The organism is Vibrio sp. 2092 (assembly GCF_033339635.1).
Classification (GTDB): Bacteria; Pseudomonadota; Gammaproteobacteria; order Enterobacterales; family Vibrionaceae; genus Vibrio; species Vibrio alginolyticus.
The window spans coordinates 115344-163231 of record NZ_JAWOUY010000012.1 but is presented as its reverse complement, the minus strand read 5'-3'; the positions used below and the strand labels follow the sequence as shown (position 1 = coordinate 163231).

Genomic DNA, 47888 nt, shown 5'->3' with positions numbered 1-47888 from the left:
TGAGCCTAGTGCGGTGAAAGTTGCACGCTGGGTTCTTAGAGGGACGGCACTTGGTAACAAGTATCGTCTACTCGACAGTTTTGTACAAAACGAATAAGATGCTGAACACTCTCTGGTTGCTGATTAATGGATTCATCCGTATCTGACTCTTCGATTAATATCAGGCTAGTGCTAACCTCTTGCCAGAATTCAGCAGTAATTACATCATCAAATTCGAATGGTTCAGTCATGTGGTGTCGTAAAGCTGCTATCGTCTCTTTCGATAATGGTAGAGAGTCAAGCTCATTGAATTGTGTGATTATTTTCATTTTCAAAACTCCATATATAAGAAAGCCCGAACTCATTCGTTGAGTTCGGGCTTGATATGTTGATTTAATATCGAAGCGATTAGGCTTCGTCGATTAATTGGATTAGAACTTGCGAAGATTGACGAAGAGACTCATTCCCAGCTCTCGCATAACGCATTGTGCTACTAATGGACTTATGGCCGAGAAGTTGCTTTAGCACACCAACATCAACGCCTGCAGATATAAGTGATGATGCATAAGAGTGACGTGCTGTATGAAAAACGATCTGATCGGGTTCTTTAAGCATCAATTCTTTTTTGATCTTGTTGAACAAATGTCGAGGTTGGCTGATGTGTGACTTTTCTTTTTGCCCTGGAAATACATATGGGTTCCCCTTCTTCTTGAGCCTTAGCAAAAAACGAAACTCTTGAATCGCCTGGGGTGTAAGCTGGATCTGGTGTTGAAACCCATTCTTTGAGTCTTCCCTTGGTATACGCATCACACCATTTTCAAGGTCAATATTTGGCCAACGAGCAGCCCTGAGACTGCGTTCTCTGCATCCCAGCATGAAAAGCAGAATAATAAACCGGCTACGAATAGGACAATAATCCGGTTTTCTTAGCTCTTCGAAAATCCGTTTTATCTCCTGAGGCGATAGCCATCGCTCCCTAGCTCCTGTTTCTGGAAACAACTTAACACGAGCCGCAACGTTGGGAATGGAGTACTCTTCTTCTATCATGCGGCCCATTAGCTTGAGCAAACATAACACACGGTTAATTGTTGAACGACTTAGCTTCTTACCACGTAAATGAACCTTATCCATCAATCCTGCAACCATGGACTGTATGTGTGAAACTTTAAGCTGGTCATAACTGATATCCCAAATATCAACACAGTGGTTAAATCTTGCTATATCATGACGCCAGCTTTTCTTGCGTGACTTAGAAATTTTAATGAAGTGATTGTTGAAGTATTCAGATACAGTAGGTATGTCTGGTTTGACGGTTGAGTTTTTTGGATCTATTCCTTCAGCAACCATTAGCTTAATACGTTGCGCTTGCTTCCTTGCATCCGCCAAGGAAACTTCTGGAAACGTACCAAGAGATAAAGAGCCTTTTTTACCATTCAAAGTATATCGAACCAACCACTTCTTTCGCCCATTTTTACCAACCAGAACCTTGAAGCCCGATAATTCGGAACAGGAATACTCTGCTTCAGTGGACCGAGAATTAGGATCATTGGAAGGTAAGCTAGTGATCTTAGCCGTAGTGAATTTAAAACGTTTCTCCATATTAAGTGAACCTCTTTACTGGCTTACTCAATAAGAATATATGTCTAATTTTTGTACTAATCCGGAAGAAAGTCGGACACGAAGCCTAATGTAATACAGACAAGTCAGGCTTCACATCTATTCCAGGTTACTGACAAAGAAAGTTCAACTGTTTTACTCTCTCAACGTATCGTACCAAAAACTACCTTCAGGTGTTTTCCGGTCATTCCCTACTTTAATAACGGTAATTCCTGAATGGTCTTTCAACCTCAATCTTTCTTGATAATACTCTTTAAGCTTTAAATCAGATTCTGCACCAAAGTCATTTGTGTAGTGAAAAATAACTAGTTCCTTTCCATCATCTTCTATACAAGAACGGAATAGGCCATTAATATGCCCGTCATCCACATTAAAACCATAGCCTATAACTGCGACTACATCAGACTCCTTTAGGTTATTGTATAATTTCACATAACGTTCAGACATTTTAATTGATGTGAGAGGTTTAATCCCACTTTGAGTAAATAAAAATGGAACTGTAAAATGCTGACTATCGGCTGAGATTTCTTTAGATACAATAGTATTTAGGTAAGGATCATAGCAGTCATCAACTGAACCATTCAAATAATAAACATCTTCATCTGATATTGTTCCGATAAAGTTGTTATAGTTCGTTGTACCAATAGCCTTAATTTCATGCTCTTCTTTAATATTTAGAATATCATGATAGTAACCATCACCACTTATTATTTTCTCATGGAATTTATCAGCTATAGATGATATATATCGTTGAGCCGTATTCAAAAATATATTTATCTTGCAAAATTTGGCCCAATCTGTTTTTGGGCTATAAAGATAGCGCCAGTTAGAATCAATCAGTGATTGATAGTCTAGTGAAGCAGCAAAGATATCTTCAAGAATTTCTAGGGCAAATGCACATATAAGGTGTTCATCACTTGTATCAGCTGTTATTGCAATTGGCTCGCCATCTAAGATAACTTCGAGGCCTGTCAAACCTGCCCCTCTATAATCTAAAGAAAAAATAGCCCCGAGATCATCAAATATGTCAATCTCATCAGGTTTCTTTTCAAAAATGCCATCATTTAAATTATGCACTAATTCTTCGCCACAAGCCCCTATAAGCAGCTCAAGGACAGAACGACAAAAGTCACGGCACCTTTTTCTTATAAAGAAGTTTTCATCCGTGGATGGGAGCTCAAGTGCTTTCAAGTAACTCGAGAAAAAGTCGCTTGAGAACAGTTGATTATAATCTCCCAAAATACCAGAAATTCTAATTTCATGGCTAAATGTTTCTGAACCAAATGATATACCCAAAACCCTTTCAAAAGCTTCGCGTATGTTTCTATCAAATGTTTCATCAAACTTACGGGCTAATTCTGAGACTCTAGAGTCAAATTCTGATAGATATCTAATAATATCAAAACGTTTGTACTCTAAACTACTTTTAACCAAGCTTTCATATTGAGTTCTACCAAATGATGATATGGGCTTCTTCTCATAGTCTTGTGGTAGCCAATTCTTGGCATAATTTGAGCGTTTATTGACTTTTTCCCTTGCTTCTCTTAACCGTTTTTTGTCTTCAGCAACATCCATTCTAAATATGTCGAGGGCAAATTTCCCTCCTGACGGTAAACCATAGCCAATTTCGGCACCAGCACCAAAAAACAATGATACTTTACTCATTAACTCGCCCTTTTCCAAATATGAATCTTGAATGTCTTCAACAAACAGGTTTTCGATAGACATATTTCAAGCTGATCTTTAGCACACAATCATATCAACACGCTGCATAAGAAAGATATTCCAGCATGCGCATACTTGCCAAAAATTGTGAACTGATAACGTTTGGGCCGGGATGATTACTAGTTAATTTTCTATAAAGTGGACACTAACCCTTAAGTAAAAACTTTTATTAGGTTTCGCGTCCGCTTCATCACGCCCCACCAGACCGGACACAGACAAGAGACCCACAGCAATTCAGCCTTGGCTATATTGGCACGTAAATCACGCACAGTTCATCAGCACAGGAGATTCTTGACACTTTAATCGCACAGGAAATCTGCACAGAGAACAGGAGATAGACAGGAGGTAGGTTTGAGGAGAAGGCTTACCCTGAATTTCAGGTACAAAAAAACCAGCATTAAGCCGGCTTGATATGATTTTTACTGATTACGACACCGCAATTTTTCTAGGATTTTTAAATCCCTTGTGTCTACCAATTCCACCACCAGGGCAACGCAATCATGCGATGGGTTAGACACCATCTGTCTCATCGACCTTTGCCGTGAGAACGAGGCGTACTTTAACGGATTAATTTATCTGGTCAACAATAAATTTTATCTTTTTTATTTAAGTGCTTAAAAAGCGATCTGACTAGTACATTTGGCATTCAATTAGACCAATAAGCACCCGTTCCCTTTCATTAGCCCTGAAGTCATACGCATACTAGTGTCCGTAACTGCTTCGAGGTAAACACGCGACTATCACGTTATGAACGCTGATCTTTTCACCGCTGTAACATCTGTAACAATTTAATTCCCTACTCTTGGCACGATTGCGTACAGAACATCATATTTTGTTACTGATAACTTTATATCGAATGTGGTCGTACCTTTATAAAATCATTGACTTTTTTTATTTTCAAACAAAGCTCAATTCATTATCGAAAATATCAATAAATAATGGTACGTTACACGAGTTGCAGTAATTTAATGGACATATATCACATATAAGGATGTGGTTTACTTTGGCGACACAACATAAGAAAAACAAGGTATATCACTAATGTCTATCAAGAATCTTTCTATAGCGAAAAAGATATCGCTATCGTTTTTACTCATTGCCATCGTCAACATTGCATTTGGCGTGTTTTTATCTACAGAGCTCAAAAGCATCAAATCTGAGCTTTTAAACTATACCGATGATACGCTTCCTGCAATGGAAAGGGTCGATTCGATTCGAGACCACTTGTCTCGCTGGCGCCGAGCTCAATTTGCTGCGTACACTTATGAAGACGCAGACCAAGTCAAAACTAAAATTTCTAACAATATTAGAGAACGCGAAAAGATCACTAGAGAGCTCAACGCTTACGGTGAAACTATCTGGCCTGGCGAAGAGCAGCAAACTTACCAGCGTCTTATGCGTCAGTGGAAAAAGTACTTGGATACTATGGACCAGTACAATGAAGCGATGCTAGCTAACGACAAAAGCAAGGCCCACCCTATTTTGGCGAACTCTTTGTCTGCTTTCGAAGCGGTTGACTCAGAGTTAGGCGAACTAATCCGTCTCCTTAAAGAAGCTATGGACAGCAACAAAACTCATATCCTGTCCTCTGTAAATGGATTGAGTAATTCTTCAATTGCAAGTAACGTGATTATTCTACTGATCATGGTAGGCATGACATACGTGCTGACTCGGCTAATTTGTGGCCCACTTAAACTTGTTGTTGAGCAAGCAAATGCCATCGCGACAGGTGATCTATCAAGTGACATTGACCGTAAAGCAATCGGCAATGATGAGCTTGGTGAACTGGCAGACGCGACCACTAAGATGCAAGATGACTTACGCCAAGTTATCGATAATGTGATTGCTGCAGTTACTCAGTTAAGCAGCGCTGTCGAAGAGATGAACCAAATCTCCGATATTTCTGCGTCTGGTATGAAAGATCAACAGCTGCAAATTACGCACATCGCAACAGCAATGACAGAAATGAAAGCGGCCGTAGCCGATGTTGCTCGTAACACTGAAGACTCAGCGAACCAAGCTAACGAAGCAAACCGCCGCACACAACACGGTGTTCGTGAAACCCAAGGTATGGTTGACGCGATTCAAGAAGTTTCAAACGTAATTGGCGCTGCAGGCGATACCGTAGCAGAGCTTGAACAGCAATCGAATAAAATTAACGTGATCGTGGATGTTATCCGCGACATCGCCGATCAAACCAACCTACTTGCACTTAATGCAGCCATTGAAGCGGCGCGTGCTGGTGAGTCTGGTCGTGGCTTTGCCGTCGTTGCAGACGAAGTTCGAACTCTTGCTGGCCGTACGCAAGATTCAACGAGTGAAATCACTTCGATCATTGAGCAGCTACAATCACTTGCAAAAGACGCAAAATCAGCCACTGAACTTTCTAGAACCAGTATCTCAGAATGTGCAGAACAAGGCATTCAATCAAAACAGCTGATGAGCGACATTGAGCATTCGATTTCGGACATCTCAGACATGGGTACCCAAATCGCCACGGCTTGTAACCAGCAAGACTCTGTTGCGGAAGAGCTTAACCGCAGCATTGAAAACATACATTTAGCATCTCAAGAGGTCTCGCAAGGCTCGGAGCAAACCGCACAGGCGTGCCGCGAACTAAGCCAGCTATCCATTTCTCTTAAAGATGTAATGAGCCGCTTTAAACTGAGTTAAACTCAGTAGGTACCTTAGTAGATATCAAATCAATCCCGATTTGCTTAAATTGAATGTCATCACTGAGGTATATTTAGGTATATATTAAATCACTATCTTAATAAACGCTCCAAAGCACCACTTGGAGCGTTTTACTTCGTCAGGTACTTTCCCCAAGTACTCAATAACATAACCAATACAAAAAACGCGTACGGAGACTTTATGCGCTTAAATAAAACCTTACTATCACTGACTATCGCTGCTGCAATCGCGGTTCCTGTAATGCAAGCTACTGCTGCTCCTCTTCAAATTAGCAATACAGCAGCAAAAGCAGAGCAAGTTCAAGGTGCTAACGCTTGGCTAGAAATAAACTTAGGTCAGTTCCGCGATAATATTGAGCAGTTTAAATCGCACATGGATGGCAAAACGAAAATTTGTGCCGTGATGAAAGCCGACGCATACGGCAATGGTATCGCAGGCCTGATGCCGACTATTATCGAGCAACAAATTCCTTGCGTTGCCGTTGCAAGTAACGCCGAAGCACAAACTGTTCGCGACAGTGGCTTTAAAGGCCAACTTATGCGTGTACGCTCAGCGGATATTGGCGAGATTGAAGCCGCAATCAACCTAAATGTCGAAGAGTTGATAGGCACAGCAGAGCAAGCTAAAGCACTGTCTAAACTAGCCGAGAAAGCTGGTAAAGAAATCAAAGTTCACCTTGCTCTGAACGACGGTGGTATGGGACGTAATGGTGTTGATATGACGACAGAAGCAGGCAAGAAAGAAGCGCTAAAAATCGCTCAACAAGCTGGCGTAAATATTGTTGGTATCATGACTCATTTCCCTAACTACAATGCAGACGACGTGCGCCAAAAGTTAGCTTCATTCAAAGACAGTTCTGCATGGCTGATTAAAGAAGCGAATCTAAAACGCGACAACATTTTACTGCACGTAGCAAACTCTTACACCGCGCTTAATGTTCCTGAGGCGCAGCTTGATATGGTTCGTCCTGGTGGCGTTTTATACGGAGACTTACCAACTAACCCTGAGTACCCTTCTATCGTGTCTTTCAAAACACGCGTGGCATCCGTTCACCACCTGCCAAAAAATAGCACAGTCGGTTACGACAGCAGCTACACAACAAGCAAAGAAAGCTTAATGGCGAACATTCCTGTTGGTTACTCTGATGGTTATCCACGAAAAATGGGGAATACGGCAGAAGTTCTGATCAATGGCCAACGTGCAAAAGTTGCGGGCGTTGCTTCAATGAACACTACTATGGTAGATGTTACAGGTATCAAAGATGTTGAGCCTGGTTCTGAAGTTGTTTTGTTTGGCTCCCAACAAGGCAAAACGATTTCAGCTGCTGAGATGGAAAAACACGCAGAAGTCATCTTCCCTGAACTATACACGGTTTGGGGAAGCGCGAACCCTCGTGTCTACGTAAAATAAACCTATTCAGTTATTCGTAACAGAGCGAAAAAGCGAGCCTCGTGCTCGCTTTCTTTCTTATTTACTAATCTGTACTAGCTCGTGATGTTATCAATTAAACAGAGCTTACTATTTCTGTTGTTTTATTCTCCTTTAGCACTACCAAGCGCGACTCTCTACACTCTGTTTCTTAAAGCCGCTTGGATGGCTCAATTTTATATAGCACTTAGAGTTTGAAAGCCCCTCCAATTGATGTTAAACATGAAGTTTACAAAAGAATAACAAACACACTCGTATGGCACTGCCCCTTTGCCTGCTAGCTAGGTATCTCTATGACAGAAAATACTCAACATCTTCAACGCTCCTCCACTGAGTTGCACGAATTTAATCGGCTTGACGTCTGGAACGGCTTCACCCAACTTTTACCCCTCTCTATGTTCGTGGTCATATTTGGCCTCGCTTTCGGTGTTGCTGCGGTACAGACTGGACTAGATGTATTTCCCACTATGTTGATGAGCACACTGGTCTTCGCCGGTGCTTCACAATTTGCCACGTTAGAAATGTGGGGAGCAGAAGTCCCTCTCATTCCAGTTCTTATTACTGTATTTGCTATTAATGCTCGTCACCTCTTGATGGGAGCTACACTTTATCCATGGTTACGACAACTCCCACCAACAAAACGTTACGGTGTAATGCTGGTAGCATCAGACGCTAACTGGGCAATGGCACTCAATGCATTTGGTAGAAAAGAACCAGGCTTTGGCTTGCTTGTTGGTGGCGGCTTAGCGATGTGGTCTTTTTGGATTGTGGGCACCTGGATCGGCATTTATTTTGGTAGCGCAATCAAAGATCCGGTGGGCCTAGGGCTCGATATGGTTATGGGATGCTTCCTGCTGTCTATGGTGGTGGCCGGGCCGAAAGACTTAAGAATCTTTGCTATTTGGGCCATAGCAGCAGCCTCTTCTATGTTGGCGTATTGGTATTTGCCAGAGAATAGCCACGTAGTGGTTGGCGCCATTACTGGCGGAGTCTTGGGTGCTTGTTGGAAGGAGAAGAAAGCATGAACATCGAAACAACCTTAGGTGGCACACTGCTTATCATTATCGCTATGGCGTTAGTCACGCTCATAACCCGCTGGGGCGGAGTGTATGTTATGTCATTCATTCCAATTAGCGAACGGGTTCAACGTTTCATTACTGCGATGTCAGGCTCCGTATTGGTTGCCCTTTTAGCTCCGCTAGCAGTAGAGGGTGATAACGGTGCTAGAGCAGCACTGTTTTCTACTGCCGTTGTCATGTTCATCGTGAAAAAGCCTCTACCCGCAATCGCAGCAGGCATCATCGCCGCCGCTGCAGTACGTGCTCTTTAGTCGTTGTTTCAAAGCCGATACCAGTCATCAATAAAAGACCCAAAACACAAAGCCCTGATGTCACAAGTGTCATCAGGGCTTATCTTATGCTCATCATTTGAACGATGAACAACGATTATTAATCATAGTGAGACAGCACATTACGCACAGCAGTTACAATTGCGCTTATATTTGTCCATTTTACCAATACCAGGGTTAAAGGTATTGGTTGGGTCTAATTCGTGGTAAAACTTCTGCAACGAGTTTTCGGCTTCATACAAGTGACCCACATTATGTTCTGCTGGGTATTTGGCACCACGGCTATTGAGGTGCTCTAGCATCAGCTTTTTCATCAACTTCGTGTCAGTCCCTTTTTTGAAAATGTAATCTTGATGGAAGACGTAACACATAAAGTGACCATAATAGAGCGCTTGAACAAGGTGCTTACTCACCTCTTCAGGCAAAGTTTCTAGCCACTCTTCATCATTGCGTCGCAATGCGATATCAAGTGCAACGATGTCTTCTACGTCTTTTCGATGAATCGTCTCGTACCGAATTGCTGCACCAGCGGCTGCAAAGCGATGTAAATAAGCTTTTTTACCTTCTTCCGGCGTACACTCGAAGAAATCACAGTCGTCTTCAACAGCCCAAACTTCTTTGAGGTATTTTTGTGCTTCAGCAATACCACCATCACTCATTTTCAATACCAGGTGATGCTCATACTTGTCACGGAAATCCAGCATTCGCTCTGGTAAATGTTGTGGGAACAACTTGCTCGCGTAGTACAAAATGGTGTCTGGCAGATATTTACTGACAAACGGGATGCGCTCTAAGAAGTTTTCTACCTTAGCTTTAAGTGCGAACATTTTTGGCAGCTTATCTGTGCCTAACAAGTCGATGGATAAGAACACATCCTTGCCGTACTTCTCTGCCATGTTGAAGATATCTCGATGCAAGTATTCTCCCATCTCAGGCAAGTTATCAAACGTAGATAAGAAGTCTTTTCGCAACTTCGTTAGTTTCGCAGGGTCATTGGTGCCAAGGTAAAAAACCTGCTCTTTTTCGGGTACTGGGTAGCTGTCAACCCGAACGGCAAAAACCCCCAACTTACCAGCGCAGCCACTGGCTTCAAATAATCGGCGTTCATCGGCATTAAAGCGAGAAGGAATGTCAGAAGTCACGTCTCGAACACGTTCATCGTATTCTTTGTCTGATGCCATTCGCTCATCATGAATGATCTTCGCTGGGTCAAAGTTCCCTTCTTGCAGGTTTGTTAGAATTTCTTCTGGCGTTTCACCTAACCCTTCAATACCAAGGTGGTTCACCAAATGTAACTGGCCTTGCTTATCGACCTGCGCGTAGAGCGCCAGTTCCGTATAAGCAGGACCACGCTTAACTAGCGCACCGCCTGAGTTATTGGCGATACCACCGACCACAGTGGCACCTAGCGATGAAGAGCCGATGATAGAATGCGGTGCTCGGTTCACTGCCTTCAACTCTTTCTCCAAAGAGTGTAAGCTCGCACCAGGCAAGCAAACCGCCTGCTTACCACCATCTAATAAGTGAATCTTCTTGATTTTGGTAATATTGATCACAACCACATCGCGATCATAATCATTACCACTCGGAGCTGAGCCCTCTGTTAAACCTGTTTTAGCCGCCTGCATGATAATGATGCAGTTTGCTTCAACACACTGTTTAATAATCTTCCATTGTTCTAGAAGAGTGTTAGGAAACACGATAGCAAGCGCATTACCACTACCCGAACGAAACCCCGAGCGGTAATATTTCGTTTTAACCTCGTCGGTTAGAACATTTTCTTCCCCCACGATGGTTTTAAATTCTTCAATCAGCTGCTTTTGTTTCATATCCGTATCTCTAGTTATTGTACTTCGCTCACAACACCGCTTAGCGGCAGGCATGGCGTTTGAGCCACTATAAGCAGTCCATTTCTCTGCGTCTATGTCAGGCGGACGAACAATACGTAATCAATAAACAACAAACAAAATAATTCTTTATTTTTCTGTTACTTATCTTTCACATTTGAGAAATTTAACGTAAGAAACAGACCGTTTCTTAAAAGAAACAATAGCAAAACCATTTGTTAACAGTTGTGCGGGGTATCTTGTTATCAATATTAGTGAAGAAAACGAGGAGAAGCGTAAGCTCCTAAATTTAAGAGGACTCTTAGAAATGAAGATGGAAACATAAGCTCAACACCAACATAACGATCGGTGTTGAGTTATTGGCTTAAAATCGATGGTTTTGACTTTGAAAGCTTGTGTATAGATGATCGATAAAGATCTTAATTTTTTCTGGTTGCTGACGAGTGTAAGGGTACACCGCATAAATACCCAAACATTTGGCGGTTTCGTCTTTAAATAACTGAATCAGACTGCCTTGCTTTAAGTCTTCATAAACCAATACACGCGGCACATAGATGATTCCCTGCCCTAACAGCGCTACATTTCTCAATACAGAAGAATTGTTGGTACAGAGGTTACCGTCGACGGTGATTTGATATACCTCGTCTCCATCTTTAAACGCCCACTCATGCGCTCCGGTTTCTTGGTAGGAATAGACTAAACAATTGTGTTTAGCCAAGGCTTGAGGTTGTTTAGGTATGCCATGTTTAGCTAGGTATTGGGGTGACGCGCAAATGATCCAATTCGCATCCACCAGCTTTCTTGCAATCAGACTAGAATCTGGCAACACACCCGTTCTAATTGCCAAATCAAAACGTTCATTCATGATATCGACGAAACGATTATCTAGATCCATATCGATATTGATGTCTGGGTATTTCTGATTAAATTCATTAATCACTTGAGGAAGAATTAATTCACCAGAGATAGTAGGCACCGAAATTTTAATGTGTCCAGATAAGTTTTTACCTAAACCCACAATGGATTCTTCCGCCGTTGCCACCGCTTGATAAACCGCTTTTGCATGAGTAAAAAACGCTCGTCCTGCTTCAGTCAACGTTAGCGTTCGCGTTGTTCGGTAGAGAAGCTGTACACCAAGCTCTTGTTCAAGCTTGGCAATGCGTTTACTGACGACCGATTTAGTCAGTGACATATGTCTAGCGGCAGCACTGAATGAACCTTGCTCGATCAAGTGATAAAAAATGATGTAATCGTCGGTATTTCTCATGCGTCTTCGTCAAATCCTTTGGAAGCCCGTATTGTAAACTGAAATTGGCTGAGGTGCGAAACATCGGGTCACACTTAATATCAGAAACTCGTGACAGAGATGGGGTTGCTAAGCTCACAGGTAATGAAAAAGAGATGGTGTGAATTTATCAGTCTTCAGATACAAAAAAACCAGCTTTCGCTGGTTTTAAGTTGATGCACTTGGCATCGAGATACCGCCATGGCCATATCTGAATAATTTGGAGCGACACACGAGCTTCGAACTCGTGACCTCAACCTTGGCAAGGTTGCGCTCTACCAACTGAGCTAGTGTCGCATTTATTCTCGAAAGCCATTCACTCTCAAAAGAATAATGGAGGCGCCTCCCGGAGTCGAACCGAGGTCCACGGATTTGCAATCCGCTGCATAGCCACTCTGCCAAGGCGCCTTTTTATTACGCTTCAGGGCTCTACCCCGTTGCGTTGGTGGCTACTTTACGGATTGAGAGAAGATAGTCAAACAAAAACATTTCATTTTCTGTTCGTTTGATTTCTTTTAAGTCAATTCGACCAAAGTTCGATCTTATTGGCTTAAAACGAAGCAATATAAATCTCGCTTTCAGTTCGTTTTGTCCCATGAAACATTAAGGCGTTTAATAGTTGCTGACCCTTTTTAGCAATCTTCCCACAACATTAGGGTGATAAGACCAAGTGTGATCAAACATCGACATTAATGCAGGATTTCCGTATTTCGATAAGCTAATCGCGTGAAAACGGTTTTTCTTCGCTTTGAGCGCATCCACTTTGGCCAGTAACTCGTCTTGTTGTTTTGGCGCGATAAAGTCGGAAATGACTACCATGTCTGCGTTTTTATATTTATCACCGCTCATCAAGTCGATAGATTTAATCAAAGTTGGCTCTAAGTCTGTACCACCATGGAAGCTATAAGTTAGAAAGTCCGCCGCCTCGCGCAGACCATCTTGTTTGGTTAGTTCGTAGGTAATGTGTTCCGTAGAAAAAATAATGACATAGCAATCACGTTGCTCCGCTAGTGCGATTTGCATCAGAGCATAAGCCATGGCTTTGGCGCATTGCTCAGGAAAGCCACTCATGGAACCGGACGCGTCCACACAAACAATGAAGGGGCCTTTTTCGATATCTACCGCTTTATGGTCAGGTCGGTGAGCTTTAACTTTACGTAACGTGCGCGATTTGCCTTGTGTACGATAGTTCATGAGCCGTTTATCAACTAAGTGTTTATAGAACACAACTTCAAGTTCAGGATACGCCAAAAACATCGTTTCGTTGGGAAGTAGCTTATTTAGATCATCGCTTTCGTGAATACCGACAATATCATCCGTCGCCTCATCACTTTTCTCTTCGACCAATTGAAGTTCTTCAGTGGGCGCACGATTTAGTTCAGGATCATTTACTTGCCCCGCCATACGACCGAGTTGCTCCGCAATTTCTTGCAAGCCTTGGTGCTTCTTCAGAAACTCAGCATGGCGTTTCATCACCGTTAAGTCTGTTTTACTCAACTTGGCAGATGCCATATCCCACAGGCGCCCTACACTTTCAGCGTCACCCGACTCCGTGACTTTATCCATATTACGCATGGTTTCCATACGTTGATACAGGTCATTCAGCACCTTTTCTTTATTGGCTTCAAGCTCGCTTACTTGCGCTTGTTTTATAGCATCGGTGAGGCTTTTGTACCATTGATCACAAAAGTAATGAGGGAACATAGGGTTATTCATCCCTTTGTTCTTTTCCATCATTCGGCGAGCTTGCATGTAAAACGCAGAGTGCCATTCCAGCTTTTTAATCACATCTTCGATGTTTTCAAAAAACGCCTCTTCATCCCAATGAATAACCTCTTGATATAAAGACAGCTCTTGTTGGAAACGCTCTGTCTCACATACCTTGGTGATCCGTTTTTTGACGCTGCCTCGCCACTTTAACAAGTGACCTTTGACCGAAGATTTAACACCTCGGTTTTCTGCCATCATCATGACTTGTGAACGAGCCATCAAATCATTAACTGCGCTATCGATGATGCCGGAGTCGGCCACCATCAGCGCGAGGTTAAGTCCGTCTGCACCTAGCATGTCGTCTCCTTATGAGAAAAACTGATTTAAGTTTTTAAAGCGTTGGATAACTTTTTCACTTTCTGCTTGGATTGATTCAAGTCTCTGACTGACCTGTTGCAGACTCGACTCCATTAGGCGGGGTAGTTCAGGATCAACAAAGCTATGCGGAAGCGCATCATGAAAGTTCGCTTTCACCTTACGCATATGGTGTTCTGCCTCACTAAGCTGATTTACGGCTTTTTCGCTCTGCGTTAACCACTTTTGGTAAAGCTCTACATCCAAGCCCTCTTGAGTCACTAGACTAACCAGAATGCCTCGGTTCGCGATATCACGGATAACTAGGTTGTTCGCCGCGTCAACGTCAAATCGTAAACGGCACATGTTGGTGTTTTGATTGACGTAACCATACACATCACCGCTTCCCTCTTTAATGACTCGGTCTAACTCATCTTTGGGTACATAAACCCAGCGGCTATCACCTTTTTCTGATTCTGAAACCGACATGTTGCTTTGCAAGACAACCAATTTAACTAAGTTAACGGCTGCGCCAACTTTGTACATCTTGGCTTTAGAGGTATCAAAGCGCATGGTTTCTTTACGCAAAATACCCGTTGCCGCTTCAGACGTTAACGTCATGCGGTAGGCATCTTCAAGTTCATGTTGAACATCAACCAAAGACTCACGGCAGTACTCAATTTCCTGCTCCGCGTCTTGTTGATCAAATGCATGTTTTAAGGCGAACTCTTGAACCACTTCACGTACCACATCTCGCGATTCAGGACTGTTCCATAAACAATCTTGCAACAGTAGAAGGTCAAGCGGATTTATTCCATCGCGACCATTAAAAAACGCGCTCGCTTTTAACAACTTCACGGCTTTCTTCCAGCGGCGGTCAGAGACATACATGTCGGTATTGGCCACATCACCAAACTGAGCTTCAACTTTGCTTTCTAACATCGTTTTAAGCTGGAAAAGCTTTTCGAATGCATTGTCGGTTAGCGTCAATTTGTCGAGCTGTTGTTGCCATTGATGATATTCTTCATCAGTTATCGCTAGGCCTTCTGGTACTTGTGCCTCTTGCGATGTGCCCACAGTCAACATCGACTTAAAGTTTTGTTTATTCTGAATTCGATTCACAAACACACGTACCAACATGCGGTCGTAGAGCGCATCCAATCCACTATCTTCATCGGGTAATTCATTGGAAGCCGATACCAACAAGCGCATTGGCACACGCTCGATATCGCTGCCATTTTTGAATGTTTTCTCATTAACCACTGTCAGCAATGTATTAAGAATTGCAGGGCCCGCCTTCCAGATTTCATCCAAAAATACGACTTGTGCAGTTGGCAAATACCCTTTAGTTAAGCGAACATAACGGCCGTTGTCTTTTAGCTCTTGGATACTCAGTGGCCCAAACACCTCTTCAGGGGTTGAGAAGCGCGTCATCAGGTATTCGAAGTAACTGCTGTTATCGAACGCTTGGATGAGTCGTTTGGCAATTAAGCTTTTTGCAATACCAGGCGGACCTAAAAGAAAAACACTTTCACCAGCAAGTGCAGCAAGAAGGCAGAGCTTGATCGTATGTTCACGCTCATAAACGCCATCCGTTAACGCTTTCGCCAATTTATTGATGCGTTCTGAGAGAAGCGCTTTTTCGGCATTTGAGGCAAATAAGGTTTGTGTCATACGTTCTCCGGCTGCTGAAGTGGTATTGCGTTAACATTTTTATACACTTGTTATAACTTTGTTACAAATGTATTTTGTCGAATTCCCCTTATAGCAGATGCTTTTCCCCTTCTTGACGAAGCAATCAAAGTTTCCATTTATGAGACATTGCTCACTTAAAGTGCAAACGCTTTCGTCGTGTTGCAGTATTTTTTGCTTTTGTTTCCCACCATTTGTGGTTAATGTCGAAAAACGTCAAAAATGCGGTAACAGCTAGGGTTCATAACTGCATGAGCAAGATAATTCATAAATGGAAGCAAATTTCTCTGATTGAAGAAGACGTTATGCTTCCTACAGGACAGGCAATTACGCACACTACAATCCATCATCCGGGCGCTGCAGTGATTCTCCCTATAACAGCGGAGGGTGAGGTTGTCCTTGTCCACCAATTTCGGCCTTCACTTAATAAATGGCTATTGGAACTTCCTGCTGGTACCAGGGAAGGCAACGAAGAGCCGCTCTGCTGCGCCAAAAGAGAGTTAGAGGAAGAAACTGGGTTTAGTGCAGAGAAATTCACGTCTCTCGGCCAAGTCACCCCTCTTGCCGGATTTTGTGATGAGATACAGTATCTATTTGTTGCCGAAAAGCTCAACAAAACAAACCGTTACGAGTGCGATGAAGACGAAGTGATTGAGGTCGTCACCTTGTCAATCAAGCAACTCGAAGAAAAGATAGTCGATGGCACGATCACCGATGCCAAAACGATCGCTTGCTTAAGCAAAGCGCGCCTTTGCGGATATATTTAGGACTTTGACCAAGGAGACATTCATGGATTTTCGATCAGATACCGTTACACAGCCCACCCAAGCCATGCGAGAAGCCATGTTTAAGGCCCCCGTTGGGGATGATGTTTATGGTGATGACCCTACGGTCAATGAGCTTGAAAAATTTGCTGCGCAGCTTGCTGGTTTCGAAGCAGCTTTGTTTACCACTTCAGGCACTCAAGCCAATCTGCTCGGTTTAATGGCGCATTGCGAGCGGGGAGATGAATATCTATGTGGGCAACAAGCACATAACTACAAATACGAAGCTGGTGGCGCGGCGGTTTTGGGATCAATTCAACCTCAACCAGTCGAAAATAACCCAGATGGCACGCTACCATTTGATAAACTGGCTGCTGCGATTAAACCAGATGATTGTCACTTTGCTCGCACTAAGCTTCTCAGCTTAGAAAACACAATTAATGGTAAAGTACTACCTCTGTCTTACTTAGCAGAAGCACGTGACTTCGTGAATAAACATAACTTGCAGATGCATCTAGATGGCGCTCGCGTTTTTAACGCAGCCGTTGCACTTGATGTTCCGGTAAAAGAGATCGGTCAGTACTTTGATTCAATGACGATCTGTCTGTCGAAAGGTCTGGCTGCCCCTGTTGGCTCGCTACTACTTGGTAGCAAAGACTACATCGCAAAAGCACGTCGCTTAAGAAAGATGGTCGGCGGTGGTATGCGTCAAGCGGGTATTCTTGCCGCAGCAGGCAAACTTGCCCTTACCGAACAAGTGGAACAGCTAAAACAAGACCACATCAACGCAAAAACCTTAGCGGAAGGTTTAGCAGAACTGCCTGGTTTTTCAGTCAACCCTGAATTTGTTCAAACGAACATCGTGTTCGCGAAGCTTGATCCTCAAGTGGACATAGTAAGTATCGCTGCGAAACTAAAGGAACAAAACATCACGATAACCCCTGGAAATCCAATTCGTTTTGTAACTCATAAAGATATTTCAGCGAAAGACATCGACACTTTCTTATCAAGTATAAAATCTCTACTTTAATTTGATTTTGATCATTGAGCTTCCCCTAAGGGGAAGCTTTATTGTATCGCCATGATTTTTAGCGAATAGATAACCTCCATGCTCAGGTTTGTACTTCTAATCTCTTTTATTTTCTCTTCCGCTATCCATGCCGAGCCGTTTGGTGATGCTGATAAAGGTAAAATCAAATCACCTAGCTGTGTCTATTGTCACGGTGTTAAAGGCATCGCAACGAACAACACCTATCCAAGCCTTGCTGGTCAAAATTCTCAGTACCTTTACAATGCAATGAAATCTTATCAAGCCGGTGAGCGTAAAGGGCCGCTTGCAGAAATGATGGCAGCACAGTTAAAAATGTTAAATGATGAAGACCTTCGTGATGTCGCTGCTTTTTATGCAGAACAGACAGAAATCAAGTAATTAGATCACCTGTAGATGACTATGAAAGCTCGTGAATCATCCAAACTCAACGCATATTGAAACATTAACCCAACATTTGACCACAAAACAATCAAATTAACTTCACTTCAAATATTTGATGAATTTATAGTTCAACATAAGCATTAATATTGACTTTTTATTCTATTTTATCGATATTTCATGCTTTATTGAATTTGACGTGAAGTAAGTTATGTCTCACACACATGCGCAACCAGCAGACTCGGTTGCTACCCCTAAGTCGTGGCAGATGCCAGATACCCTCATTTTGATCTTCATTGTTGGTATTCTTGCTGCGATTCTTACCTACTTAATTCCTGCTGGTCATTTTGATAGCCAACAGGTGACCTACATGGTCGACGGTGCAGAAAAAACTCGCACAGTTATCGATCCTTCTTCTTTCTCTTATGCTACCGACGAAAACGGTGAATTGGTTTACAACAAGGTTGGCCTGTTTGCTTCTGGTGGTGGCATTGGTCTGATGAACTTCCCTTTCGAAGGGCTAGTTTCTGGCTCTAAATGGGGCAGCGCAATCGGCGTGATTATGTTCATGTTGGTTATCGGCGGTGCTTTCGGCGTTGTAATGCGCACAGGCACAATCGATAACGGTATCCTGCGCCTTATCGATAAGACCAAAGGTAACGAAGCGCTATTCATTCCAGTGCTATTTTTGCTGTTCTCGCTAGGCGGTGCGGTATTTGGTATGGGTGAAGAAGCCGTAGCATTTGCGATTATTATCGCGCCGCTTATGGTTCGCCTTGGTTATGATGGTATCACTACGGTAATGGTTACCTATGTTGCGACTCAAATTGGCTTTGCTACTTCTTGGATGAACCCTTTCTCCGTCGCTATTGCGCAAGGCATTGCGGGTGTACCTGTTTTATCTGGCATGACAGTGCGCATGGGGTTATGGGCTGGCTTTACGTTAATCGGTATCGCTTTCACAATGATCTACGCCGCTCGTGTGAAGTCAAATCCTAAACTTTCTTACAGCCACCGCACAGACCAGTATTTCCGTCAGCAAGAGCTTGGCAATCAAGATTCTCGTTGGAACCTAGGTGACACACTCGTTATCCTTACGGTTATTGCGACCACGGTGTGGGTCGTTTGGGGCGTAGTCGCTAACGCATGGTACATCCCAGAAATCGCTTCTCAATTTTTCACTATGGGCTTTGTTGTCGCGATCATCGGTACGATTTTCCGCCTGAACGGTATGACGCTAAACTGCGCAGCTGATGCATTTAAAGAAGGTGCAGCTATTATGCTTGCACCTGCCCTATTAGTGGGTTGTGCGAAAGGTGTATTGCTTATACTTGGTGGTGGTACAACTGATGAAGCGAGTGTACTGAATTCAATTCTAAACAGTGCTGGCGGCGTGATTAGCGGGCTTCCTGACGTGGCTGCGGCATGGTTAATGTATGTATTCCAATCTATCTTCAACTTCTTCGTCACTTCAGGATCCGGACAAGCGGCACTAACGATGCCTCTACTGGCCCCTCTGGCAGACATTGCAGGAGTTACGCGCCAAGTGGCAGTTTTGTCATTCCAACTTGGCGATGGCTTTACTAACGTTATCGTCCCTACTTCGGCATCTCTCATGGCAACGCTTGGTGTCTGCCGTATCGACTGGGGTGACTGGGCAAAATTCTGCTGGCGATTTATTCTATTACTCTTTACCCTATCAAGTATCGTCGTTATCGCAGCCCATATTATGGGTTTTGCGTAAAACGAAGCCAATTGGTAATTAAGGCGAGACATGTTCTCGCCTTATTAATATTCATGGTATGACGACGCTAAGGTTTTAGATTAGCTCATGGTTTTGGAGTGGTAACTTTAATGGCAACACAATTTCTCGATGACGTGATTCAAGGTCATCAAGTGATTCAATCTCTCAATGTAGCAGACCTAAATTCGGGCGAGCATAAGTTTTGGTTTCGCATCGCAACGAATGCTCTCTCTCAGTGGCAACACCTACCTGTGCTAGTGTTCAAAGGTGAAAAACCTGGCAAGAAAATCATGATTACCGCAGGGGTTCATGGTGATGAGTACAATGGTGTGTTAGCAGCGCAGCAAACTGCTCGAGAGCTCATCGGCACTGAAGTCGCTGGTACTGTCACTATTGTTCCAACCGTTAACATGCCAGGTATGCTAAACCACAGCCGTGATTTCTATTCCGCAGACCCTGATGCGTCTCCTGCAAACTTAAACCGCTTTTTTCCTGGTGACCAAAACGGCAATGAAGCCCAACGCTACTTATATGCATTGTGGAATGATTTGCTCAAACCAAATGCTGATTTAGCCATTGACCTTCACACTCAAACCAGTGGTGCGGCCTATCCGCTTTACGTGTTTGCAGATTTCCGAATCGAGCAATCATTAGAAATGGCTCGTCTCATTAATCCTGATGCGATTTTAAATGATCCTGGAGATGCTGGCGTCCTTGAAACGGTTTGGAATAACCACGGTGTCCCAAGCATTACAGTTGAAGTAGGTATGGGGCGATACACCGAGCAAGAGCTCATCAGTCGAACTGTAACAGGCATTTTTAATGTGCTGAAAGAGCATAACATTGCTGAAGGTGATGTGGACACTATTACGTCATGCTTGGAAGGAAACGAAATCATCAGTGTGAAAGCGACACACGGCGGCTTTGTACTGCCTCATGTTAGTTTGATGGATTTTGTCGAGCAAGGTCAACTTCTTGCGATTCAATACGACAGCTTTGGCGCTGAGATTAAACGCTACACCGCCCCAACAAGCGGCACAGTACTTAGCCACAATGTTGAATCTATTCGAGCACCAGGCTCCCTGATCGTTCGTTTGATTAAGTAAACCATAACCGTTTGTTGATAGATCAACCTTTCGACGCTCACTCAAATTTATATAAGCCCCATCACGAGTAATCACAAATGATGGGGCTATATCCATTTTGACCACATTAAGTTACGCAGTAACAAATTACTGTTAAGCGAAATGACAAACTGAGCTCTTAATTAGGAAGCTTCCCCTCTGTCCGCTTTTTCAGCCACGCTGATGAACTTAAAGCTGTCTTTGTTTCTCTTGTTCAACAAAAATGAGCTCGTCTATAGCGAAACCTTTCTCTTTAGCTACGTACTTAAAGCGCTCCACTACTTTCTCATCAACGTTAGGCGTTCTAGACAATAGCCACAAATAGTCGTGGTTGTAACCGGAAACAAACGCATAGTTATAGTTTTCACCTAGCTCAAAAACAATGTAAGAAGAGTATATTGGCCCAAAAAAGGAAACCTTTAAGTGTCCAACCGTTTTATCTTCAACAAAATAAGCTTTGCCTTCAGCTTCTGACCACTGTCGCTCTTCTTCGGAATATCCACGGTTTATCACCTTAACCCCACCATCCTCGCGAACCTGATACTCAGCGGTAACGTTGGATAAGCCTCGCTCAAATGAATGGTCTAGGCGTGCAATTTCGTACCACTTACCTAGATATGGCTCTAAATCGAAATTATTGACGGGTTCCACCCCATCCGGCTTCGAGGTACAACCAAATAAAGTTGCAAGTGACAAAAGTAAAAATATTTTTATCGATTTCATACAACACCTAAATTTTAATTAGTGATTGATTTTACTCTAGAAGATAACAAATCGATCACTAAGCCGCACCATCGCCCTAATAGGTACACATCACAATTCTTCATCATCAATAGCGCGCTGAACACCGAAACCTCGTCATCTCAGCAAATCGATAACAAGATTGCTCTATTTTTGACTTACAAGCTGACCATGCTTGTACATTTTGTCAGCATTTAACCCTATGCATATAGAAACTTTGCACAACATAGACATTCGTAGGCATATCACCCTCCTATAATACGTTGCGTTATAGACAGAGGTTATTGTTATGAAATTAAAAACAGTGTCAGTTTGTGCACTTTTGGTGTTACTTGCAGGTTGTCAGCAGGAAAAGCCGAGCGCAACGACACAATTAACGACCTCGGCAGATGTATGTAATGCACAAGGAAACATGCCAGGTGGGTGGAATGAGTTTAACGCGACCCCTGATGCACAAAAGGCAATGGCCTTTGTTTTAAAGAAAATGGACACAATAGCGTCGTTTAAACAAATACTGAATGTTCACGCGCAAATCGTTAGCGGCGTCAACTATGCTATTGAGTTTGAATTGGATGATGGCTCTGTTTGGAACACGATTGTTTATCGCAACCTCGATGGCGAATATGCGATTACCCAATCGCCAAAAGAAGGCCACTTTTGCGAACAGTAGCGACTTAGTCAGAAAGCCCCAACATTAGGGGCTTTTTGATCTAACAGTAGTCACTGAATTAGACAGCGAAGCGACATTGAGATTTAATCGACACCGTTGAACCAAGTCTTGATGGTTCTACATCAATCCTCTGCGCCATTTGTTCTTTCAACTCAGAAACGTGAGAAATAACACCGATCATGCGCCCAGTCTGTTGCAGGTCCACTAGCGTTTGAATAGCAAGATCTAAAGACTCTGGGTCTAAACTACCGAAGCCCTCATCAATAAATAAAGTGTCTAAACGAATACCGCCACTATAGGATTGCACAACATCCGACAAACCAAGTGCCAGAGCAAGCGCTGCCATAAATGATTCACCGCCGGAAAGTGTCGCAACATCACGCGTTTTTCCTGTGTAGCCATCTTCAACCATTAAATCTAAGCCGCGACCCGCAGCACCTTTGAAGCCCTCTGTTTTTCGAGCAAGAATATAGCGCCCTTTACTCATAAGGCTTAAACGTTGGGAGGCCTGAATCAGCACATCATCCAACAGTACACCAAGAACAAAGCGATGTAGGCTAACCCTGCTGCCTGTTTTACCACTAGCAACGTCGTACAACGTACCAAAGACTTTGTATTCTTCTTCTAACTTACTATTTTTCTCATGCAACACGGCAATATCTTTACGAACCTTTTCAAGACGTTCAAATATTGAGCGTGTGGTATCAAGTTGATTCCTTACTTCAATATATTGCGCCTGCAGAGTGGTTAACCTGTCATTAAACAACTCTAAATTAGGCCTTTCAAGATCTTTCAATGCATGATTTAAATCATGTAGTGTTTGCTCAAGCTTGGTTTGTGCCTGTTTGAAGCTGTCTATTTCTTGCTGCCAGGCTTGAAGTTCATCATCTCCCACTCGACTACTTAGATAATGGCTTTCATCCTCAAATTTACTCGCCTGTAGTGCCTCATTCCACGCTAATTCTGCTTGGCTAAGTTTTTGCTCTGACTCAGATAACCACTGCTTGTTCGTCGCTAAGTGACTTTCCGCATTTGATTTCTCCAATATCGCTTGCTGCAAAGCGGTTTGCGCCTTTTCTAAGCCTGTGTTCAAACTCAGAATTTGCTCTTTTGTCAGCAAAATTTCACGTTCAAGCAAGTCAGCGGAACTGTATTTTGGGTCAATAGAAGCTTGTAATTGAGCCAATTGTTCTTGGTTCGCTTTAACGGTTGATTCATTTGCCGCCATTTTATTCTGCAGCTCATGAATTTTATTTTCACCCACGACGCAGCGTTGATTAAGCTGTTCAACGTTCTTTTCTAGCTTTTCAATATCAATAGCTTGTAGACGTAGGAGTTGAGCATTGATCGCTTGCAAATCATTTTGAACCGTCGAGATCTCAGATGTAGCATACTCACCCAACTCCTCTTTCAACTGGTTACACTGATTCTGATACTGACTAATGACAACGTTATGTTGTTCTAGCTGATTGCTTAGTTGGTTCAACAAGGTTTGAGCTTCTCGCTCTTTAGCTCTAGCCGCCTGAACTTGCTCTTTTGTAACGGCTTCTTCAACAAACGTTGCGGGGTTAGGATGCGTTTCGCTACCACACACCGGGCATGCTTCACCTGCTTTTAGTCGCTGCGCTAATACTGCCGCTTGAGCGTTGTGCCACTTAAGCTCTATCGTATCAGCGGCTTGTTGACGCTGCATATAGCGCTGACTGGCTTCGTGTAGTGACTGCTGCTTGCCTACAGTTAGCGCATTGAGTTTAGAGAGCTCTAAAGTAAGATCATGCAGCTTTTGTAGATCCTGTAACAGCCGTTGTTTTTGTTTTATTTCCGCATCGATGCTGCCAATAAGCGCAACATCAACTCGTGCTTTCTCTAGCTCCTTCTGTCCCTGCTGGGCCTGTAACGTTAACTTATCTTTTAGTTCTATGTACTGTTTTAACGTTGCTTCAAATTGTTGTTTTTGTTGATAACCCGCCGTTATTTTACTTTCCAAATTGTCTTTCTCGACCAACTTGTTTTTCATACTTTCAAGTTGATACTGCAGTTGCGTTAACTGCGGGACCTTTGCCGCTGCCTCTTTTGCACTTTGCTGCAAGTTTTCTTGTTCTCTCGCAACGACATTAGCTTTTTCGAGACTCTCTTCCAAAGCTACGATTTTTTGCCTAAGCTCTTGCGTTTGAGCTTTTGCATTTTGTAATGAGATGTAGGGCAACTCTATCTTATTGGCATTTTTAGCGTTTTCTAATTGCTGTTGACGAGCTTTTATCGAATCTGAGTGTTCTAGATGCAGCTTGAGTGCGCTTTCTGCTTGCTCTCGTTTCGAAAACTCTCCATTCAAGGTTTCCGCTTTTTGCAATTCAGATTTAGCAGTATTGAGCTTATCTAACGCTGCTTGCTCATTCTTTTTATCAGACTCTAATTGCTTAGTTACTTGTTCCAGTTGTTGTAATAGTTCTTGTTCAGAACTCGCTTCTGCAACTTGTAAAGCACCTCGAATTTGATTATCAAATTCGCCTTTCGCTTTACTAATTGCACTCGCTTTATCTTTGAGCGCGTACTCAATTTTTTTATATATGTCAGTTTGAAAGAGCTGGCCAAAAATTTCTTCACGCTCTTTAGAGCTAGCAAGCAACAGTTCTCGGAATTTTCCTTGAGGCAACACCATAACTTGACGAAATTGAGTTTCATTCAAGCCAATAATATTGCTAACTTCAGTTTTAACCTGAGTCGTCTTGCTGGTGATAAGCGTTTCAGTCTCACCGAGTTCATAAAGAGCCGCAGTGTGCTTTTTAATCGTCATCCCTTCACCACGGGCCTTGGGCGCTTCCTGCTCAGGGGATCGAACAACTCGGTATTGTTTGCCGTGTAACGAAAATTCGAGAACTACTTCGGTTGGTAAGTCTTGCGCGGATAAGTCACACCGCATCTGAATACCTTGTCGCTCATTACCTGTGGTTTCACCATAAAGGGCGAAGCAAATGGCATCTAAGATCGACGTTTTACCGGAACCTGTAGGACCATTAATCAAAAATAGAGGGTTACTGCCAAGCTTCTCAAAATGAATGATTTCAGTTTTTGCAAACGGACCAAAGGCTTGCATGGTTAGTTTAATTGGTTTCATCTTTGGTCCCTATTGCTGTGATAATTGCTTAATAATGTCAGTAACAGCTTGCTCTTGCTCTTTAGACAACTGGCTATCTTGCGCCTCAATAAAAAAATCTCGGAACATATCAATTTCGCTTCGCGCCAACTTTGCTTGCGCCATTTCCTGCTCTACCCCAATTAACATGCCAGGTTTCTCAAGGTGTAAAACGTTTGGATACACTGAACGAAGTTTTTCCATTGGGTTTAAAATCGCATGTTTATCCATCAAACGAACTAACAAATAATCTTCATTCTTGGGGTCTGTTTTCCCTTGCTCAATAACTTTATCCAGCTCGCCCTCTACAATACGCATTTCATGAGGAGCCGTAAGATCAATATGCTTTGCAGAAACGAATCCTTTCTTGTCCAGTTCAACTAACGTGAAACCTTTTCTCTGGTTCTGTTCACCAAAGCTATACTTCATGAGAGAGCCAGAGTAACGGATATGCTCTGCGCCTTTCTTTTGAGGCTGATGCAAATGACCAAGTGCGACGTAGTCAAAATCTAAGAAGTGTTCATGACTCACGCGATCAGAACCACCAATAGATAATGGTCGTTCAGAGTCTGACTCGATAGCCCCATCAACAAAACAGTGACTCACGAGCACGCGCTTTTGCTTAGAGATAAAGCGCTCTTTAATTTGCTCAACAAGCAATTGATGAGCCTCATCATGAGTGGATACCGAGGCTTTGTAGGCAAACCTGACCTGTTCAGGGTCGTTATAAGGCATACCATAAAACGCGACCTCGTCCGCAGAGTCCGTTTTTATGATGATGGGAGTGAGCATCTCTTCAAAGTTGCTAACAATATGGAGACCTGCATTTTTCATTTGCTCTGAGCCGAAACCTAACCTTTCTGCACCATCATGGTTGCCAGATATCAATATCATTGGTGTTTCTAACTCGGTACAAATGCGTTTCACGACTCGATTTAACAGTTCTATTGCAACCGTTGGTGGCACCGAACGGTCATAGATATCTCCCGCCACTACAACTGCATCGACGGGGTTGCGTTCAATATAGTTAATCAGTTGTTCGAGTACTGCTTGTTGATCTTCGAGTAGTGATACGTTGTGGAATTGTCGACCAAGATGCCAATCTGAGGTGTGGATAAACTTCATTCGAATTCACTTTCCGCCAATTCTATGAGTAGGCTTGCTTCTGTCAGAGTCAATGTACCGTTTATAAAAAGGAATGCGTCACGGGTGGGATCTCGAACAAGCCAAAACTCAAGTTATTTTATTTCGGTAAGGATATCTTGAGTCGAACAGCTTTTCATGTGGTTTGTGTTCTATGGCTGGCTATTTAATCAGAAAGCGAGAAGAACACTGTAAAAACGCGGTGAGCAAAGCTATTTTGAAAAGCAAGCTGCGCCTAGTCATTGTCCAAACATCATTAAAGGGCCAGTTTCGAGTCAATCCCCCATAACATTTGCATCACTAAAACCTCAGCTACTACTAGAAGGAAAAGCAATAGCCAGACCTATTCACTACGCCAATTGTATATTACTCCTACTGCATAGCCATCTGACTCGATGTCCGCTTGCAACACGTGAAAGTCTGGGCAGGGGCTGCTTCTTTGAAGCTCATCAATCACTAACGCTTTTAAAACGCCGCCACATGCACCCAATCCGCCAAGTTTGATATCAACAAATTGATACTGAGTTTGATCGGTCACCCACGGAGACAAGAATTGCATTGAGTTTAACCATTGCGGTTCTTCCTTATTAACGGATAAATACAATTGACTGAGTGGATGTTCACAACTTACTCCTAATTGCTTAAACACCTTGTCCACGGCGATGCGTTGTTGTTTGGCATCTAAATCAATTCGAACAACATCAGGCACAAGACCTGAATGTCGAAAAAAACACTTGGTTAAAATGATAGAGCTTTGAGGTTTGACATGCCCTTCTACATCACTCGTAACCTCTATAGCCAGTATCCAAGTCGCTTGCGTTTCATTAACTTCACGATTTATCCGATTTAGTGCCATCAAAAATGCAGCTTGGCCATAAGGATAAAAGTAAATTTCAGTATTGACAGTTTGGTCAACGAAAATAGAAAGCTCGCTTATCAATGCTTTAAGCAAACTTTTGTCCACCGAAGATGGTAAAAGAACACAGAGATTCCCCTTGATATCAGCTTGCTCAAGACTCTCGCGCTCAGAGCGCACGAGGCTTAATATATGCTCATCTATTGATTGAGCAAAGTCAGGGGGTCGGATTTCCTCGGACAATCTAAAAGAATCATCAGCTATCTCGCGAACGGTGTGTGAACGGCCATTAAAGGATAGAAGATGCGTTTGAAATGCGAGTGGCATCTAGCCTCCGATTAAAACCGTAGGCATACCAGATAGAATTTTGCCACCATGAGACGTTGAATCGCCGACTCTCGCGGCTGGTTTACCGTTGATTGTTACGCTAGAAGAACCTGCTGAGATACTATCCGGAGGACCGATACAAATAAGCTTGTCGCCTTGTCTTGCCGCAGGTATCCCGCCAATCGTTACGTTTGGTGAACCAACAACGACGGGACCACCGACATGCGGTATCTTTCCTGTTTTTTTAGGGCAAAGATGAAAGCTGCCCAAAATTGCGGCTGGTTTACCCACTTTAAATCACCTTAGTTCAATGAAATTTGCCCAGCTTTAAGAGCAATAGCTGAGCCGTTAATGGATATTTTATTACCTTTGATATTGATTTCTCCAGAGCTAGACATCTGAATAGAAGCACCACCTACTTTGATCTCGACGCTCTTTCCTGCATTAAAAGACAGTACTTCACCCGTTTCATTCGAAAAGTTTTTACCTACTTTCAAGCTCGCGTTCTGACCAACCTCTTGATTAACATCATTGGTCACTTTTTCGGTTTTACTGTTTTCAACGGCGATATCAACACAGTCTTCAACTAGCATTTGGAACAGTTTTTCAGCATGAAGATAAATGTGCTCTTCACCAGGCTTATCATCGAAGCGCAACTCATTAAAATTGGATGTACCTTTTTGTACAGAGCGTGATTTATAACCACTCTGAGAACTTTGCTCTGGTAAAGCGTAAGGAGGGAGTTGACTACCGTTATATAGTGACCCCGTAACGATTGGTTGATCAGGGTCTCCGTTAACAAACTCGACGATGACCTCTTGTCCGACTCTAGGGTGAAACACCGACCCCCATCCGTTACCTGCAATATTTTGCGCAACACGAATCCAACATGAACTATTTACATCGTATTTACCAACACGGTCCCAGTGAAACTGAACTTTGATACGGCCATGTTTGTCTATGTAAATTTCACCATCTTTGTTCCCCGTAACTACTGCGGTTTGCAAACCTTTCATCTGAGGTTTCGGGTAGTTAACTGAAGGACGCAGGATTGTCTTTGAGTCAACACAACTAAACGAGACTTTGACACCTTGCGCACCGGTCCCACCTTGACCAGTCTGGTTATAAACAGCAGCAGACAAAAAAACAGAAGACAGTACATATTCTTTGCCGACTCGAGATTTATCTTCATGCTTTTTAAACTTGAAGCACTTGCCCACACTGAATGTTCTGCACGTAGCCTCGCCACGACACAAATATGCATTTTGCTGTAGTGCTTCTATTGCATGCGTGTTTCTCAGTGCGTATTGATCATTGCTCTCCATTTCACCCATGTATTCAAAATACTCGCTTCCAGGTACTGTAAAAAAATCACTTTCACCCTTTGCAGTATTTTTAGGATTCGAAGAAGGCTTGAGCATGTTATAGCCTGACTTTTGACTCGCTTTAGTAGTCAGAATTTGCGTTTCATGCCAAGAAGAAATGTGGCTAGATTTCGCCGTACCTGTATCAAAATCGACTAAAAACTCAGTACCCGGCTTATAAAAACTGATGTCATCAAAAATATTGAGCGTATGGGCAGACTTAGTATGTGTAAAAAAAAATGATAGCCCCTCTTCCGATAACAGACGTCGAACAAATTCAAGATCTGATTCTTCATATTGTACTTTGTACGTGTATTTAGGATAGGACTTGGTTAGCTCAAAACTAAAGGCAACACTATGCTCCGATAGTACTTCAGAGATAATTTCCTTTATATCTTTATGCTGAAATATTCTGCAATTTTTTCGATATTCAGCGAAACGTAATTTAGGCTCTATTAATAATTCTATGTTTTTATAATTTTCGCCTTTATGTGTATTAGAAACCCTTTTCCCTTCTAATCTTGCAGCAGAAACGTAACCATGCATATAACGAGGATTTGAAGAAACATCCTCATTATTTTCAAGGGTAATGGTAACTTCCTTACCAATAATTTCGTTTAACTCACTTCGTTGATCATTAAAGTAAGCTTTAGCACGCAATGAAAAAAGTTCTGAGATCTCTTCTTTATACTCAAACGAGTTTAGTATGATGGCATCTTTACCGAATGGGGAAGAAATTCGGATGAAATTGTTATCTTGAGTTGCTCTTTTCATTAAATACTTCTTTCAAAAAAATGCGGAGGAATACTCCCCCGCATGAAAATTACATTTGTTGACCTTTAACACCGCTGTAGCCGTATACCAATGGAGCAGAAGTGTTGTTCTTATCGTCAGTAGGAGTCACTGTCATCATCATTTCTGTGTAAGAAATTGTGATAGTTTCAACTGGACGATCGTCTTGGATAGAAACTGAGTAGTTAGAAATCATCGCATCAGTCAGTTCGATCTTCATGATCTCTTCAACCTTCTCACCCTGCTTAGTAATATGGAAAACCGCTGGTTTACCTTTACCAATCGTCGCTTCTTTAAATAAGTCAGGAGAAGAACGGTCTTGAAGTTTAGTGATAGTCAAATCATATAGACGAGTAGCGCTCGCTTCACGGTCCATCGCTGTACCAGTGTATGATGAGATCTCACGACCTACACTCCAATCTACAGATAGTAGTGTAATCAAATCTTTGTATTGCTCGGCTGTTGCCTCACCCTTAATATCTGCGTATTTAAGATACGTATTAGACTGCATGCTAATCTCCTATAGCATTATTAATTGACATATATCGTAGTAATTTAATTATCTGACGTTTGGTGATAATTAGTGATTAATGTATCAAAAACTTCATTTTAAATACGCCCTGTTATATCTTTAAATAAGATTTAATTTAAGCGTTTTTTATAAAAAATAATAGTTAATATGAACCAACTCCCAATTATTATTGAGAGTGTAAAGGATGTTAAACTATTGAGACATCAAGTCCACTAGTTGTACCTTTAACAATAATTTCATCAAACGTCTTATCATTAAGAATTGCATGCAATATTTCATGAGAAATCTTCGGAAGCAGTGTATTTTCTATGGTTGTTTGTACCACACGCGCACCACTGCCAGACTCATTGCTATTGTCTACAATATCATTAATTAGTTCCTCATCAAAAAACAGGTCAGCGTTATAGTGCTTACGAATACGAGTCGTAATTTTATCCAACTTTAATTTTGTTATTTCTATCAATACTTTTCTTGATAGAGGCAAATAAGGTAATACGTTCACACGCCCTAAAAATGCAGGTTTAAAGTCGACCAACAAATCATCGCGTAAAGCATCTTTTAGTGCTGACGGCTCAGGAGATAAATCAGGATCAGAATACAAAGACATCGTCGTTTCGGTCCCTGTGTTCGCGGTCATAATAATAATAGTGTTTTTAAAGTCTATATCTCGACCTTCACCGTCTTTAATTGAGCCTTTATCAAACACCTGATAAAAAATATCTTGAACACCAGGGTGCGCTTTTTCCATTTCATCGAGGAGAATTACACTATAAGGTTTACGTCTAACAGCTTCAGTCAGTACACCTCCTTCTCCATAACCGACATAACCAGGAGGAGAACCTAATAGCAATGAGACTTTATGCTCTTCCTTAAATTCCGACATATTGATAGTCGTGACATTTTCTTCACTACCATAGACTTTCTCTGCAATCGCCAAAGCCGATTCGGTTTTACCCACTCCGCTTGGTCCGGTTAGGAGAAATACACCATTTGGTCGTGTCTCATCCGTGAGCTGCGCACTCGCGGTTTTTATCACTTCAGACATGAGCTCTAAAGCGTGATCCTGCCCGACAACTCGCTTACACAAACTTTCTTTCAAACCCAATACTGCTTGGATTTCATCATCCTGAAGTTTACCTAGCGGTATACCGGTCCAATCCGAAATAACTTCTGCGATTAGCGCTTCATTTACATGCGAAAAAACTAAGGGCTGTGAGTTAGCGGAAAGGTTATTTTCAAGCTCTTGTAACTTGTCTCTAGCAGTTTCAGAACCCTCCTGGATTATTTGGGTTCTAAGTGACTTAGCTTCATTTACCCATTCTTTTTCTTTTTCCCAAAGTACTTCTAATTCAATAATGTCATTAGATAGCGCATCAATCTCTTTTCGGACACCTTGCAGCTGCACATCAAGAGATGCTCCTAGCCGACTCTCTTGGCTAAGATGCTCATACTCAGCTTGCTTTGCTTTAAGTTTGTTTCTTTTCGCATCTAGGCCTCCCGGTGTAGATGACTGACTTAACGCAACTCGAGAACAGGCCGTATCCAAAACAGAAACCGCTTTATCTGGCAGTTGACGACCATTAATGTATCGAGCTGACAGTTGGACCGCTGCATTGAGAGCTTGGTTAGTGATATGAACATCGTGGTGTTGTGCCATTACATCAAGTAAGCCTCGTAACATTTCGATCGCGAGTTCAGGGGCAGGCTCATCAACCTTTACGACTTGAAAACGCCTAGTTAAAGCTGCATCTTTTTCAAAATACTTTTTATACTCTGCCCACGTTGTTGCTGCGATCGTTCTGAGTTCACCTCTCGCTAATGCTGGCTTCAGAATATTCGCCGCATCACCTTGGCCCGCTTGCCCACCACCGCCAATTAGGCCATGAGCTTCATCAATGAACAATATAATAGGCTGTGGAGCGTCGTTTACTTCCTTAACAAGGTTCTTAAGCCTGTTTTCAAACTCACCTTTCATGCCTGCGCCGGCTTGCAGTAACGCCAAATCCAGAGACTTAATTGCCACATTTTGCAGAGCGGGAGGTACATCGCCATCAATGATCTTTTGCGCCAAACCTTCAACAACGGCTGTTTTTCCAACACCAGCTTCTCCCGTAAGAATCGGGTTGTTTTGTCGGCGTCTTAATAAAATATCGATCATTAGGCGAATTTCATTATCTCTACCAATCACCGGATCTATTTTACCTTCCCTAGCTTGCTCAGTAAGGTCTGTTGTAAATTGATTCAAGGCGGAATTCGCGTTTGACTGCGCTAAGTCATTCGATCTTGATTGAGGCGCATTACTTTCTTTAAAGTTCAATAAGCGAGATGGTTCTATCTTGTTTAGTTCAGGACTAATCGAACCAGCCATGTTGACTAACGTATCATCAGACAAGTAGGCAAATAAAAGATGGATGCACCCCAACTGTTCTTGATTGAATTCAATGGTTGCAGACAACAAGGCATTTTGCATAACAGTCACCGTATGAGCTGATAGCCCAGGCACCGACTGGCATCCTGTTTTGTATTTTTCTAATGCCTTTTGAATATCGGTTTCAACCTTGATTTTATCGACATCAAATTCGTCAAAAACTTCAGAGTAAATATCGTCAGGATGGCGGATAATCATCATTAACCAGTGAGACATTTCAATACTGTGATGAGTTCGGGAGCTTGCCATCGCAGCTGCCTGTTCAAGTGTTTCCTTAGCCTGAGGAGACAATCTTTCGACCAACGCTGAAAGTGAGAGTGAAGCCATTACATTTCCTTTAAATAGTAATTGTTATAGTTCGATCTTTTGTACGTTCGTGTTTTTTAAGCACAGAACCAATACCTAACTGCCCCTGCTGTTTCGATAAACAAGCTTGTGGTAGCAAACTATGTTTGGTGGTGAGCTGCCACTTCAGTTGTTTATGTTTTCCAATCAACTCATAAGCAGCGTTCTTAATGATTGCTATATTGGGTTGGTTAGGAAGCAATTTACTAACTAGCTGTTTATCTTTTGGCAGAAATTCTATTGTTGTCCCCGCGTTGATGTTCCATGCTTTCGAACCCAAAGACGCTCCTAAACCAAGTTGAGCAAACTGCCCTTCAGGCATAGTTCGGGATGCAAGGCGTGTTTGCTCTTCTTTCGTAAGGTGTAACCATTGTCCTTGAAATTCATGAACTTTTACTTGGCATCCAGATAAACATTCAAGAATACTTTTCAGTCCACCTTTACTTCTCACTGGTGAAGCAAACACACCACCATAGTGCCGGGACAGTGAACTCCCTTTCCCAGTTAATGCCGATTTACAGCTTTCTAACGGCGAACGCGCGCCCTGCGCATGCGCACGAGACTGAACAGTCAGCTGACTCAGTTGCCAACATCGATAATAAAGAGATAATAAGCGATGATTGAAAATATCGTAGAAGTCCACCATAGCCGTATCGCCTTCTTTTTGGCGATGTAAAGCTAATTCACTATAGTGCTGGGGAAGCACACCTTGCTCACCCGTTAGGCCTATTAAATTGGTCTCAATCTCTAACTTGCTGTCATCTATATTTTTCAGTTCACAAAGCTGAGCATTTTCAAAACCTAATGATGGATTAACCTTTAAGTTTAGCTTTTCATGCTTCGGTAACGCATCTGTTCCTATTTGCGCCTCTGCTTGCAGAACTTCGTGTTCAATAAGATGAATCGCTTCAAACAATGGATGTTGCTTTAATTCTCGATAAAATTGTTCCGCGCTCATAGCAACACCTTATCGCCAGTTAATGCGGGCCATAGGTGGAAAGACTTTCCCGTGGACTTAATTCTTATTTCTAACTGCGTAAAAATGTTAATTTCAGCATATTGCGAGAAGTAAACAGATAAAACACTACCTAAGAGAAAGATCTGCTCTTTAGGTAAAATTTGATCAGAAACCGTCAAAATAATTTTTATACCGTGCGCAAATCCAACTTTGCCTTTCTGACTAATTCTTCCTGTAGTAGGCTCAAACTCTAACTTAGTTAAAGCATCGATTACCGCTTTCGTTTCTGCTGTCCCAGAAAATGCATAGAGATTAAGGGTCTGCTTCAAAGTTGCTAAACCATCTTCCTCGGTAAAATGGTTTAAAGTTAAAAGCTTAGTTAACTGCCATCGTGTGCTTTCATCCATTTCTGGCCGAATAGTTTCTGATAAAGAAACTAAACAACGAACAGATTCGAAATTGTCATTTACCTCCGGTAAAGATACTTGCGGCAGCCCACCTCCAAATGGAAGTTTCTGCGCTAAGTTGCGGTTACAGCACTCAGCTTCCACGTACATTAACCAGTTTTCCCGGCTATCCGGGCTGAACAATTGATGTTTTTTATCAACAAAAGAAATGTAAGTTTCTCTACCTGGCTCATCATACCCACCAGCCCAGTTCTTATCCTCACGTCTCATCAACCAATAAATCTCACTAGTGTTTGTATAATGCGTGTGCTCACCAGCGTGATAACATGGCAAATTGTGGTACGTTTTGTTCCAGTTTCTCAACGTTACGTCAGAAATTGAGACAACCTCATTACTTTCAGATTCTTGGTATTGTGGAGACAAGTGGTAATCGTATTCAGTTGGTAGAATACGCTTAGGCTCCATAATACTTTTAAATAAGTTGATTACAGGCACACAACCTACCATTAAGCTTTCTTCGTCCACTTGCTTTGGAAGCCAGTCATCGTTGGTATCAAAGTAAAAATACAGTTCGACTTGCTCTCCAAGATCTAGCTCAGATAATCCAAGTTCGGTGATATCAAAGAACATAAACTTCTCAGGAAAGTGCAAATACTCAACAAGTAATCTTGCTCCTGAAAAGCTTCTTTTACTGTATGGCACAACTTTCTCATCTTCTGAAAATCCTACTTCAGAAAGATGTCTTTTGGTTAAAGGACGAACTTCTTTGCCATCCACAACAACAGATAAACCAATTAGGTTTTGAAACAGCATTTGGTAGAGCTTAAAAGTCAATTGAGATTGACCGTTTAAATAGAAGCGCAGCCGTTCTATCCCCATTTCACCAAGAGGAGTCTCTTCATCTTGAGCCGTGAGCTGTACTTTCAAAACTGAATGAGCATTGCTTTCCCATCGTGAGCCAACTGGCTTGAAAGGCGCATTTTTAAAAACGCCAGAGGTCACATCAACAGGATACATTCTGACCGGATAACAAGTTCTAAACTCGCATTCATGATATCCAGTAGCACCGATAACAACTCGCTCGCCTTCTTCTACATCAAAATAAGAGGAAGTGGAGTTAGAACAGCTCATTTTAATGACTGACATTGACGGGATTGGGGCGTGAAAATCCGGATATAACTGTCCCATCAAAGACTCTGTAAACTGAGGGTAACTATTGTCTAAGCTTTGTCTAATCCTTGCTGTTAGAAATGCGCAGCCTTCTAACAATCTTTCTACGTGTGGATCGTCAACCTGTTCCTCACTAATACGAAGTCTCGCGGCAATCTTGGGATACTGCTCACCAAACTCTTGCCCTTTGTGACGCAAATAAGCTAACTCGCGATTATAGTACTTGAGAAACTCTTCACTCATTTTGCTCTACTCAGTTTCATACCTAAATTTACCGGCTCTACTTCAGAATTGAATCGCACTTCATGAATACTGTTATCAATTAAGCAAGTGGCATTTATCTGTAACCTCAATACCCTATCAATAGCGTTTTTCTCGTCCGAAATCTGGACATGAGGGTTCCTTAACCTCGGCTCAAACTCTTTAATTGCATCATGAACGATGTCGCAAAGCTGATTCTGCCCTTCTTGGCTGCTATAGGGCATTGAGGAAAAATCTGGCAGCCCATAGTTCAATATTGAATAACGAACCTCTAGAAGATCATCAGGAATATTTTTCCATCCAATACGACTATTCAGCATCGACTCTAGATCTCTAAGTAAGCTGCTCAACATCTGTTGCTGGCTTGCAGGGAAGTCTTTCTCATCTCGAGTGAGAGGATCACTATCTATCAATTTGTCGAGCAGAGAAACGGTTAACGACATGATATTTCTACGCTATTTGTTTCTGTTCTAATAATGTAGTCAAATCACAGATTGGAAGCGCTGAGTCACCGACTAACCAACATTTTTGACCCAAGCCAACAAAAGATTCTTGCTCACCAATCTGCTTCCAATCCGTTTCTCGGCCTAACTTTTGTGCATCGGTCTCTGAGTCGACATACGTCAAAGGCATATGGCCTTCGCCTTCACCAAGTCCATCGATATCAAACTCGACAGGTCGCCAAATACTTTCTAACAAAGAAGTAGGTGCTTTAACTTCTAGCGTATGGATGCTCGATATGGGTACAAGAAAATAGTTACCTGCTGTAGAAAACAGTTCAATGTAACCACCTAAACGATCATCAATATCTCTAGCATCTTCGTAGTTTGTGCCGTTTACGTTAAACCCTTTAATAGTACGACGCTCTTCAATGCGATGCGATAGACGTGACGCTTCTTCGTACTCTTGATTTCCGAGAGCAAGATTAAATCGAACAAGCTCTTTAGTTAATTCCTCATCACCTAATACTTTGGCACTAGCCGCACCATTGATAAAATCCTTTCTAGCTTGAGCTGCTTTCACTAAATGTCGTAGCTGACTTGCACCAGGCAGATACTCAGGAAACAATTTAATCGATTGCATGAGCTGAGCGTCCGCACGCTCGAAGTCCCCATCAATGCAAAGAAGCTCAATGAAGGAACTTCTCAAGCTCGCATCTTTAGGGGTGGCTTTAATTTCATCAATTAATTGCTCTAGAGCGTGTTGCAATAGGCCTTGGGACAAAGCATTTTTCCATTGAGTCATTGTTATTTCCTTACACCATGTGCTCTGGTGATAATTCGGTAATTAATTTAATGCTAGATACCATTTGATCGAGTTGAAAATGCGGTCGCAAATGGATAACTGAGTAATAATGTCCAGGAGTTTCTCTTTTCTCTCGAACTGTAATTTTCGCTTCATTTAGGGGGTATTTAGCTCGAAGCTCATCAGACGCTTCATCTGATGCGGTAGTGTACTGGTGTAACCAGCGTTGAAAGTCACGCTCTAGGCTTTCTGCGTCTTGATACCCACCAATTTTGTCACGCCCCATAACCTTGAGATAATGTGCGACTCGCGATACACACAATGTGTATTGCAACATCGATGTCAGTTTTGCATTCGTTGAAATATGCTTTTCTGCGTATTGTTTGGGCTTGTAGAGAGATACATTCGAGGTCATCCCTACCATATCAGTCTCAGGTATTGGAGAAATAGAAATAAAACCGCACTCAGACAATTCTTGTTCTTTTCTCTCAGTGATTTTCAAGTTTAACGGACATCTTTCACGATCATTCTTGCCATTAACACGCATCGTGCTCCTTGTAGGAGCGACGATAATACCCTGACTGTAATCGCCTTGTTTAATCCCTCGCATATGCGTGAACCAACCATGTTCCTGAAATGCTCTAATTGATACAGCAGCAAAACAGTACGCACTACTCCCCCATAGCAAATCTCGGTTGGAGTCGTAGATGTGTTCTTGAAAATTGAATTTATCATTCCGCGAGCCATCACTTTTGTATGGCTGACGGAACAAGACGTTAGGTGCAGTCAAACCAATAAATTTAGCGTCATCGTTATCTCTCAAACTACGCCACTTTGCATAATCTTCCTGTTCAAATTGGGCTGCTATATCTCTTATCGCAGAGAGTTGAGCGAAACTATCAACACCAAACATCTCTGGCGATGCAGACATGATAAATGGGCTGAATGCTGCAGCTGCAGACTGAGAGATCTTACTCAACACAGACAGATCTCTATCAAAATAATTTTTACTAGGATCACAGCGAAGCTGATAATCTCCAACCACCACACCAAAGGGTTCTCCCCCTGCCATGCCATATTCATTTTGATAGAGCAACTTAAATAGTGCTGATTGGTCAAACTCGATGGCTTTTAAAGCATCTTTACTGATTTCATTCCATGTCGCCGTTAAAACCTTAACTTTTACAGAGTCCGATGAACGAGAATCAACCTGTTCACATAAATACCTAACTCCAACCCACCCCCTTTCGAGCTGTTGAAACTCAGGATGATGTAATATTTCATTTAGTTGAGATTCTAATAGCTCATCAATGCGGTTAATTGTGTTCATCACACTATGACGAAAGCTGTCCAAATCTCTTGAACGTGTACCTTCTAGCCAAATTCGAGCTGACGATACAAGATCAGAAGATTCATTGAATCGAGTCAACCACGGGCTATCAAGTTCAGCATAGCCTCCGGTACTGAACTCATGTTTTAGCTTGCTAGGGTCGCGAAAGTTAAGTGACACTGCTAATTCCATCTAGAACATAAAGATTGGTCATGGCTGGCCTTTCGACCAGCCAATTCATTTCTTATCCACCTGACTGAGGGATCTTTGCCACAAGTCGCAAAGATGTGGTCAGTTCTTCCATTTGTAACCAAGGCTTCAGCCATGCTACGGCATTGTAAGAACCAGGTGCGCCAGGAATTTCCTTAACCTGAACACGAGCGTCTGCTAGAGGGTATTTCGCTCTGATCTCTTGACCACCGCCTTCAGAAGCATTGACGTAACCTAGGATCCAGCGGTTCAGCCAAGACTCAACGTCTTCTGCTTCCATAAAGCTACCAATTTTATCTCGAGCCATTACTTTCAAATAATGCGCAAAACGAGATGTTGCCATCATATAAGGTAGGCGGGCAGAAATGGCCGCATTGGCCGTTGCTTCAGGGGATTCATGGTTCGCTGGTTTTTGACAGGTTTGCGCACCAAAGAACACTGCATAGTTGGTGTTTTTGTAGTGACAAAGCGGTAAGAAACCAAGCTTACCAAGCTCCGCCTCACGTCTGTCGGTAATACCAATCTCTGTTGGGCACTTCATATCAGGGTCGCCATCATCACTCATGAAGAAATGCGTTGGCAAGTTATCCACTCGACCGCCGCCTTCTGCACCACGGATGGCAGTACAAAATCCATATTTTGAAAATGCGTCGGTTAACTTAACACCAAGAACATACGAAGAGTTCATCCAACAGTAGTCGTTATGTTCAGCGTTAACAGCAATACCTGAAACAGGATCTACTTCGAACTCTTCAAACCCAAACTCTTCGACTGGAGCGGTAGCTTGTCCGTATGGCAAACGAGCAAGGACTTTTGGCATCGTCAGACTAACGAAGCGCGAATCGGCACTCTCGCGGAACGAACGCCATTGGGCGTATTCTAGTGATTCAAATACCTTATCTAGGTCGCGTGGTTTTGACAACTCAGTCCACTCATCAAAGCCGAATAGTGCTGGTGAAGCCGCGGACAAGAATGGAGAGAAGCCAGAAGCCGCTACATTTGACATTAGGCGTAACGACTCAATATCTTCTGGGTGGTTGGTAAACTCATAGTCTCCAATCAATGCACCATACGGTTCACCACCAGCACTACCAAACTCAGACTCGTAAACCTTTTTAAAGATCTGGCTTTGATCAAACTCAACAGCTTTGCTCAAGTCTTTATGTAGCTCTTTCTTGGTCATGCTCATCATGCGAACTTTCAGAGTAGAGCTGGTCTCTGAATTCATCACTAGATAATTTAAGCCGCGCCAAGAACCTTCGAGTTTCTGTAATTCTGGGTGATGCATTACTTCAGACAACTGATCAGAAATCTGCCTATCGAGCAAATTAATCGCTTCACGAAAAGTTACTGTTAGGTTTTTGTTCCAAGTAACTGTCCCTTTCATTGCTTCTTCAGCGAGCGTTTTAATCAGCTCCTCAGCACGAGAAGCTTCGGTCTGCTTAGTCGCACCAATAGCTTGATCTAAGAATGAAGTTGTCTGTTCATTAACAGTTGGATCTAACTGTTTTTCAGCTTCAGTCGTCATTATTCCGCTCCTTCAGTACTGTCTGACTTCGCTTTCTTGCCAAGATCTAACTCGCCTGCAAGTCTTGCCAGATTGTCTGTATTGTTCAAAACATCCTCTAGGATATTTTCAAGCTCTTCTGAGCGGTCAACTTTTGTCATCAAATCACGCAGTTTATTACGCGTTTCCATCAATTGGCGTAGTGGATCAACTTGATTTACGATCGCAGCAGGCTCAAAGTCTTGCATTGATTTAAAGTTTAAATCGACCTCAAACTGTGAATCGTCATTCGCAAGCTTATTCGCAACTTTAAACTTCACCGATGGATTCATTTTTTTGAGTACATCGTCAAAGTTATCTCGATCGATCTGAATAAAACGGCGGTCTTTTAATGGCTTCAACGCTTCTGTGTTTTGACCAGCGAAGTCACCCATTACACCTACAACAAAAGGCAGTTCTTTCTTAAGAGTCGTACCTTCAGTTTCAACATCATAGGTAATGTGGACACGAGGCTTCCGTACTCGTGATAGTTTCGAGTGGATACTCGTCATACCATTCTCCCTTTATTAATTTTCATTTTGTTCTGCTATGCCAACCAAACGGAAGTAGCTTTTCTTTGCATCCCCGTCGGAGATAAGTTCCGCCAGTAACTCCGGCAGAGGCATCCCACACCAACGAATAATCTGTTCGATGGAGTAAGAAACTGGTGAGTGAGGTTCACTCTCTCGGAAGAAATCAGCTACTTGCTGCAATTGTCTAATTGCCTGCTCTCGTGATTTCATGTTTGTCGCTAATAATGCATCACAACTTTGTGAACTTAACGGTTGTTCAGAAGAAGATTCATCAAGATCCTCTAGCTCTTCAAACACGGCTTGTGGTTGATTGAAACGATCTCCTAGAAGGTGCTTTAATGCCGAGTGTATTGATTCGAGTCTTTTTGATATATAAGAGCTAGGAGTCACATCACCGACCGCTTCGTCTAATCGCTGACTGAATTCATTAAATGATTCTGTAGCGAACTCCAAATCCGTGATTAATTCTTGATAAAACGTATCAGAAGTCGACTTAACCGTAGTTATAATTTCAGGTAGCTCAACAGCCCCAAGCTCGACTCGATTTCGGCGCTTATCTTCGTCTAAGCGCTCAAGCTCTATAGCTTGCTGATATTCCCAATAGGCATAAGCTTGCTCCACGCCTAAGTCAGTCAATGGTATACAAGCAATTGGAAAAATAAGTGTTCCTTCACTATCGATACCATTGAGGCCAATAATCGCCGATATTCTTGTCTCAATACCATCTTCATCAGGCATTGGGTACAGATCATCCCAAAAGTTCTCAATTAAACTGGTTGCGAGTTTGTAGCCAACGCCCATACCACGAAAACCATACAATCGAGTTAGGGCTTCTATAAGCCAGGCAACAAATTCCAAATCTTTAGACTGATTCGTGAGTATTTCTGGGACATCTTCAATAAATACTCGCCATAAATTACTGTGGGTATAGATACTTTCTTCTTCTATAAGAGCATTACGTTCAGCGTTGCGGGCGGCCATACGCTGATCTTTCAACCGATAGTAAGCAGACTGTGGTGATACATCCTCTCTAGGATCAATACCTGTAGGATTTTCTTGAGATATAGGAGCCAACGCTTGTTCATACCAATCAAACATTTCATTACTCATAAGCTCTCCCTCTTAGAAAGACAGGTATCGTCGCGTCTTCTCTAGTTACTGTTTCGCACTCCGTTTGCGCTTGGCGAACTTTGATCAAAGCACAAGTTACGTTATCACTTGCGCCCCGAACCAAAGCCGAATGCATGAGAGCTAATCCAGCTTGGTTGACTGAGTCTGCATACAATGTCCGATGAATTTCATCACTCGTAAGTTCCTTAGAGAGTCCATCGCTACAGAGTAGAAACTGATCGCCGTCAGCCAACTGCCCTGAAACTTGATCAATAGTGACACTTTCGTCGACCCCAACAGCTCTGGTAATAACATTTGCAAGAGGGTGCGATTCGGCATCTTCAAATGCCAATAAGCCCTGATCCACTAAGTCCATGACTTGACTATGATCACGTGTTTTTTGGACAAAATTACCACTTCTAAGCTGGTAAATTCGGCTATCACCCACCCAAAGACAGTGGTAATACCCATCCTGAATAAACAACAAAACAAGTGTTGTTCCCATCGTTTTACCGTCTAAGTGATTTTGTGCGTATTGGTAAATTTCTAAGTTCGCTTCTTGAACCACTCTTCGGATATCATCGATATTAGTATTGGAGACATCCTGCATGTGGCGCGCGACTCTATCCACTAGCATCTGGCTTGCTATATCGCCAGCACTGTGTCCACCCATTCCATCGGCAACCACCCAAATATGCTGTTCTGTCATATCCAACAGAGCATCCTCGTTATAAGGGCGTACTTTTCCTGCGTGCGATTTAGCAAAGGTAAAATAGTTCCAATTCATTCTTCTATCCTACCAATTCCACTTTTTCCAGCCGCCATCAAGCATGGCTGAAAACTGACCAATTGAAGGAAATCCACTAGTAATGAACATGCATGGTTCAACCTTCGTTGAACCTTCAGTCCACCAAAAACATGGTTTACTCAATTTTTCTTTAATGAGGTAATTCAAAAGCGTGTTTTGATCAGTATTGCCGTCATCATGAAAAACTGTAGATATTTGGCTTTGATAAAGAAACTCCAGAGACCTCACTTCACTTGTTACATTCGCAACGAGGTCATTTTTTTCTTGAGTACTCTTATGCCAAACATCAAAGACAAAGTCGTCCTCAAGTACTGAAAGAGCAAGAGCGGCACTGTCCTCGGTCCAAGCTCTGTCACCCCAATATTGCGCAGCTTCACCTTTTACGGCACGAGCTATAGTAAAGAAAAAGTATCTACCGCATGCATCAACACTAGGAATCATGCTACCAATGTAGGTTGAGTCTTCTAAATAGCTAATATCCAAAGCAAAGTGCCACACAGGAGCCGTTAAAAAGTGCTCATTCCAGCTTTCACCCAGTTGTTCCCTGCTGACTGCAATAACCGCCTGTTGCCAATCATGCCAACGCTCCGAGAAATCTTGTGATAAACCATCTTTCACAAAGTCCCCTTTTGCAGGCATTTTACCGATATAGCCCCAGCCTGATGTTATAAGGTTCGTGGACATCTGAACCTCTCCATTTCATTTGACCAAAACGGATTAATGGCACTAGAAGGAATAAGCTCTAGCTGCACCTTATTTCCCTTTAAATCAATCATAACTATATTGTCTTTACGCGATTCTGGCCTTGCTTTAAGTGATTGATCCAAAAGCTTGAATATGCCCCACTCACCTTCATAGGTATGCGCAATTTCGCGTTTAGATTCAGGTGGTGTGAACACAATTCGAGTCTGATCTTGACCGGCAGGCCAACTCAACGATTTAGCTCTTGCTGGTCCATGCTTATAAACCAAATCTTGTCCACCCAACTCTAAGACAAATCGAGTAATGTGCTGGTCTAGATAAACAGGCTTCATACCAAACTCTACGCGTAATGAATTATCAGATTCAAAGAAAGACTGCCTGATACGTTGCGCTCTTTGAAAGACCATTAGTGTTTCTGGACGAACTCCAATTTCCTTTTCTAATCGCCAACGACTTTTCGAAGTATCCACAAACGGTTCGAGGTATTCTTGGAAGAATGCGTCAAGCGTGCCCCCATAACCAAAGAATCGCTTAAAGTCTTTCAATCTAACTTCTCTGCTCGCGTTGGGCTCGAATGGATATCTGCCAGCAATAGTCCGCTGATAAGGGCGGACCACCTGTGTTACCCAAAGTTGATTTAGATGATCCTTCGAACCGCTCTCCGCAAACTTAACCGACTCTTGAGAAAGCTCACCTAGCCATTGATTAAATGGTCTCGGCAAAAGTTCTTTAGCACGAGCAAAGGAAGCTGCGACATCTTGTGTAACGGTTCCATCTAAAATACTTTTGTAGGCAATTTTCTGATTGTTACCAGAGCTTGATAAGTCACTTAAATACGAACGCAAGTTAACCATTGCTTGTTGAATATCATCAAAGTCTTGCTCACCAAGGCGTAAGATCTCTGAAAAATGCGATTCGACTTCTTTACCTGGCAGAGCAACATTGAAACCGTTTTCTTCAGGTAAATACATGTCTAGTCTATCTGCCGTATTTGAAAACTTAACTTTGGCAACTTTACCAGCAACTTCAGAAGCGGCTTTTTGATTTTCTGACAATGATACTTTTGATAGAGCAACCTCTTTTTGGATTGCTCTCAACAAAGATTCGATTGGTCTTTCAACTCCAGATAAAACCCTCGCTTGCTCTGTCGCAAGTTCTAGGCTCGGAGCCTGCTTCAATTGAATATCTTCGATCAACGTTTTCCATTCATTAACATAATCTTGATAGTATCGTGACTGAACGCCTTGGATGGCACTATCTTGATCAATTTCATGAGCCTTAAGATCGTCACCATAAACCCAGTTCTCTTCCATTAGGCTTTTTACTGTACGGTTGATCTGAATCTGAAAAATGCTATGAAAACCATTGTACGTGTAGAAGCCCGAAATGCCTTGTGATAGCGGTTTTCCACTAGCTCGCTCGAACTGCTCAAGCCCTTTAGGTCCCAATACATCAGTCAAGCGAAATGAAGGTACATGACTCTTAGAAAATTGTATTTTCATTCGCTGATAAGCACGTTCAGGTAGAGACATTTGAGTCAACACTTCTCGAGCACTCGTCACAGCAGCAGTGTTGTAAGTAAAGCCTTGTCCATCGTTGCCTAATAAATATTGAGTGTGCTGTAGCAAGCGTCTTCTTAAGTCTGCGTTTAGCTCACCCGGATATTGACGTTCGAAATAAAAGTTAAACCAAGCCAACACTTCATCTTGTTGATATTTGTCTGGATTGAATAACATCAAATACGTTTTTAACGTTTCGTACAAATACTCACGATGCTGTTGATTGCTCTCCATTTCTGACACCAGGCTATCAAGAAGCAAAGGGGCGTAATATTGGGTCAAAGCATCAGAATATGCATTGCTTGCCGCCTGAGATACTTTGTCTCCTTGATAGAGACCAAACCTCTTTACAGAGTCGGCATCACCGTAGTTGCTTTGCTTTCCGAGAGGAAGCGTCATCAACCTATCTAATGTTTCTACAGCTGAAACAATATCCGCTTCAAAATCTAAACTTTGAGCGCCAATCATTGCATCAATATGGCTAGCTTGTTCATTGGTGTCGACAATTAACCGTGAGTTCCACTTATAACTCATAAACCAAAGCGAAGAAGCTCCGAGCAGTAGCGTTGTACATCCAATGTAAACACCTCGACGCATCCAACCTGACTGCTTTTGATAGTGACGATTAACTGTTCCTAACAGTTGCTCTTTGAAAATAACCTTGTCAAAAAGATTCTTTACGAAATAACTATGAGAACCAGTCTGACTCTTTGCTAGAGCTAATCGATTTAACCCAAGTCCATTGGTTGATTCATTCATCAGCTTATCGACTGGTAAGCCTTCTTGAACCGAACTCAACATAAACACACCACGAATCAAGGCAGGCTCTTCAAAACTGTTTTGTGCAAAAATTTCAGCTAAAAACTCGTCAAGATTAGCTTGTAGCACTCTTAATTGCTTTGGAAATTCAAAGATAAGTGCGCGTTTATCTAAATCGTCCTCAGTTTCAAGTATTCTAAGCATACGGGCATCAAGACGCTCCAACATGCCATGAAATTCTTTGTTGAATAGAGAAATAACGCCTCTTTCATCATCCACTTCACGAGGGAACATGAAACCAAATAATTCCTCTCGCTCTTCCTTACTTAAATCGGCAAAGAACTCATTGAAACCGGCAACTAAATCCATTTTGGTGAGCAATACGTAAATCGGAAACTGCATGCCTAACTGGTTTTTCAGTTCTTGAAGTCTCGACTTAATTGCTCGAGCATGAAGACTTCGCTCGGTTCGAGTCTGAGACATCACGCTGGCTAAACTTATCGTAACAATCGCACCATTAATTGGTCTTTGCGTTCTATACTTTTTCAACAATCCTAAGAAACCATGCCACGCTTTAGAGTCGACCTTTTCTTGACTGTCTTGTGTCGTATACCGGCCTGCCGTATCTATAAGAACTGCTTTATTTGCAAACCACCAATCACAGTGGCGAGTGCCACCTACACCGGCAATAGAGTCAGAGCCAAGGCTGTCTCCTAATGGAAACTCTAACCCCGACTGCTTTAATACGGTTGTTTTCCCCGTTCCAGGAGGGCCAATCAACACATACCACGGTAAGTCATACAAGCCTCTCTTGCCTTTGTATGTTTTCGTCACTACTTTGACAGCTTGCTCAATACGCTCGCGCATTAAGTCAATTTCACTTGCTGCTTCTTTATCTGATTGGCTATCAACCTCAAGCAACGTTTGAATACTTTCGTCTTCTTTCACCTTTTGCTTATGCTGCTTGGTAACGTTAAATATCGCCCAAAGCAACACCAACACTAGAATAGTGACTAGCCGTTGAAAGTCACTCTTTAGGGGCTCATATCCCGCTATCGCAATAAGTGGACCAACAACCCAAATGAAAATAGAACAAGCAGCGACACCGATAAGACCGAGAAACCATCTTTGAGTAAATATTCTGCCAATTTCTTTAATACGCATCTCTATCTACCTATTATTAATTCGCGACAAGAAGGTCGATTTCAATCCGGCGGTTAATAGCTCGGTTTTCATCACTACTGTTTTCAACTAATGGTCTTGCATCCCCCAATCCCTCGGGTATCACTCGCCCTTCTAATGCACTATTCGAGATCAGTTGTTCAGACATAGCAGTGGCTCGAGCTAATGATAGGTGCCAGTTCGAGGGATATTTACTCGTGAAAATAGGCCTATCGTCGGTGTGACCAGTAACAATGATCTTGCCTTGGGTCGACTCCAATGTTCTCGCAAGCTTAGAAATAACGGGTTGGATGTAAGCGACAACATCAGCACTACCTGATTCAAATAGATCTTGAGACTTTAACGAAATTCTTACCCTGTCTTGCAGCGGCTCAACATTGATTAGCCCCTTACCGATCTCAGTTGCTAGATACATTGAAATCTTTTCTGCAATTGGCGCTGATTTTGATTCTGACGTTGCATCTTGGTTAAGTTGTTGCGGTTGAATCAAATTGACTAATTGAGAAAAGGTACGATTGGATGCCTTATTTAGCTCATAGCTAAAATACATATATATGCAGACCAATAATGCCGCCGTTACAGAACATACAACCCAAAGAGGGGCTCTATCAGAAGCCTCTGAGCCATTCAAAATGTGTTGGTCGATACTATTACTTAGCTCCTGAGGGACTCCTCTCCCATAAGACTTAAGAGTAGCAATAACCTGTCTTCTCAATTTACGGTGCGATTCCAGTCCATTTTTTTCTAAACGGTATTGACCCAGAAACCCGAGAGATAAGCACACATACATTAGTTCAAGCAAATCTAAGTTCGCATCTGGTTTCGCCATGCACTTATCAAGATGCTTAAAGAACGCTTCCCCACCTTGACTGCTAGCATAGAAGGAGCTGAGTAATGAATCGTGACTCCAGAATGAATGCCCACCCCAATTGGTGTTAAGGACAACTTCATCTAGTGAACAGCATAAACAATAACGAGCTGTATCAATGGTATCCAAATCAACGTCATGCTGACGTAATCGGTTCTCATAATCTCTA

General features: G+C 42.4%; 37 protein-coding genes and 2 tRNA genes (1 of these 39 only partly in view). 10 read left to right on the top strand and 29 right to left on the bottom strand.

What is annotated here, in order from left to right:
• Window positions 1-35 precede the first annotated feature (35 nt).
• The 3 genes from R7P80_RS19640 to R7P80_RS19630 all read right to left on the bottom strand — a co-directional run bounded on the left by R7P80_RS19640 (window position 36) and on the right by R7P80_RS19630 (window position 3324).
• Window positions 36-308 carry a hypothetical protein gene (locus tag R7P80_RS19640; protein WP_225491842.1) on the bottom strand — a complete coding sequence of 91 codons (273 nt, stop codon included), beginning with the start codon at window positions 306-308 and terminating at the stop codon, window positions 36-38.
• Window positions 309-387: 79 nt separating this feature from the next.
• A complete protein-coding gene (locus R7P80_RS19635; RefSeq protein WP_169644543.1) occupies window positions 388-1578 on the bottom strand; it encodes a site-specific integrase in 1191 nt (396 codons plus the stop codon).
• A 153-nt stretch (window positions 1579-1731) separates the two neighbouring features.
• Complete coding sequence (locus R7P80_RS19630) at window positions 1732-3324, bottom strand: hypothetical protein (RefSeq protein ID WP_212734075.1); 1593 nt, start codon at window positions 3322-3324, stop codon at window positions 1732-1734.
• A gap of 1038 nt (window positions 3325-4362) precedes the next feature.
• On the opposite strand from R7P80_RS19630, the gene R7P80_RS19625 reads away from it, so the two are divergent.
• The 4 genes from R7P80_RS19625 to R7P80_RS19610 all read left to right on the top strand — a co-directional run bounded on the left by R7P80_RS19625 (window position 4363) and on the right by R7P80_RS19610 (window position 8773).
• Entirely contained in the window at window positions 4363-5994 is a 1632-nt protein-coding gene (locus R7P80_RS19625) for a methyl-accepting chemotaxis protein (RefSeq protein WP_053303666.1), read from the top strand.
• Window positions 5995-6195: 201 nt separating this feature from the next.
• Complete coding sequence (gene alr / locus R7P80_RS19620; RefSeq protein ID WP_025767730.1) at window positions 6196-7425, top strand: alanine racemase; 1230 nt, start codon at window positions 6196-6198, stop codon at window positions 7423-7425.
• Window positions 7426-7736: 311 nt separating this feature from the next.
• The gene (locus tag R7P80_RS19615) at window positions 7737-8468 is read left to right on the top strand and encodes an AzlC family ABC transporter permease (protein WP_017820197.1); all 732 of its coding nucleotides are present in this window, start codon (window positions 7737-7739) and stop codon (window positions 8466-8468) included.
• Entirely contained in the window at window positions 8465-8773 is a 309-nt protein-coding gene (locus tag R7P80_RS19610; RefSeq protein ID WP_017820198.1) for an AzlD family protein, read from the top strand. The genes R7P80_RS19615 and R7P80_RS19610 overlap by 4 nt, the downstream gene beginning before the upstream one ends.
• A 140-nt stretch (window positions 8774-8913) precedes the next feature.
• On the opposite strand, the gene dld is transcribed toward R7P80_RS19610, so the two are convergent.
• The 6 genes from dld to R7P80_RS19580 form a co-directional block, all read right to left on the bottom strand.
• On the bottom strand, window positions 8914-10620 hold the full coding sequence (gene dld, locus R7P80_RS19605) for a D-lactate dehydrogenase (protein ID WP_053349928.1): 1707 nt from the start codon (window positions 10618-10620) through the stop codon (window positions 8914-8916).
• A 382-nt stretch (window positions 10621-11002) separates the two neighbouring features.
• Window positions 11003-11905: a LysR family transcriptional regulator gene (locus R7P80_RS19600; RefSeq protein WP_132936427.1), complete on the bottom strand. Its 903-nt coding sequence runs from the start codon at window positions 11903-11905 to the stop codon at window positions 11003-11005.
• Between the two features lie 239 nt (window positions 11906-12144).
• Window positions 12145-12220, bottom strand: a tRNA-Gly gene (locus tag R7P80_RS19595).
• A gap of 37 nt (window positions 12221-12257) precedes the next feature.
• Window positions 12258-12331, bottom strand: a tRNA-Cys gene (locus R7P80_RS19590).
• 204 nt (window positions 12332-12535) lie between these two features.
• On the bottom strand, window positions 12536-13990 hold the full coding sequence (gene viaA / locus R7P80_RS19585) for an ATPase RavA stimulator ViaA (RefSeq protein WP_005375981.1): 1455 nt from the start codon (window positions 13988-13990) through the stop codon (window positions 12536-12538).
• Between the two features lie 9 nt (window positions 13991-13999).
• On the bottom strand, window positions 14000-15661 hold the full coding sequence (locus R7P80_RS19580) for an ATPase RavA domain-containing protein (RefSeq protein WP_132936426.1): 1662 nt from the start codon (window positions 15659-15661) through the stop codon (window positions 14000-14002).
• 269 nt (window positions 15662-15930) lie between these two features.
• On the opposite strand from R7P80_RS19580, the gene R7P80_RS19575 reads away from it, so the two are divergent.
• The 5 genes from R7P80_RS19575 (at window position 15931) to R7P80_RS19555 (ending at window position 20722) form a co-directional block, all read left to right on the top strand.
• Window positions 15931-16446, top strand: a complete 516-nt coding sequence (locus R7P80_RS19575) for an NUDIX hydrolase (protein ID WP_186585271.1) — start codon at window positions 15931-15933, stop codon at window positions 16444-16446.
• A gap of 22 nt (window positions 16447-16468) precedes the next feature.
• A complete protein-coding gene (gene ltaE / locus R7P80_RS19570) occupies window positions 16469-17473 on the top strand; it encodes a low-specificity L-threonine aldolase (RefSeq protein WP_005375978.1) in 1005 nt (334 codons plus the stop codon).
• Between the two features lie 78 nt (window positions 17474-17551).
• A complete protein-coding gene (locus R7P80_RS19565) occupies window positions 17552-17872 on the top strand; it encodes a c-type cytochrome (protein WP_005375977.1) in 321 nt (106 codons plus the stop codon).
• Between the two features lie 211 nt (window positions 17873-18083).
• Window positions 18084-19616, top strand: a complete 1533-nt coding sequence (gene yfcC / locus R7P80_RS19560) for a putative basic amino acid antiporter YfcC (RefSeq protein WP_005387492.1) — start codon at window positions 18084-18086, stop codon at window positions 19614-19616.
• Between the two features lie 110 nt (window positions 19617-19726).
• Entirely contained in the window at window positions 19727-20722 is a 996-nt protein-coding gene (locus R7P80_RS19555) for a succinylglutamate desuccinylase/aspartoacylase family protein (RefSeq protein ID WP_047101032.1), read from the top strand.
• Window positions 20723-20929: 207 nt separating this feature from the next.
• Here the strand turns inward: R7P80_RS19555 and R7P80_RS19550 are convergent, their stop codons facing one another.
• Entirely contained in the window at window positions 20930-21463 is a 534-nt protein-coding gene (locus R7P80_RS19550) for a lipocalin family protein (RefSeq protein ID WP_005375974.1), read from the bottom strand.
• A gap of 307 nt (window positions 21464-21770) precedes the next feature.
• On the opposite strand from R7P80_RS19550, the gene R7P80_RS19545 reads away from it, so the two are divergent.
• Window positions 21771-22151, top strand: coding sequence for a cystatin domain-containing protein (locus tag R7P80_RS19545; RefSeq protein WP_017633640.1), 381 nt, complete (start codon window positions 21771-21773; stop codon window positions 22149-22151).
• 58 nt (window positions 22152-22209) lie between these two features.
• Here the strand turns inward: R7P80_RS19545 and R7P80_RS19540 are convergent, their stop codons facing one another.
• The 19 genes from R7P80_RS19540 to tssL form a co-directional block, all read right to left on the bottom strand.
• On the bottom strand, window positions 22210-25266 hold the full coding sequence (locus R7P80_RS19540; RefSeq protein ID WP_132936423.1) for an AAA family ATPase: 3057 nt from the start codon (window positions 25264-25266) through the stop codon (window positions 22210-22212).
• A gap of 9 nt (window positions 25267-25275) precedes the next feature.
• Window positions 25276-26409 (bottom strand): exonuclease SbcCD subunit D, encoded by a 1134-nt coding sequence (locus R7P80_RS19535; RefSeq protein WP_005375971.1) that lies wholly within the window; start codon window positions 26407-26409, stop codon window positions 25276-25278.
• Window positions 26410-26770: 361 nt separating this feature from the next.
• A complete protein-coding gene (locus R7P80_RS19530; protein WP_025767716.1) occupies window positions 26771-27610 on the bottom strand; it encodes a hypothetical protein in 840 nt (279 codons plus the stop codon).
• Window positions 27611-27901 carry a PAAR domain-containing protein gene (locus R7P80_RS19525; RefSeq protein WP_005375969.1) on the bottom strand — a complete coding sequence of 97 codons (291 nt, stop codon included), beginning with the start codon at window positions 27899-27901 and terminating at the stop codon, window positions 27611-27613.
• An 11-nt stretch (window positions 27902-27912) separates the two neighbouring features.
• Window positions 27913-29748 carry a type VI secretion system tip protein TssI/VgrG gene (gene tssI, locus R7P80_RS19520; RefSeq protein WP_225491843.1) on the bottom strand — a complete coding sequence of 612 codons (1836 nt, stop codon included), beginning with the start codon at window positions 29746-29748 and terminating at the stop codon, window positions 27913-27915.
• A 49-nt stretch (window positions 29749-29797) separates the two neighbouring features.
• On the bottom strand, window positions 29798-30277 hold the full coding sequence (locus tag R7P80_RS19515; RefSeq protein ID WP_005375967.1) for an Hcp family type VI secretion system effector: 480 nt from the start codon (window positions 30275-30277) through the stop codon (window positions 29798-29800).
• Between the two features lie 208 nt (window positions 30278-30485).
• The gene (tssH, locus tag R7P80_RS19510) at window positions 30486-33053 is read right to left on the bottom strand and encodes a type VI secretion system ATPase TssH (protein WP_017820212.1); all 2568 of its coding nucleotides are present in this window, start codon (window positions 33051-33053) and stop codon (window positions 30486-30488) included.
• Window positions 33054-33063: 10 nt separating this feature from the next.
• A complete protein-coding gene (gene tssG / locus R7P80_RS19505; protein WP_005375963.1) occupies window positions 33064-34029 on the bottom strand; it encodes a type VI secretion system baseplate subunit TssG in 966 nt (321 codons plus the stop codon).
• The gene (tssF, locus tag R7P80_RS19500; protein WP_017820213.1) at window positions 34026-35849 is read right to left on the bottom strand and encodes a type VI secretion system baseplate subunit TssF; all 1824 of its coding nucleotides are present in this window, start codon (window positions 35847-35849) and stop codon (window positions 34026-34028) included. Before tssF ends, tssG begins: the two co-directional genes overlap by 4 nt.
• Window positions 35846-36310: a type VI secretion system baseplate subunit TssE gene (gene tssE, locus R7P80_RS19495; RefSeq protein WP_017635621.1), complete on the bottom strand. Its 465-nt coding sequence runs from the start codon at window positions 36308-36310 to the stop codon at window positions 35846-35848. Before tssE ends, tssF begins: the two co-directional genes overlap by 4 nt.
• Before the next feature lie 7 nt (window positions 36311-36317).
• The gene (locus R7P80_RS19490; protein ID WP_017820215.1) at window positions 36318-37112 is read right to left on the bottom strand and encodes a type VI secretion system accessory protein TagJ; all 795 of its coding nucleotides are present in this window, start codon (window positions 37110-37112) and stop codon (window positions 36318-36320) included.
• Window positions 37113-37122: 10 nt separating this feature from the next.
• Window positions 37123-38634 (bottom strand): type VI secretion system contractile sheath large subunit, encoded by a 1512-nt coding sequence (tssC, locus tag R7P80_RS19485; RefSeq protein WP_132936420.1) that lies wholly within the window; start codon window positions 38632-38634, stop codon window positions 37123-37125.
• A gap of 52 nt (window positions 38635-38686) precedes the next feature.
• Entirely contained in the window at window positions 38687-40180 is a 1494-nt protein-coding gene (gene tssC / locus R7P80_RS19480; protein WP_005375950.1) for a type VI secretion system contractile sheath large subunit, read from the bottom strand.
• Window positions 40180-40710: a type VI secretion system contractile sheath small subunit gene (tssB, locus tag R7P80_RS19475; RefSeq protein ID WP_005375949.1), complete on the bottom strand. Its 531-nt coding sequence runs from the start codon at window positions 40708-40710 to the stop codon at window positions 40180-40182. The genes tssC (R7P80_RS19480) and tssB overlap by 1 nt, the downstream gene beginning before the upstream one ends.
• Window positions 40711-40725: 15 nt before the next feature.
• A complete protein-coding gene (gene tssA, locus R7P80_RS19470; protein ID WP_132936418.1) occupies window positions 40726-41841 on the bottom strand; it encodes a type VI secretion system protein TssA in 1116 nt (371 codons plus the stop codon).
• Window positions 41834-42628 (bottom strand): PP2C family protein-serine/threonine phosphatase, encoded by a 795-nt coding sequence (locus R7P80_RS19465; RefSeq protein ID WP_005375947.1) that lies wholly within the window; start codon window positions 42626-42628, stop codon window positions 41834-41836. The genes tssA and R7P80_RS19465 overlap by 8 nt, the downstream gene beginning before the upstream one ends.
• 9 nt (window positions 42629-42637) lie before the next feature.
• On the bottom strand, window positions 42638-43333 hold the full coding sequence (gene tagF, locus R7P80_RS19460; protein WP_169644549.1) for a type VI secretion system-associated protein TagF: 696 nt from the start codon (window positions 43331-43333) through the stop codon (window positions 42638-42640).
• Window positions 43315-46833 carry a type VI secretion system membrane subunit TssM gene (tssM, locus tag R7P80_RS19455; RefSeq protein WP_213869734.1) on the bottom strand — a complete coding sequence of 1173 codons (3519 nt, stop codon included), beginning with the start codon at window positions 46831-46833 and terminating at the stop codon, window positions 43315-43317. The genes tagF and tssM overlap by 19 nt, the downstream gene beginning before the upstream one ends.
• Window positions 46834-46849: 16 nt before the next feature.
• Window positions 46850-47888: the 3' portion of a type VI secretion system protein TssL, long form gene (gene tssL / locus R7P80_RS19450; protein WP_213869733.1), read on the bottom strand. The gene runs 254 nt beyond the window's last position; 1039 of the gene's 1293 nt are visible here — the last part of the coding sequence; its start codon lies off the right edge, out of view — the gene reads right to left on this strand; its stop codon occupies window positions 46850-46852.

Coding starts and splice junctions, on each gene's coding strand:
- R7P80_RS19580 (WP_132936426.1), bottom strand. CDS start 15,661: ATGACACAAACCTTATTTGCCTCAAATGCCGAAAAAGCGCTTCTCTCA.
- tssF (WP_017820213.1), bottom strand. CDS start 35,849: ATGAGTGAAGAGTTTCTCAAGTACTATAATCGCGAGTTAGCTTATTTG.
- tssG (WP_005375963.1), bottom strand. CDS start 34,029: ATGAGCGCGGAACAATTTTATCGAGAATTAAAGCAACATCCATTGTTT.
- tssC (WP_132936420.1), bottom strand. CDS start 38,634: ATGGAATTAGCAGTGTCACTTAACTTTCGCGACCCTAGCAAGCTAAAA.
- R7P80_RS19535 (WP_005375971.1), bottom strand. CDS start 26,409: ATGAAGTTTATCCACACCTCAGATTGGCATCTTGGTCGACAATTCCAC.
- R7P80_RS19635 (WP_169644543.1), bottom strand. CDS start 1,578: ATGGAGAAACGTTTTAAATTCACTACGGCTAAGATCACTAGCTTACCT.
- R7P80_RS19515 (WP_005375967.1), bottom strand. CDS start 30,277: ATGCAGTCTAATACGTATCTTAAATACGCAGATATTAAGGGTGAGGCA.
- R7P80_RS19610 (WP_017820198.1), top strand. CDS start 8,465: ATGAACATCGAAACAACCTTAGGTGGCACACTGCTTATCATTATCGCT.
- R7P80_RS19545 (WP_017633640.1), top strand. CDS start 21,771: ATGAAATTAAAAACAGTGTCAGTTTGTGCACTTTTGGTGTTACTTGCA.
- R7P80_RS19530 (WP_025767716.1), bottom strand. CDS start 27,610: ATGCCACTCGCATTTCAAACGCATCTTCTATCCTTTAATGGCCGTTCA.
- tssB (WP_005375949.1), bottom strand. CDS start 40,710: ATGACGAGTATCCACTCGAAACTATCACGAGTACGGAAGCCTCGTGTC.
- R7P80_RS19640 (WP_225491842.1), bottom strand. CDS start 308: ATGAAAATAATCACACAATTCAATGAGCTTGACTCTCTACCATTATCG.
- tagF (WP_169644549.1), bottom strand. CDS start 43,333: ATGTCCACGAACCTTATAACATCAGGCTGGGGCTATATCGGTAAAATG.
- tssE (WP_017635621.1), bottom strand. CDS start 36,310: ATGTCGTTAACCGTTTCTCTGCTCGACAAATTGATAGATAGTGATCCT.
- R7P80_RS19600 (WP_132936427.1), bottom strand. CDS start 11,905: ATGAGAAATACCGACGATTACATCATTTTTTATCACTTGATCGAGCAA.
- R7P80_RS19465 (WP_005375947.1), bottom strand. CDS start 42,628: ATGAATTGGAACTATTTTACCTTTGCTAAATCGCACGCAGGAAAAGTA.
- R7P80_RS19555 (WP_047101032.1), top strand. CDS start 19,727: ATGGCAACACAATTTCTCGATGACGTGATTCAAGGTCATCAAGTGATT.
- R7P80_RS19490 (WP_017820215.1), bottom strand. CDS start 37,112: ATGACTCAATGGAAAAATGCTTTGTCCCAAGGCCTATTGCAACACGCT.
- dld (WP_053349928.1), bottom strand. CDS start 10,620: ATGAAACAAAAGCAGCTGATTGAAGAATTTAAAACCATCGTGGGGGAA.
- R7P80_RS19565 (WP_005375977.1), top strand. CDS start 17,552: ATGCTCAGGTTTGTACTTCTAATCTCTTTTATTTTCTCTTCCGCTATC.
- tssA (WP_132936418.1), bottom strand. CDS start 41,841: ATGAGTAATGAAATGTTTGATTGGTATGAACAAGCGTTGGCTCCTATA.
- R7P80_RS19540 (WP_132936423.1), bottom strand. CDS start 25,266: ATGAAACCAATTAAACTAACCATGCAAGCCTTTGGTCCGTTTGCAAAA.
- tssM (WP_213869734.1), bottom strand. CDS start 46,833: ATGCGTATTAAAGAAATTGGCAGAATATTTACTCAAAGATGGTTTCTC.
- yfcC (WP_005387492.1), top strand. CDS start 18,084: ATGTCTCACACACATGCGCAACCAGCAGACTCGGTTGCTACCCCTAAG.
- R7P80_RS19625 (WP_053303666.1), top strand. CDS start 4,363: ATGTCTATCAAGAATCTTTCTATAGCGAAAAAGATATCGCTATCGTTT.
- R7P80_RS19550 (WP_005375974.1), bottom strand. CDS start 21,463: ATGAAATCGATAAAAATATTTTTACTTTTGTCACTTGCAACTTTATTT.
- R7P80_RS19615 (WP_017820197.1), top strand. CDS start 7,737: ATGACAGAAAATACTCAACATCTTCAACGCTCCTCCACTGAGTTGCAC.
- tssI (WP_225491843.1), bottom strand. CDS start 29,748: ATGAAAAGAGCAACTCAAGATAACAATTTCATCCGAATTTCTTCCCCA.
- ltaE (WP_005375978.1), top strand. CDS start 16,469: ATGGATTTTCGATCAGATACCGTTACACAGCCCACCCAAGCCATGCGA.
- tssH (WP_017820212.1), bottom strand. CDS start 33,053: ATGGCTTCACTCTCACTTTCAGCGTTGGTCGAAAGATTGTCTCCTCAG.
- alr (WP_025767730.1), top strand. CDS start 6,196: ATGCGCTTAAATAAAACCTTACTATCACTGACTATCGCTGCTGCAATC.
- R7P80_RS19575 (WP_186585271.1), top strand. CDS start 15,931: ATGAGCAAGATAATTCATAAATGGAAGCAAATTTCTCTGATTGAAGAA.
- viaA (WP_005375981.1), bottom strand. CDS start 13,990: ATGCTAGGTGCAGACGGACTTAACCTCGCGCTGATGGTGGCCGACTCC.
- R7P80_RS19630 (WP_212734075.1), bottom strand. CDS start 3,324: ATGTCTATCGAAAACCTGTTTGTTGAAGACATTCAAGATTCATATTTG.
- tssC (WP_005375950.1), bottom strand. CDS start 40,180: ATGACGACTGAAGCTGAAAAACAGTTAGATCCAACTGTTAATGAACAG.